This window comes from Lentzea sp. NPDC055074 (genome assembly GCF_053608005.1).
Genome location: NZ_JBSGUQ010000035.1, coordinates 1 through 45,173 on the forward strand (window position 1 = coordinate 1; position 45,173 = coordinate 45,173).

Genomic DNA, 45,173 nt, shown 5'->3' on the forward strand with positions numbered 1-45,173 from the left:
CTCATACCGGGCGTATTCGGGCGTTGCGGCGGTGCCGCCTCCGGGTCCCTCGGCCGCTACTGTCGCCCAACGAGACTTGCAGGACAGCGCCTAGTCCTCTCCGAGGGCGACCCGGCGCGCGAGCCCCAGCGGCAGCGCGCCGGACCCCGCGATCCGGTCGTGGAAGTCGCGGAGCGACCCCAGCCCCGCGGCCAGGTACTCGTCGCGGATCAGGTCGATCTCCAGTGCTCCGGTCAGGTACGACGGCGCCTGCGTCGGCCACGCGCAGTACCGCTTCACCTCGCCCGTCGCGGTGCCCGTTGTCAGCGCCGTGCGGGCCACCATGAACGACTCGGCCTCGGCGGGAGTCATGTCGCCGCAGTGCAACGCGGTGTCGACGATCATCCGCGCCGCCCGGAACAGGCGCGCCTCGACGTGCCCCATCAGGGCGCCCCGGGTGGTGTAGTAGCCGACCGAGCGCAGCAGCTTCTCCGAGTACAGGGCCCAGCCCTCGGAGAAGTACGACGTCCGGAACACCTTGCGCAGCGGGTGCGCGGGCCCCTGCGCCGCGAGCCACGCCGAGTGCCAGTGGTGACCGGGGTAGGCCTCGTGCACCGAGATCGTCGGCAGCTGCGACCGCGCGTTGGTGCGCAGGCGGTGCGTGACCTGCTCGTCCGACGCGCCGTCCGGCGTGAACGGCACGAAGAAGTAGCCGGTGCGCCTGGAGGTCAGCGGCGGCGGGCCGAGGTAGCTCGCGACCGACATGATCGCCCGCTGGAACGGCGGCGACTCGACCACCTGGCAGTCCTCGCCCTCGGGCATCGTCACGAGCGAGTGCTCGATCAACGCGGCGCGCGCCCGTGAGGTCTCCGCCTCGTACTCGGCGCGCATCGCCTCCATGGTCGGCGGGTGGTCGTCCTGCAACGACGTCATCACCGCGCGCCAGTCCGGCGACCCGGCCAGATCGACCAGCTCGGCCTCCAGCGCCGCGTAGGCGTCCTGTCCGCGCTGGTGCAGCTCCGGCGCCCCGTAACCGAGCAACTCCTTGTCCTGCAACAGGGCCGAGTAGAGCTTCTCGCCCATCCGCCAGTCGCCGCCCGCCCGGACGGCCAGGTCCTCGAGGAACACCACGTGCCGGTCGAACGCGTCGGCGGCGGGCCCGGCGGCCTCCACGAGCGTCGCGCGCAGCTCGGGGGACGACACCTGCAGCGGCAGCTGCTCCAGCAGGAACGACCGGCCCGTCCGCACCTGGCCGAGCGTGCGCAGCACGACCAGCGACGACGCCAGCGCCGGGTCGAGGTTCGCCTCGGCGGCGGCGAGGACCGACGGCACCTCGCGCAGCTTGGCGACGGTCGACGCGACGAGCTCCGCCTGCGGCAGCAGTCCGTGCAGGAACGGCCCCAGCAGGCCGAAGAAGATCATCCCGGAGTACTCGTGCGGGTCACGCCGCCAGCCGGGCCACGCCTCCATCGCGGACGCCCCGCGCAGCACCGACACGGCGAGATCCCGGTCCACCGACCTCGGCAGCGTCTCCAGCTCGGCGAGCCAGGCCTCCTTCTCCCTGGCCCGCTGCTCGAACGCCGCCGCGGAGAAGTCACCGAAGGTCGAGTAGTGCTCCAGCGAGCCCACTCCGGCCGCGTGCGCGGGGTGGTGGTCGAAGTACCAGGAGAGGAACGACGTGAGCGTGTCGGTGGTCACCCGATGGAAGTTACCCGGTGGTTTTACAGTGTGGGGGTGTCTGATCAAACCACTCAGAAGCGCATCGCCGAGTTCGTGAAGGCCCACGGCAAGCCGGACACGGCGGTCAGGGCCGTGATCGAGCCGATCGGCCGTGCCGGCGCGCGGATCGTGCTGGTCGGCGCCGACGGCGCCATGGGCGACGTGATGACCAAGGACGTCGAGTCCGCCACCAAGGCCGTCGAGGCCGCCGAGAACGTCGAGCAGGCCGAATGGGACCGCGAGACGACCGCGGCCACCAAGATCGGCCCCGGCCACCGCCGCAAGATGGCCAAGATGCAGTCCTGACATCTTCCCCGGCCGGAGCAGGGGGTTCCCGCCCTCGCAGGTGGGAGTTCCTGTTTCGTCGCGGCCTGCCACTCCGGTCAAGGCGAGGGACGGAGTACCGCCCAGTGGTCTCACGTCCGCTCCGCGGGCTTCGCGTTCCGCCAGCCCGGCGGTAGGCCCGATCGGCTTGGTTCTCGCCGACCGGGCGGTGGAGACCTCACCGATCGAGCGAACCCGTCCGGTGGGGAAGTGGTGGCACTTCACACCTTCGGGGCTGAAACCCGGGGCATCTACGAAGGGAAACCTCATGAGGGTCGTGCTCGTCTCCTGCGGCCTCCTGCCCGAGGGGGACGGCGACGAGGAGTCGCTCGTCGCCGCGTTGGTCCGCGACGGCGTCGACGTGTCGTGGCAGCCGTGGGGCGGGCCGGTGGACGCGGACCTCGTGGTCCTGCGGGCTCCCTGGGACTACACCGAGCACCTGGACGACTTCCTCGAGTGGTGCGAGGGCGTCCCCGCGCTCGCGAACTCGGCCGCCGTGGTCCGCTGGAACATCGACAAGTCGTACATGGCCGAGCTCGCCTCGCGCGGTGTGCCGGTCGTGCCGACCTCCGTGGTGCGGGCGGGGGAGGAGCCCGCGTTCCCGGACGGCGAGTTCGTGGTGAAGCCGGCGGTCGGCGCCGGGTCACGCGGAGCGGGCCGGTTCACCGACCACGCCGCTGCCCGCGCGCATCTCGAAGCCCTCGGCGTCAAGGTGCTCGTGCAGCCCTATCAGTCCAGTGTGGATGCTCACGGCGAGACCGCTCTGGTGTTCTTCGCGGGTGAGTACTCCCACTCGTTCCACAAGGGACCGATGCTGGCGCAGGGTCTCGCCGAGGCCGAGTCGGGCCTCTACGTCGAGGAGCGGCTGGGCAGCATCGAACCGTCTGGGCGCCAGGTCGACCTCGCGAACCAGGTCCTCGACGTGGCCGCCGAGCTGCTCTCGTTGCGGCGCGGCGACTTCCTCTACGCCCGCGTGGACGTCGTCGAAGGTCCCGACGGCGCACCGCTGCTGCTCGAGCTGGAGCTGACGGAGCCGTCGCTCGGCTTCCGGCTCACGTCCGGCGAGGCGGCGGCGCGGTTCAGCAAGGCGATCCAGGCGGCTGCTTCAGGCGCCTAGATCTGTTGGGCCGCGGGCGATGCCCGCGAGCACGTCCAGTGCCGTGGTCAGCACTTCGAGCGGTGGAGACGCCAGTGCCAGCCGGACGGCGTTCGGTGCCGCGCCGACCGCGAACGACGCCGCCGGCGTGACCGCGATCCCCTCGCGGGCGGCCGCGGCGACGAACGTGTCGGCGCGCCACGGCGGCGGCAGCTCCCACCAGCAGTGGTAGGCACGCGGGTCGGCGCGCACGGCGAACCCGGCCAGCCGGTCCGCCGCGATCTCCTGCCGTGCCGCCGCGTCCGCCCGCTTGGCGTGCTGGATCGCCGCCGCCGTGCCGTCCGCGATGTGGTGCGCGGCGACGTCGACGGCGAACCGCGGCGCCGTCCAGCCGCCGCCCCGCACGGCCGTGGCGATCTCGTCGACCAGTCCGGAAGGCGGCACGACGAAGCCGAGCGTCAGGCCTGGTGCGATGCGCTTGGACAGGCTGTCGACCAGCACCGTGCGGTCCGGGGCGAGCGCGGCCAGCGGTGGTTCGTCGGCCAGGAACGTGTAGACGGCGTCCTCGATCAGCGGGACGTCCAGTTCCTCCAGCGCCGCAACGACTTCCGCACGCCGTCGCGGAGGCATCGTGACGCCGAGCGGGTTGTGCAGGACGGGCTGGAGGTAGACCGCGCGCACCGCCGCCGCGCGCAGGGCGTCCGGCAGCACGCCGTGCTCGTCCATCTCCAGCGGTACGGCGGTGATCCCGAGGCGGCCGCAGATCGTGCGGACCACCGGGTAGGTCAGCGCCTCGACCCCGAGCCGTCCGCCGACCGGGACGAGCGCCGCGATGACGGCCGCGAGCGACTGCTTCCCGTTGCCCGTGAACAGGATCTGCGACGGTGAGGGGCGCCATCCGTTGCGCGCCAGCAACTCCGGGACCGCGGCGCGGGCGGCGGCGGTGCCTGTCACGCCACCCGCCTGCAACGCCTCCGCCAGCACGTCCGGGCGCAGCATCGTCGCCAGGCTCGAGGACAGCAGCGAGGATTGTGTTGGCAGCACCGGGAAGTTCAGCTGCAGGTCGACCAGCGCACCACCGGGGTCGGCGAGCGGGGGTTCCGCGGCCCCGGCCCGCACGAACGTGCCGCGGCCGACCTCACCGACGGTCAGCCCGCGCCGCGCGAGCTCGCCGTACACCCGAGCGGCGGTCGACGCGGCGATGCGTCGGCGCCGGGCGAACGCGCGTTGCGGCGGCAGTCTCGCGCCGGGCCGCAGCCGTCCGGACGCGATGTCCGCGGCCACCGCGTCGGCGATCCGCCGGTAGTCCTCCACGAGACGCTCCATTGCACCGAGAGCAATGTTTTGATTGTACCGAGCGAAACCCCTGGTTACGGTCGGGATCATGAGCACCGCGACCGTCAACGGCATCACCATCGGCTACGACGACCAAGGCACCGGCGAGGTGCTGGTGCTGGTGCACGGCCACCCGTTCGACCGCACGATGTGGCGTCCGCAGGTCGAGCACTTCAGCGCGAAGGGGTGGCGCGTGATCACCGCCGACCTGCGCGGCTACGGCGAGACCACCGTCGTCCCGGGCACCACCCCGCTGGACGTCTTCGCCGCCGACGTCGCCGGGCTGCTCGACCACCTCGGCGTCGAGAAGTTCGTGCTCGGTGGTCTCTCGATGGGCGGCCAGATCGTCATGCAGTGCGTCCGGGCGTTCCCCGAACGCCTGAAGGGCGTGATCCTCGCCGACACGTTCGCGCAGGCGGAGACCGAGGAGGGCCGCCGCATCCGCAACGAGATGGCGGACCGGCTGCTGCGCGAGGGCATGTCCGGTTACGCCACCGAGGTGAAGTGGAAGATGGTGGCGCGGCACAACCCCGAGGTCGCCGAGTTCGTCGCGGGCCTCATGCACAACGCCTCACCCGAAGGCGCGGCGGCAGCGTTGAGGGGCCGCGCGGAACGTCCCGACCACACCAGGACGCTGGAGACGATCACCGTGCCCACGCTGGTGATCGTCGGCAGCGAGGACGAGTACACGCCGGTGCAGGACGCCGAGTACATGAGCGAGCGCGTTCCAGGTTCGACGCTCGTCGTGGTCGACGGAGCCGCCCACATGCCGAACCTGGAACGCCCCGAGGTGTTCAACAGGGCGGTGGAGGAACTGCTAGCGCAGACCTGAGCCGATCCCGGTCAGGCCGCGCACCTCCATCTCCGCCTGCTTGGCCGGATCCGCCTTCTCCCCGCCGAGCACCGTGCCGAGGAAGCCGGCCAGGAACGACAGCGGGATCGACACGATGCCGGGGTTCGACAGCGGGAAGAACGCGAAGTCGGCGTCCGGGAACATCGACGACCTCGAGCCGGAGATCGCGGGGGAGAACACGATCAGCAGCACGCACGACGTGAGGCCGCCGTAGATGCTCCACAACGTGCCGCGCGTGTTGAAACGCTTCCAGAACAAGGAGTACAGCAGCGTCGGCAGGTTCGCGGACGCGGCGAGCGCGAACGCCAGGGCGACCAGGAAGGCGACGTTCTGGCCGTTCGCCGCGATGCCGCCGACGATCGCCAGCACACCGACGCAGACCGCCGTGATGCGCGCGACCCGGACCTCGTCGGCCGGCTCCGCCTCGCCGTGCTTGATCACGTTGGCGTACACGTCGTGCGCGAACGAGGCCGACGCCGTCAGCGTGAGACCGGCGACCACGGCGAGGATCGTCGCGAACGCCACGGCGCACACGATGCCCAGCAGCACCGTGCCGCCGACCTGGAACGCGAGCAGCGGCGCGGCCGAGTTCTCGCCGCCCGGCGCGTTGGTGATCTTGTCCGTGCCGACCAGCGCCATCGCGCCGAAACCGATGACGAGGATGCACGAGTAGAAGATCGCCATCATCCACGTGGCCCACACCACGGACTTCCGCGCCTCACGCGCGTTCGGCACCGTGTAGAAGCGCATCAGCACGTGCGGCAACGAAGCCGTGCCGAGGACCAGGGCCAGCGCCAGCGAGATGAAGTCGATTTTGGACAGGTCCGAGGCGCCGTACTTCACCCCCGGCGACAGCACGGCCTCGCCCAGCGGCGAGCGTTGCGTCGCCCGGTCGAGCATCGAGGAGAAGTCGAAGCCGAACTTGCCGATCAGGAAGATCGTCAGCATCGAAACGGACAGGATCAGCAGCACGGCCTTGATGATCTGCACCCACGTGGTGCCCTTCATGCCACCGACTAGCACGTACAGCACCATGACGATGCCGACGACCGCGATGATGATGGCCTGGCCGACCTTGCTGTGCACGTCCAGCAGCAACGCCATCAGGCCGCCGGCGCCCGCCATCTGCGCGATCATGTAGAAGAGCGAGATGACCAGGGTCGCGTTCGCCGCGGCCGCGCGCACGGGGCGCTGGCGCATGCGGAACGCCATCACGTCGCCCATGGTGAAGCGGCCGGTGTTGCGCAGCCGCTCGGAGATCAGCATCAGGCCGATCAGCCAGGCGACGACCCAGCCGATCGAGTACATGAAGCCGTCGTAGCCGTTCACGGCGATCGCGCCGGAGATGCCCAGGAAAGACGCCGCGGAGAGGAAGTCGCCGGAGAGCGCGATGCCGTTCTGCGTGCCCGTGAAACTGCTGCCCGCCGCGTAGTAGTCCGACGCGCTCACGTTCCGGCTCGACGCCCGGTACACGATGTAGAGCGTCAGCAGCACGAAGACGCCGAAGACGGACAGGTTGATCGCGGTGTTCGCCCCGGTCACGCGAGCTCCTCGTCGGTTTCCACGAGCGCGCGCACCTTGTCGACCTGGGGGTCGAGCTTCCGCTTGGAGTAACGCGCGTACGCCATTGTGATGATGATGGTGGTGACGATCTGGAGGAATCCCATCGTCAAGCCGACGTTCACCGTTCCGAACAGCGGAGTGCTCATGAAGCCGGCGGCGTAAGCGGAAAGCAATACGAACGTGACATACCAAGCGAGGAACAGCAGCGTCGCCGGGAGAATGAATCGCTTGACGCTGCGCTTCAGATCGAGAAATTCGTCACTCGTTTGGATGGCATCGAAATCGGGCTCACCGTCACCATCGATAAGCAATGAGTGATGTGGCTCGTCAAAGGTCGCGAAACCGGGGGTGGCCGGGCGTGACACGGAGGGCAGCGCCTTCGTCATCAACCGCTCGCATTCGTTACGGGGAGTGCCCGGCGAGGTTCCGCGCACACAGCGCGTCGAGTCCGGGAGTGGGAGGCGCAAGCGTAACCACGCGTGGCGGCGAGTCAATCCCTGGAGGCCACAGGACCACCCCAAAAGGTCGGGCGTCACACTGGGTGATCGATCGTGCACGCCCCAGGTCGTTGTCGCGTCACGCTCTCTGGCCTACTATCCGCTCACACCCGATACGGCTGATGGAGATATCGAGCTGCGGGGGACATCGACTCGCGGGGATTCACCAGGCCAGGAGGTAGCCGAAAGTGGGGCACTTCGAGCGCGCCGTGGGGATCATTTCGTGAATGTCGAGTGGAGAAAGATCAGCGACTGGCGCAACTGGCGGCTGCCGGTCAAGCTCGGCGTCGTGCTGCTGGTGCCGGTGGCCGTGGCGGTCGGCGCGGGCGCACTGCAGATCTCGGGTTACGTCGACCGGTCCGACAACTACGTGCAGATCCAGGGCCTGGTCCGGCTCAGGGCCGATCTCGCGCCATTGATCTCCAGCATCCAGCAGGAACGCACGCTCGCCGCGCAGAGCGCCACGAGCGGTTCCGGCGTCGGCGCCTACCAGAACCAGATCAGCGCCACCGACAACGCCGCCTCGACCGTGCGCCGCCGCATCGAGCGCACCGACGGCATCAGCGACGTCTCACGCCAGCGCTTCGCCGAGGTCGGCGGTCAGCTGGAGACGTTGAAGAACCTGCGCGAGAAGGTCGCGCAGGGTGGCGACGGCGGCGACCCGTCCGGCGGCACCTACGGCTACACCGCGATCATCAAGTCGTTGCTGGACTTCGAGCAGGCGCTCGTCGGCCAGTTCAACGACAACGCCATCTCCGGCACCGCGGTCGCGCTGCACAACATGGTCATCGCGCAGGAGCAGGTCTCGCTGCAGCACGCGTTCGTGCTGGCCGGGATCGGCCGCGGCAAGCTGCTGAGCCCCGAGGTGCGCGCGCTGGAGCAGTCCGACATCCGGCTGCAGGACCGCCTCAGCGACTTCCAGGCCATCGGCACCACCGAACAGCGCCGCACCTACGACCAGACCGTGACCGGCGCCGCCGTCGCGAACCGCACCGCCCTCGTCGAACGCGCGCTCACCCAGCCCGAAGGCACCCCGCCGCCCGCGACGCGCCCCGGCCAGCCCAAGCCGCCGCAGGAGTTCGGCATCGCCGTCGAGGACTGGAACAAGTCCTCCGGCACCACCGCGCGGCTGATGGAACAGGTCGTCCGCGAACTGCAGGACGAGCTCGCGAACACGGCGGGCGCGCTGCAGGACGAGACGTCCAACAAGGCCGGCGCCGCCGCTGTGATCCTGCTCGCGATGCTCCTCATCGCCGGCACGCTCGGCTTCGTCATCGGCCGCTACCTGCTGCGCTCGCTCTCGGAGCTGCGCCGCTCGGCCCTCGACGTGGCGCACCACCACCTCCCCGAGGTCGTCGCCGCGATCCGCGCCGACCGCAAGCCCGACACCGAGATCGAACCGGTGCCGGTGCACACCTTCGAGGAGTTCGGTCAGCTGGCGCGCGCGTTCGACGCCGTGCACGAGCAGGCCGTCCGCGGCGCGGTCGAGCAGTCGACGCTGCGCTCGGGCATGAAGAACATCTTCGTCAACCTCTCGCGCCGCTCGCAGGGCCTCGTCGAGCGCCAGCTCAAGCTCATGGAGGAGCTGGAGCGCCACGAGGAGAACCCCGAACAGCTCGCGAACCTGTTCAAGCTCGACCACCTCGCGACGCGCATGCGCCGCAACAACGAGAACCTGATGGTGCTGTCCGGCACCGACACGGCCCGCCGGTTCCACCAGCCCGTCCCGCTCGCGGACGTGCTGCGCGCCGCCGCGTCGGAGATCGAGCACTACCAGCGGGTCGTCGTGAAGTCGACGCCGTCGGTCGAGATCGTCGGCTACGCGGCCGGTGACCTCGTCCGCCTCGTCGCGGAGCTGCTGGACAACGCCACCGCGTTCTCCGCGCCCACCACCCAGGTCATGATCGGCTCGCGCGTCGACCAGCAGGGCGCCGTCCTCGTCGAGGTGGCCGACCAGGGCATCGGCATGGGCCCCGCCGAGCTCACCGAGGCCAACGAGCGGCTCTCGAGCGGCACCGACGAGGACGTGCCCGTCTCGCGTCAGATGGGCCTGTTCGTCGTCGGCAGGCTCGCGGGCCGCCACGGCATCACCGTCCGCCTGCGCGGCGCGGGAGAGGGCCGTGAGGGCCTGCGCGCGTTCGTGCTCGTGCCGGCGGAGCTCGGGCGCTCCCACGAGGAGACACCGGCGCCGTCCCAGCCGCGGCACGCCGCGCTGCCCCAGCCGAAGCCCGCCCTCCCCAAGCCACCGCACGTCGTCGTGAAGACGCCGAACCTGGCGCCGCCACCCGCGCCCGCGCCGACCATCGACCACCCGCGCGAGTCCGCCGAGTGGACCTCGTTCCGCGGCGCCGCGATCGACGAGTCGCTGCCGCAGCGCACGCCCCGCCCGGCCTCGGCCCAGCAGAACGGCGTGCCGCCCGAGTCGCCAAATGAGACGACGTCCTCGTGGTTCCGGGGCAGCGGAGCTTCGGGCGAACCGGTCAACGGTGATCATTCGGCGGCGCGGACCACTCAGGGACCCTCGCCGACGTCGTCACCGTCAGTAGTGGCATCCTGGTTCGGGAAGAAGCCCGGCGGGACCGTCTGGGAGCAGCCGGGAGACCCCGCGACGGACGCGGGGGAGACCGAGGCCGGGTTGCCGAAACGGGCACCGCGCAAGAACCTGCTCCCCGACCTCGCGGACCAGTCCGAGACCGGCCCACGCCCCGCCGTGAGCCCGAGGCGCGACCCTGAACGAGCACGAGGCTTCCTCGCCAGCTACCAGACGGGCCTGCGCCAGGCGCCGCTCGGCGGCATCGGGAACGGAAACGGCCAGGGGAACGGCCAGTACAACGGGGAGAAGGCATGAGCACGCCTCAGTCGCGCCAGGTCGACCAGTTCGGCTGGTTGATCACGAACTTCACCGATCGCGTGGCCGGTGTCGCCCACGCGATCGTGATCTCGGTGGACGGCTTGCTGCTCACCAAGTCGACCGGTCTGCCGCCCGAGCGCGCAGACCAGCTGTCCGCCATCGCATCGGGGGTCGCGGCGCTCACGACGGCCGCCTCACGATGCTTCGAAGGTGGCGGAGTGTTGCGCACCGTGATCGAGATGGACTACGGGATCATGCTCCTCATGTCCATTCGAGACGGGTCTTGTTTGGCGGTACTCGCCGCCCCCGACAGCGATGTCGGCCAAGTGGCCTACGAGATGACAGTGGTCGTCGACCAGGTCGGCCAGATCCTCACCCCCGAACTGCGAGCGCAGCTGCACAGCGTGAGGTGATCAATGAGCTCGTCCCCAGACGCGCACCGACGACGGAAGCGGGCCGAAACGCCCGCCGAGCAGACCTTCGCCGACCTGATGAACGGGTTCTCCCTGGACTCGGGCCGGAAACGGTCGCGCCCGACGGAGCAGGTGCCCGCGCGGGAAGCGACTCCCGTTGCGCCGCAAGCGGATGCGATGGCCTTCGAGTCGTCCGTTCAGGAGATCCAGGACTCGTCGATCGTTCGTGCATATGCCTGGACGGGTGGGCGCACTCGGTCCAACATCGACCTCCAGATCGAGACACTTGTCTCCGCCAATGATCAGAGTCGGCAGTCTGCAGGTATCTTGCAGGCTGAGCACCAACGCGTTGTCGAGCTGTGTCACTCCCCGCGATCCGTCGCGGAGGTGGCCGCACTGATGCGCCTCCCGCTGGGAGTCGTGAAGGTGTTGCTCGGCGACATGGCGGAACGAGGTCTGGTGGACGTGCACCAGACCGCTTCCGCGGGCGGTGACACGCCGGACCTCGGGTTGATGGAGAGAGTGCTTAGTGGACTACGTCGGCTCTAGATTTCCCGAATTCGGCCCTCCCGGGCCGCCCGGTCGGGAGCTGACCTCGGCCAAGGTTGTCGTCGCCGGTGGCTTCGGCGTGGGCAAGAGCACTTTCATCAGGTCCATCGTGGAGAACGATCTCCTGACGATGAGCTCGCTGGCGCCGGAGCGCGCCGGTGGTGTGACGGAGCTCGTGCGCATCCAGTTCGGCCGCGTGTGGCTCGATCCGGGCCTCGCGCTGCACCTGTTCGTGGCGCCGCAGTGGCAGGACCCGCGCGCGGGCTGGAACGACGTGGTGCGCGGTGCCGTGGGCGCCGTCGTGCTGTTCGACGTGATGCGCCCCGCGGACTCCGTGGACGCGATGCGGTACTTCGAGGACCACAACATCCCGTACGTGCTGGCGCTGAACAACGTGCACGCGTCCGTTCGGTCGGACGTGAAGGCGATCATCCGGGGGATGGGCATCTCGCCCGACGTGCCGGTGATGAACTGCGATCCGCGGGTGCGGCTGTCCGTCCGGGAAGCGCTGATCTCGCTGACCGAGCACGCGAAGCTGGACCGGTGGCGCCGCCGGCCCGGGCCGGACGAGACGACGCCGCTCGCGCCCGTGTGCTGACTTGGAGTTCCTCCGAGTTTCTCGGTTTTGAGCTGACAGGGCCAGGAGGCACTCGCCTCCTGGCCCTTCGGCGATAACGCGGGAACGCCGGTGTGCGACATACGGCGAAATACCCGAGGCAAAGCGCAAGTGCCGGTAGAAGCGTGCCCTCGCCGCGCAATGCCGTGGCGAACGCACTAGTGACGAGAAATCCGCCGATCCCGCCGTGGAATCAGCCGGTGGGTCGAGCCGTTCCCGATTCCCGCGGTGACGAACGACCGCGGGAACAGCGTGAAACCGCGGGGCCTGAAGTGTCGTCATGCCCCCTGAGCGCGCCCAGCGCCGTTCCGCCGAACGCCAGGACGGTGATCCCGCCCGCGCCGGGTGCTCGTGGTTCTCCCGCGTCAGGCGGGCTGGCGGGAGGCGAGCCATTCCGAGATGCGGGTGACGGCGTCCTTGCAGCCCCCGCAGCCCGTTGTCGCCCGTGTCGCGCCCGCCATCGCGGGCACGGACGTCGCACCCGACTCCCAGGCGGTCACGAGCGCCGCCTTGGACACGGTGTTGCACCGGCACACCACCGCGTCGCCGGCGAGGTCCGCGGGCCCGGCGACGACACCGGTGGATCGCCCCAGCAGCAACGACAGCCGGTCCTCCGGTGCCGGGGAACCGCTGTCGTACAGCTGCGTCACCAGGGCCGCGGCGTCGGGTGCGCCGAGCATGATCGCGCCGACCACCCGGTCCGACCGCAGCACGAGCTTGGCGTAGCGGCCGCGCCGGGCGTCCTCGAAGCGCAGCAGTTCCAGGTCCGGCGAGTCGTCGTGGACGTCGCCCAACGCCGTGAGCTCCACGCCCCGCGCCTTCAGCCTCGTCACCACCGGTGTGCCCGCGTACCGCGACGCGGGATCGGTGCCGCACACCAGGTCCGCCACGACCGCGGCCTGCTCCCAGGCCGGCTGCACCAGCCCGCTGACGGCACCCCGGTGCTGCGCGCAGTCGCCGAGCGCGTAGACCCGCGGGTCCGAGGTGCGCAACGCGTCGTCCACGACGACTCCGCGGTCGACGGAGATCCCGGCCCGCACGGCCAGCGACACCTCGGGCCGCACCCCGGCCGACACCACCACGACCTCCGCCGGGACGACCGTGCCGTCGTCCAGCACGAGCCCGTCGCCCGGCACGTACGACGTGGCCGACCGTCCCAGCCGGAACTCGATGCCGAGCGAACCCAGTGTGGTGGCCAGCATCGCGCCCGCGACGGGGTCGAGCTGACGTTCCATCAGGTGCCCGACGGGGTGCACGACCGTCACGGAGCTCCCGCGCCCGGCCAGGTTCCGCGCCGCCTCCAGCCCCAGCAACCCACCGCCCAGCACGGCGACGGGAGCGCCGGGCCGTGCGAGGGACAGGATCGACGCGCAGTCGTCGACCGTCCGGAACGGCACGACCCCCGAGGCCAGAGACCCGTCAGGACCGACAAGGCCCTGAGTGGGCGGGATCCACGCCGTGCTGCCGGTCGCGAGCACGAGAGCGTCGTACGGCAGCAGCCTGCCGTCGGACAGTTCGACACGGCGCGCGGACCGGTCGACGCGCACGACGGACACCCCGGTCAGCAACGAGACCGCGTTGTCCGAAGCCCACGACGAGTCCTGCAACGTGACCTCGTCGGGCTTGAGCGCTCCGGACAGGACGGTCGAGAGCAGCACGCGGTTGTAGGCGGGATGCGGTTCGGCGCCGACGACCGTCAACGCGACGCGCTCGCCCATGGGGTCGCGGAGACGGACCTCGGAGGCGACCCGCGACCCGGCCATGCCGTGTCCGACCACGACCACCTGACGCGCGTTCATGAGACAACCTCCAGGCGTGCCGCGCAGACCTTGAACTCGGGCATGTCGCTGATCGGGTCGAGAGCGGGGTTGGTGATTAGGTTGGCGCGGCCCGCGCCGGGGAAGTGGAACGGCAGGAACACCGTGTCCTGCCGGATCGACGGCGCGAACCGCACCCGTGCCACCGTCGAGCCGCGGCGCGACACCACCCGTGCGAGCTCGCCGTCGCCCAGGCCCGCTCGCGTGGCGACGTCCGGGTGGACCTCGACGAACGCCTCGGGCACCGCGTCCACGAGCTCCGGCACGCGCCGGGTCTGCGCGCCGGACTGGTAGTGCTGCAGCACCCGTCCCGTGGTGGCCCACAGGGGGAACACCGGATCGGTCATCTCGGCCGGGCCGCTGAAGTCCACCGCCACGAACCGGGCGAGCCCGTCGGGGAAGCCGAACCCGTCGAGGAACATCCGCGGCGTGCCGGGGTGGTCGTCCGCCGGGACCGGCCAGTACAACGCCTTCCCGGCGCGCAGCCGCGCGTACGTCACGCCCGAGTAGTCCGCCCTGCCGCCGCGGGAGGCCCGCCGCAGCTCCTCGAAGATCTCCTCGGCATCGGCCGGAAACCGTTCGGACGGCTGTCCCAGCAGGCAGGCCAGCCCGGAGAGCACCTCGCTGTCGGTCCGCACGCCCTCGGGTGGCGTCACCGCGCGCTGCCGCAACAGCACCCGGCCCTCCAGGTTCGTCAGCGTCCCGGTCTCCTCGGCCCACTGCGTCACCGGCAGCACGACGTCCGCCATCAACGCCGTCTCCGAGAGCACGAAGTCCGCCACCACCAACAGGTCCAGCGCGGCCAGCCGTTCGGTGACCCGGGCCGCGCGAGGTGCCGACACCGCGGGGTTGCTGCCGAACACGAGCAGACCCCTGGCACCGCCAGGTGTTCCCAGCGACTCCAGCAACCGGTACGCCGACCGACCCGGACCGGGCAGCGACTCCGGCGGGACGCCCCAGACGGCGGCCACGTGCTCGCGCGCGGCCGGGTCGTCGATCCTGCGGTAACCGGGCAGCTGGTCGGCCTTCTGGCCGTGCTCGCGACCGCCCTGCCCGTTGCCCTGCCCGGTCAGGCACCCGAACCCGGACCCGCGCACGCCCGGCAACCCCAGCGCCAGGCACAGGTTGATCCACCCGGACACGGTGTTCGTGCCGCGGGAGTGCTGTTCGGTGCCGCGGCCGGTCAGCACGTAGGCCGACGACGCCTCGGCGAGCATCCGCACCGCCCGCCGCTGGTCCGCCGCGGGCACCCCGGTGACCCGCTCGGCGCGTTCCGGCCACCACTGCGCCGCGAGCCGCCACGCGTCGGCGAACCCCGTTGTGCGCGAACGCACGTAGTCCTCGTCGACGTGCCCGTCGACCAGTGCCGCGTGCAGCATCCCCAGTGCCAGCGCCAGATCCGTGCCCGGCCGCGGGGCCAGGTGCAGCGCGGCGGACTCGGCGGTGGCCGTGCGGCGCGGATCGACGACGATCACGTCCGCGGTGGACAGGTGCTGCGGGAACGGCGGCATCGTCTCGTGCACGTTGCTGCCGGCCAGCAGCACCACGTCGGCGGTGTCCAGGTCGGTCACCGGAAACGGCATGCCTCTGTCCACACCGAACGCGAGGTTTCCGGCGGCCGCCGCGGCTGACATGCAGAAGCGTCCGTTGTAATCGATTTGCGAGGTCCCCAAGGCGACGCGCGCGAACTTCCCCAGCAGATAAGCCTTCTCGTTGGTGAGGCCACCTCCTCCGAACACCGCGACCGAATCCGGTCCGGTCTCCCCTTGGAGGGCGCGAATTCGCTGTGCGACGAACTCCAGCGCTTCTTCCCATGTGGACGGTTGCAGCGAACCGTCCGATCGGCGCAGCAACGGCGTGGTCAGACGGCTGCTGGCCAGCAGTGATGCCGACGTCCAGCCCTTCTGGCACAACCCGCCCCGATTCGTCGGGAACTCTCTCGGGCGTACCTCTGAATCCGGACCGACCGTCATACCGCACTGCAAAGCGCAATACGGACAATGCGTCTCCATGCGACCCTAACCTTTGGCTCCGCAGGACTCCCTCGTCACCCAGAGTCCTCGATCCACTGCAGAGTGCCATCAAATGAGAGCCAGTTCACCGTGTATTCGTCAGGTATGGGATCAAGCGGCACAACCTGATCGCGCCGGGGAGCACTCCCGCAACTCGCCGCCCGTTGACAAGATCGCTACGATAGTTTCAGTGTTGACCGAAAGCACGGAGTTGGTCTGGGAGGGCTAGGGATGAGCGTCGGGCGAGAGACCAGGCTGTCGGCCTGGATCGAGCGGTTCGCGGCCCACTTCGCGGAGGAGGGCATCCCGCTGATCGGCGGCCGCATCCTCGGCTACCTGCTGGTGTGCCAGCCGGTCGAGCGCACCGCGGCCGAGCTCTCCCAGGAGCTCGAGGCCAGCAGCGGGTCGATCAGCACGAACCTGAAGTACCTGGTCAACGTCGGCCTCGTGAGCAAGCGGACCCGTCGTGGCCGGCAGGCGGCCGAGTACCGGATCAACGAAAAGGCCTGGACGGACTTCATCCAGCGCAAGTTCAACGCCATCGCCAGCGTCCAGACGCTCACCGACGACGGCATGCGGCTGCTCAGCGGCGACCCGGAGCGGTCGATGCGCCTGAAGACCGTGGACAACCTCTACGGTTGGCTCTCGGAGGAACTCCCCGCTTTGTGGGAGCGCAGGCCTGCCGCACCGAAGTAGCGTGGTGCCATGTGGCACCCGTTTCGTGACGACGTCGAGTACTACGAGGAGCGAGCCAGGGGCCTGCTCGCCTCCGCGTGGGACGGCGTGCCCGGCGCACTCGAGGTCTTCGACGACGTCCCGCTGACGGACGAGGGCGCGCACATGGTGCTCGCCAGGGCCCACGGCTGCGAGGACTGGAAGGCCCTCAAGGCCAACATCCGCAAGCCGCGCCCGTTCGCCCGCGCCTACCAGGCCATCGAGATGCAGAACCCCGGTGAGCTGAAGGCGATCATCACGCGCGACCCGTGGCTCGTGAAAGCCAGTGGCACCAACGGCAACGACCTGCTCGGCCTCGCGACCGCCAAGTGCGACGAACGCCTCGTCGAGGTGCTGCTCAACGACGGCACGGACATCGACCACCAGAACGTCCACGGCTGGACGGCACTGCACCAGGCGGCGTACGCGAACCTCCCGGGCCTGGCCCGGCTGTTGCTGGCCCAAGGCGCCCGCACCGACCTGGACGCACGGGGCGAGGGCGGCACCCCGCTGACCGTCGCGTTGTTCTGGGGCAACAGGGAGACCGCGGAACTCCTGGCACAGCACGGAGTTCACCCGCCGAACCTGCGCACTGCGGCGGGCCTGGGCGACCTCGACCTCGCCACCGCACCGGAGTCGGCACGCGGCTATTACCGGCCCCACAGCGGTTTCCCGCGCTGGTGGCCGACGAACGACCCGCAGGAGGTGCTCGACGAGGCGCTCTCGTGGGCGGCCCGCAACGACCGCGCGGAGGTCCTCGGCGAGCTGCTGAAGCGCGGCGCCCGGATCGACGCGGACGTCTACCGCGGCACCGCTCTCGCCTGGGCGGCCTGGTGCGGGTTGGAGAACGCCACCCGCACGTTGCTGGACCTGGGCGCGAACCCCAACGAGCGCACGACCTTCGGTGGGCCGATGCACGGTGAGGGCGTGACGGCGCTGCACCTCGCGGCCGAACGGGGCCATCTGCCGGTCATCCGCGTCCTGCTCGACGCGGGTGCCGACCGGACCATCACCGACGTGAACTTCGAGGCCACGCCCGCGAACTGGGCCGGCCACAACGACCAGGGTGAAGCTCAGGCCTTGCTGAGCGCCTGATCGTCCGAGGGCAGCTCGACCTCGTGCGTGCGCTCGCGCGACGACGTCCAGAGTGCCGCCGTGGCAACGACAACCGCTCCGGCGCCGAGCACGTGGATCGACACGAGCACCTCGGGCACGCCGGTCCAGTACTGGACCATGCCGAGCGCGCCCTGGGCGAGCACGACGCCGACGAGCGTCCAGTAGGTGCGGGTCCGCGTGAAGAACCCGACCGCGATCAGCAGGCCCAGGAACAGGAACAGCAGGTCCGCGTGGATCTGCGCGAGCGTCGCCACCTCGACGCCCAGGCGCGGCGTCGACGCGTCACCCGCGTGCGGCCCGGCGGCCGTCACCCACGTGCCGGCGAGCAGCAAGGCGCCCAGCACGACGGCCATGACGACCTGGAGCCGCATCAACGGGGCGGGCACCTTGAGCCGGGCCGGGCCGTCGCCCTCGGACAGCGAGCTCACGAGCAGCACGGCCATCCACACGAGGCCCATGGAGATCATGAAGTGGATCGACACGGTGTACCAGGCGAGGCCCGTCAGCACCGTGATGCCGCCGACGACCGCCTGCACGGCCACACCGACGAGCTGGACGAGCGAGAGGACCAGCACTCGCCTGCGCCGCGGCAGGTGGAACCACGCGGCCAGCACGCACAGACCCGCGATGATGCCGACGACACCGGTCAGCGTGCGGTTGCCGAACTCGACCCACTGGTGCAGGGCCGCGACCTCGGGGTGCTCCACCGGGACGACGCTGCCCTCGACGCACTGCGGCCACGTCGGGCAGCCGAGCCCGGAGCCGGTCACGCGGACGATAGACCCGGTGACCGCGATTCCGGCCTGCGCGATGACGACGGCAATCGCGAACGCGCGCTGCCAGGACACGAGGAAGGCGGTCAGCTTCGACACGCCTTGATGGTAGAAGCCGTTACGTCAGCTTCGTCGTCCGGGTCGCCAGAGCGCCCGCGACAACACCCCAGGCCACGAGCACTGCGACGGGGCCCACACCAGGAGCCGTGCCGTGCACCACGGAGGTCTCCAGCGCCTGGGCCAGCGCGGCCGACGGCAGCAGGTGCACGAACGACACCGGCACGCTCAACGCGACTCCGCCGACCATCAGCAGCACGAACCAGATGATGTTCGCCAGCGCCAGCACGATCTCCGCGCGAAACGCCCCGCCCAGCAGCACGCCCAAGGCACCGAACGTCAGCGTGCCCAGGACGATCAGCAGCACGACCCACGGCAGGCCGCTCAACGGAAAGCGCCAGCCGAGGAACAACGCCGTGACCGCCAGCAACACGATCTGGAGCGCGACCACGACGAGAGCGCCGCACACCCGTCCGGCCACGAGCAGCCACCGGGGCAGCGCCGAGGCCGAAAGCCGCTTCAGCACGCCGTAACGGCGGTCGAACCCGAGCGCGATCGCCTGCCCGGTGAACGCGGACGAGATGATCGCCAGCGCGAAGATCCTCGCGGTGGCGGAGCCCACACGGGGCTCCGGCATCGGGATCACCGACATCAGGCTGAGAGCGATCAGCAACGCCAGCGGGATGATCACGGTGAGCAGGATCTGCTCGCCGTTGCGCAACGTCAGCGTCGCCTCGGTGCGCGCGTGCACGAACAGCATGCGCGGCAGCGAACCGCGGCCGGGCGCGGGCTTGAACGTGCCGGGAGCGAAGGTGGTCACGAGCGCAGCTCCCTGCCGGTCAGCTCCAGGAAAACGTCTTCGAGGCTGCGCTTGGCCACCGTCAGCTCCTCGGCCAGCACGCCCTGCTGCGCGCACCACGACGTGACGGTCGACACGACCTGCGGGTCGATCAGACCCTCCACGACGTACGCGCCCCGCGTCACCTCGCGCACCTTCAAGCCCTCGGGCAGTGCGGCGGACAGCAACGTGGTGTCGAGGCCGGGCCGCGCGCGGAACCGCAGCTGCTGGTCGTCCGGCCGGTTCGCGGTCAGCTCGGCGGGCGAGCCCTGCGCGACCACACGACCCTCGTCGATGATCACGACGTCGTCGGCCAGCGCCTCGGCCTCGTCCATGAGGTGCGTCGTCAGGAGCACGGCCACGCCGTCGTCCTTGAGCGCCGCCACCAGGTCCCACACCAGCCGGCGCGCCTGCGGGTCCATGCCCGCGGTCGGTTCGTCCAGGAACACGAGCTCGGGGCGTCCGATCAACGCGCACGCGAGCGACAGTCGTTGCTGCTGGCCGCCGGAGAGCCTCTTGTAAGGGGTGCGGACCGCGCCGGCGAGCCCCAGGACCTCGATCAGCCACCGGGGGTCGAGCGGGTTCTTCGCGCACGCGGCCACGAGGTTCAGCATCTCCTCGGCGCGGATGCCGGGATACCCGCCACCGCCCTGCGGCATGACGCCGATGCGGGGCCGCAGCGCTTCGGAACCGGCCGGGAGCCCGAGGACGCGCACCGAGCCGTCGTCGGCGGTGCGGAAGCCCTCGCAGATCTCGACCGTCGTCGTCTTGCCCGCGCCGTTGGGCCCGAGCAGGGCGAGAACGGTGCCGGGCTGCTGAACGAGGTCGAGGCCGTCGACGGCGGTCTTCGAGCCGTATCTCTTGACCAGCCCCGACACTTCCACCGCAGGCTGGGGATTCGGGCTCACGAGCACGCAGCCTAGGCGGTCGGGGCGATCCGCACGCAGTTGGGTCATTCGGCCCATTCCTGAAGCGGAGCTGAAAAAGGTGGGGCTAGCCCTACCCCGGTGAGTCAGGGACACCTCAGGGTCCCCTCGGGGGAGTTCCCCATTGGTTGATCAACGCGTTCGCAAGAGACTTTTCCCGTGATCGAAGCGGGGGCCAAAAGACGGGGATGGGTCGTAGGGGGACTGGTGTTCTCACTGGTCCCGATTCTCTACCTGCATGTCATGTCGGCAGGACAGCTCGACCCGATCTCGGACGTGATCAGCGACTACGTGTTCGTGGACAACGGCACGGGCTGGCTCGCGGCGACGTCTCTCAGCCTCGCGGCCGTCTCGGCTTCGCTCGCCGTCAACCTTCGGGGTGTAGGCAGGTCAGCGCAGTGGTTGATCGGCATCTGGTCGGCCGGTCTGACCGTGGCGACGATCTTCCCGACCGATCCGACGGGAGCGCCGACCTCGATGTCGGGCTACATCCACCGGTACGCCGGCGCGGTGATGTTCGTGGCCCTGCCGGCCGCGGGGGTGCTCATCGCCCGTCAATTTCCGGCCCTGCTCGGTATCGCAACAACGGCGACCGTCTCCAGTGCCGCGTTTCTCGTGAGTCACGTTTCCTTCGCCGGTTTCGAGGCGCGCGGACTCACGGAACGCGTTTTGTTCGCATCCCTTTACGTCCTGCTTTTCGCCATCGCGGCACTTCAAGTGAGGCGCACGTCATGACCATGCTCGCCATCACGCTCGCCGTGTTCGGCGCCGTGTGCTTCGCACTCGCCGCCCGCCTGCAGCACGACGCCGTCGCTCTGACCGGAGCGCGCGCCAGTGTCCTGCGTCAGCCCAGGTGGCTGGGCGGGCTCGCACTGCTCGTCGCCGGTGCCGGGGTGCACGCCGTCGCGCTGGGCATGGCGCCGTTGACGGTCGTGCAGCCGATCGGTGTGCTCGCGATCGGCATGACCGCGTTGATGGACCGCCGTTTCCGCGAGTTGCCCGCGATCCTGCTCACGACCGTGGGTGTCGGTGCGTTCGTGTGGTTCGCATCGGGCAGTGCGACGGCCACGAAGGTCGCGCCGGACATCGAACTCACCGCCGGCCTCGTGACTCTCGGCCTGATCGCGGTGCCAGGCGTGATCGCAGCCCTTACGTCCAACGCACGCATTTGCGCTGTGGCGTTCGCATCAGCCGGTGGTGTCGCGTACGGGTACGTGTCCGTGCTGATGCGCGCCGTCTCCCAGTCCGTGCAGCAAGGCGGCTTCGGTCTCTCGCACCTCGCGTCCGTGCTCGGCATCGCCCTCTCGCTCGCCGTCGGCGGCTGGCTCGTCCAGCACTCCTACGCCGGCGGACCCCCTCATCTCGCCGTCGCCTGCCTGACCGTGGTCGACCCGCTGGTCGCCGTCGGACTCGGCGCCTTCCTGCTCGGCGAAGCCGCGCATTTGTCTCCTTTGACCGGTGTCGCGCTGTTCGCCTGCTCTCTCGCCGCAGTTGGCGGCGTGTTCGCACTTGCTCGTCAACCTCGTGAAAACATCCGAACGGAGCTTCCCGTGAACACCTCCAGCGCACTGCGCGTCGTCATCGCCGCCGACACGTTCCCGCCGGACGTCAACGGTGCCGCGCGCTTCGCGCAGCGCCTGGCGGTCGGTCTCGCCGAGAACGGCCACGACGTCCACGTCATCGCCCCGGACTCACCGCGTGCCACGGAGATCCCCGGTGTCACGGTGCACCGGCTGCGGTCGCACCGGCTGCCGTTCTACCCGGACTTCCGCTTCTGCCTGCCGTGGCAGGCCTCCAAGGAGGCGGACGCGCTGATCAAGGCGCTCAGGCCCGACGTCGTGCACGTCCAGGCGCACTTCGTGGTCGGCCGGTTCGTCCTCAACTCCGCTGTGGCGCAGGGGATTCCGACGCTCGCGACCAACCACTTCATGCCGGAGAACCTGTTCAGCCACGCCCACGTGCCGTCGTTCCTGCAGGGGTGGGCCCGCAAGTTCGCCTACCGCGACCTGGCCCGCGTCTTCGGCCGCGCCGACGTGGTGACCGCGCCGACCCCGCGCGCCGTGCAGCTGTTGCACGACAGCGGTTTCCCGGAGCCGGCCGTGCCCGTGTCGTGCGGCATCGACATCGCCCGCTACCAGCGTTCCGTGACGCACAACGACCGCCCGACCGCGCTGTTCGTGGGCCGCCTGGACGAGGAGAAGCGCGTCGACGAGTTCCTGCGCGCTCTGGCCCGCGTGCCCGGCGCGTTCGGCGAGATCGTCGGCGACGGCACCTGCAGGGCCGAGTGGGAGCTGCTGGCCCGGGACCTGGAGATCACGGACCGCGTGAAGTTCCACGGCTTCGTCTCCGAGGACGAGCTGCTCGACGCCTACGCCCGCTGCGACCTGTTCGTCATGCCCGGCGTCGCCGAGCTGCAGAGCCTCGCCACGATGGAGGCGATGGCCGCGGGCAAGCCGGTGATCGCCGCGAACGCCATGGCGCTGCCGCACCTCGTGCACACCGGCCGCAACGGCTGGCTGTTCGAGCCGGGTGACGTGAACCAGCTGGCCCAGCGCCTGCACACGCTCGTGCACGACGCGCCGATGCGGGCCCGGATGGGCGCGGCCAGCAGCGAGATCATCTCGCACCACGCGCTGGCGACGACGCTGGACCGCTTCGAGGCGCTCTACGCGCGGGCGATGGGTCAGACGGTCCCGGTCATCGCACTGGCCGCCTGACGGCCGAGGGGGATCACCGGTCCGGTCGCACCCCAGCGGCCGGACCGGTGTCGTGCGCGCCCACGGCTCTCAGCGCTCGTCGGCGGGGAAGTCGGCGGACGCGCTGACCGCGGCCCACTTCTCGGCCTCGGCGCTGCGCCTGGCCTCCGCCGCCAGCACGGTCTCGACCGCGGCGGCACCCAGCACGAGGCGGCGCGGCGGGGCGTCCGAGGCGACGACGTCGAGGAGCACCCGCGCGGCACGGGCGGGGTCGCCGGGCTGCACGCCGTCGTTCTCGTCGCGGTAGCGGTTGATCGCGCCCACGGTCTCCTCGTAGTCGGCGCCGACCTCGTGGCGGATCATCGAGGAACCCTGCCAGTCGGTGCGGAACGCGCCGGGCTCCACGATCACGACCCGCACGCCGAACGGGGCGACCTCGCTCGCCAGCACCTCGGAGAAGCCCTCCACGGCGAACTTCGCGGTCTGGTAGGCGCCCATGCCCGGCGTGCCTCCCGCGCGGCCGCCGACGGACGAGAACTGCACGAAGGTGCCGGAACGCTGCTGCCGCAACAACGGCAGCGCCGCGCGGGTCACGTTGACGACGCCGAACAGGTTGGCTTCCACCTGGGCGCGGAAGTCGGCCTCGGACATCTCCTCGATGGGCGCGCTGTTGGCGTACCCGGCGTTGTTGACGACCACGTCGAGCGAACCGAACGCCTCGACGGCGTGCTCGACCGCCTTGCGGGCCGCGTCCGCGTCGGTCACGTCCAGCGCCACCGCGCGCACCCGTTCGGAATACCGCGCGACCAGGTCCTCGAGCTGTTCAGGGCGCCGCGCCGTCGCGACGACCCGCTCACCCGCCTCCGCGGCGGCCTGGGCGAGCTCACGCCCGAACCCCCTCGACGCACCGGTGATGAGCCACGTCTTCGCCATCGTTCCCACTCCCTTAAGTGTCACTCTGTATGACACTTAAGACGCTCGGGGCAGCCCGGAAATGCCCGGGACCGGGTATGGCCTGCCTCACAGACCGCCGACACCGTGCAGGAACGTCTCGACCACGAGCTCGGCGGCCGGACCGGGCCGCAGGGAGGGCATCTCCTGCGCGACCGTGTGCAGCTGCGTCTGCAGCACCCGCAACGCCCAGCCCGCGGGCAGCCCTGGCGCCACCACCCCGGTGCCCAGCAGGAACGCGTCCATGCGCGCGTCGAGTGCCGCACGACGCTCCCCGATCGCGGGGTCGGTCACCGCGCGGATGTCGACGGGCCAGTCGCGGCTGAGCCGGATGCCGCCCTCCGCGAACGCCAGCAGCGCGTCGCGACCCGAACCGGTGAGAGTCGCGTCGATCAGCGCCTCCAGCTCGTCGAGCCGCGCGCGGTAGACCGCCAGCAGCAGCTCCTCGCGCGAGTCGAAGCGCCGGTAGACGGTCCGCTTGTCCACGCCCGCGGCGGCGGCGACGTCGGCCATGCGCGCGAGGGGGTCCGCGGAGAACACGCGGGCGGCCGCGCGCAGCACCGCTTCGACGTTGCGTGTCGCATCGGCCCTCATCCCCGTCAAGCTACAGGGTCGGGGTGCCGTCCTTTGTGGAGCTTCGTCTCGATTCGCCGCGCCACGACGAGCCCGGCGGGCGACAGCGTGAGCTCCGCCGGGTGCTCGCCCTCGCCCATCACCAGGAACCGGTACAGCGAGGCGTGCCCCTCCAGCCGTTCCCGCAGCGTCACCGCGACGTCGTCACCCTCCGGGTAGATCGCCGGGATCGCCTCGGCCACCAGCTGTTCGCGCAGCCGGCGGCGTTCGGCCCGCGGCACGTACCAGGACGTGACGAGCAGCAACGTCAGGCCGAAAGCCAGCGCCGTGCCGATCACCGCCTGCCAGCCCCACCCGCGCGGCCCGGCGACCAGCAGCACGTCGGCGAGGGCGAGGTAGCCGATGCCGTAGACCACGGCCCAGCCCGCGGTCGCGGCGGCGGGCGGCTCGGCGCGTTCCGTGCCCCACACGCCCTCGACCCGGCGCCAGCGCTGCAGCGACTTGCCGCCGGCCAGGGCCATCCACACGCCGAACGCTCCACAGAGGACCGACAGCGGGATCACCAGCCACGGCTTGGTGTGCAGCTCGAACCGCCAGACCGACCAGACCAGCCCCGCCACCCCGAGCAGCGCCGCGGCCTGCTTCCAGCGCCGCCGGACGATCTCCAGCGGCCGGAAGTCGGCCAGCACCGCGAGCGGCGTGCGGATCGGGGCGGGCAGCGACCCGAGGACCAGCAACGCCGCCACGACGAACGCCACACCCGCCACCGTGATCGTGCCGGTGGTGAGCTCCGCGCCGTCGCCGGGAAGCCGGTCGACGGCTATGGCCCCCAACGGGATCACCGGTGACAGCAGCACCAGGCCGTGCAGCATCGTGCCGCTGCGCAGAGCCGCGTACCCGAACGCGCCGAGCAGGCTGGCCGCGCCGAGCGCCGCGCCCGGACCGGCGGCCCACGCCGGCAGCATCCCGAACAACGCCATCACGACCAGCGCGCCGCCGACCGCGAGACCGAGCAGCCCGAGGAACTGCGCCAGCTTCCCGCCGCGGGTCAGCCCGGTGATCGTCCAGTAGGGGAGCAGGGCCGCGCCCCGCAGCACCCGCGTCACGGGCCGCACCGCCGCGAGCCCGGACCGTTCGGAGTCGGCGACCGTGACCGCGACGGCCGCGGCGGTCGCGGCCGTGCGGATCATCTGGTCCGACGCCGCCTCCTGGGTCAGCGGCTCCCGGCCGATGCCCGCGCGGTCGAAGGCGTTCAACGCCGACATGCCCAGCGTCACCGAGTGGTCGCGCGGATACTCCAGGCGCCGCAACAGGTCCGCGTGCTCCTCCAGGAACAGCTCACCCCGCGAACGCCGGTCCGCGCCGTCACCGCGGTCCGCGATGATCGCGGCCCGCAGCCGGGGGAGCTCCTCGCAGATGATCCGCCAGTGCAGGCCCCACGCCGCCAGCTCGGCGAGCTTCATCGACGACGGCGACAGCTCGTTGTCGGTCTCGTAGATCCCGGCGAGCTCCACGCGGGCCTCCTCGGCGCACGCGGCGACCTGGATCGGCAGCTCCGGCCCGAACATGCTCTCCAGGACCTGGTCCACGACGGCCTTCGCGCGCTCGTCGGCGGTGCGCTGGTCGCCCTCCGGCCGGCCCAGCAGGTCCATCCGCCGCAACCGCCGCGGGTCGAACAGCACCCGGCACAGCATCGTCGCGCCGTCGAGACGGCCCCAGATCCAGTCGTTGACCCGCCACGACCGCTTCAGGAACCCGGAGAACCGCGACAGCGACGCACCACCGGCCTTGTCGTCGGCCGTGATCGACTGCTGCGCGAACGCGTTGCGCGTCTGCAGCGACACCTGCACCAGCTCGACCGGCGTGTCCATCCCGGTCGAGGCGTCGTCGGACAGGCACGTGCCGGCGATCTCCAGCGCCAGCAGGCGGGAGAGCCACCGCTCACCGTCGTCGAGCCCTGCCTCGGACGCCACCGCCGGGGCGCCGAGCAGCGCGTGCCAGCAGACGAGACCGCCGAGCTTGAGGCGGTGCTCGTCGAGCGAGGTGATGACCTCCCGGGCGGTGCCGACGATCCGGCCGATCTCGGTGACCTGGGCCCGGACCTCCAGGCCGACGTGCCCGTCGATCATGTGCTCGTGGTAGCTCGCGAGCCTGCCGGTCCAGTAGGTCTCGCCGACCGACTCGGACGGCTTCCAGTCGAACAGCTCCTCGCGCAACCGCCGCAGTTCCGCGCGGACCCGGTGCAGCTCGCGGCGGGCCACGGCGATCTCGTCGGCCTTGCCGTCCGGAGCCACCCACACGAGCCGCTTGAGCAGGTCGAGCGCCGACGCCCCGAGGCGTTCGGCCATCGTGATGCCCCACTCCCAGCCCGTGTCCTCGCGGCACACGAGCGCCGGCAGCCTCACGCCCGGCACGTACGGCAGGACACCGTGCTGCTTCTTCCACTTGCGCTGCGCCGTCTCCGCCGCCCGGCGCGCCCGTTCGAACGACCAGTTCGCCGGGTTCCCCTTGGGCAGCGCGAACTGCTGCGCCGTCACCTGCCGCGCGGCGAGCCGGATCTCGATGTCCTCGTAGTGGCCGAAGAGCTTGTCCGCCAGCGAGTACACCTCGCCGACGACGTCCTCGCCGCCCGCGTGCAACCGCTCCAGCAACGCCATCCGGCCGCCCCTGCTGCTCGCGGCGCGCCGGTTGTGCTCCTCGATCTTCTCGACGTAGGTCCTGTTGGCCTGGCTGGACATCGCGCCCAGCAGCTTGCCGCCGGACCCGACCGTCGTCAGCCCCTTGTCGACCGTGTCGGCCACCGGCTCGGACCCGAGCGGCTCGGCGTGCGGGAAGACCAGCAGCATCACCCGCCGCACCGGCCCGTCCGCGGGCATCCGGTCGATCGCCTCGAGGGCTTCCCTCGTGGGCGTGTTCACGAGGACACCGCCGTCGACCGCGAACCGGCTGCGGTCGCCGCCGTTGGACCAGCTCGCCACGTCCGCCATGTCCGGGCGGTCCGGCGTGGCCTGGCCGCCGACCGGGATGAAGCTCGGCTCGAACGCGAACGGGAAGCTGGCACTGCTCCGCGCGGCCAGCGCGAGCTGCAGCACGCGGTCGTTCAGCCCGTCGGCCGCGAAGTCGTCCCGCGTGACCTCGGAGACCCAGTTGTAGGGGTCGCGCCGGAACGAGAACGAACCCTGGTGCACCGACTGCGTCAGCGGCTGGCCCAGGTCGTCGTAGGTGATCGTGGGAACGCCGCCGAGCAGCGTCGTGGTGATCCGCAGGTCGATCGGGCGCGCGTCCCGCTCGGTCGGCTGGAAGTCGGTCGTGAGCCGGGCCAGCGCCTCCTGCAGCCGGGGGAGGAAGAACTCGTCGCCCTGGAGCAGCGACGCGGGCGAGCCCCGGAACGGCGTCCGCAGCAGCTGTTCCATCCGGCCCTGCTCGGCCCACAGGTCCCGCAGCCTCGTCAGGTCGGCGTTCTTGTTGACCTGCGACAACGCCAGCGCGGCACCGTTGATGCCCCCCGCCGACGTGCCCGAGATGACGTCCGCCCTGGCCGTGCAACCGACGAGGTCCAGCAACGGCTGGTACACCGATCCGGGCCTGGTCAGCCGGTCGAGCTCCAGCACCGTGCCGCCCATCCAGACGGCGAGGCTCACGCCCCCGTTGAGCACGACGGCGAACCGGACCTCTTCCCGCGACATGGGTTGCTCGGTCATGTCACGTCACCCCCTCCGGCGACGATCTTCCCCTGCCACTGAGTCGCCCGCCGGAGGTTCGGGGTTACCGATCAGACGTGCCCGCCCCCGGCGGGGTCGGACCTGAGGAACGGCCCGACCCGCTTGCGCGCGATCAGCACGCAGACCGCGAACGTGATGACCGCTCCGGCGACCGCCTGCGGCACGGTGTAGGCGCGTCCGTCGAACGCGGACCCGGTCGGCGGCAGGATGATCGCGATGATCGCCGAGGTGACCATGGCGAACATCCGGAACTTCGGCCCGACCACGGCGGTGGCCAGCGGGATCGCGGCCCACAGCACGTACCAGGGCTGCAGCACCGGTCCGAGCACCAGGATCGCGCCCAGCGCCGCGCCCAGGCCGTTCATCGCCTTGATCCGGCCCTTGAAGCTGCGCCACAGCAGCCCGACCGTGATCACGACGGACACGGCCTGCCCGAGCAGCCTGGTCAGCGAGATCATCGCCTCGGTGTGGTTGCCGAGGCCGAGCAGGATGCCGGTGCCCGCGCCGAGGAAGCCCAGCGCGGTCGGCGGCGACATCCACGACTTCACGGTCGACGCGACGTTCAGCGTCTCGAGCCAGCCGAAGCCGAACCCGGTGCCGAGGCAGATCACCACCACCCCGACCGCGGCGATGCCGGCCATGATCCCGGCCACCAGCGCCAGGTGCTTGAACTGCCCGCCGAGCTTGCGCGCCACCATCACGCCCAGGAAGCCCAGCGCGGCCATAGCGGGGATCTTCACCATCGCGCCGCACACGATGACCACGGCGCCCAGTGAGATCCAGGTCCACTTCAACGGTTCCAGCCCGCGCATCGCGAGCTCCAGGCCGACCAGCATCAGGCCGAGCGCCAGGCCGTCGTTGTGCACGCCGATGACGATGTGGAACAGCACCAGCGGGTTGAGCGCGCCCAGCCACAACGCGCCGACCGGCGGCACCCCGAAGCGCGCCGCGAGCCGCGGCAGCGCCCACACGATCATCCCGAGGCCGACCAGCACCAGCAGCCGGTGCACGAACACGCCGGACACCACGTGGTCGCCGGTCAGCATCGCGGTCAACCGGCCGAACGCGAGGAACAACGGCCCGTACGGCGCCGGCGTCTCCCGCCAGATGTTCGGCACACCGCGTGTGAGCACGTGGTCGACGCCCAGCGCGTTGGCCGGACCCAGCTCGTACGGGTCGAGCCCGCGCGCCGCGATCTCGCTCTGCGCGAGGTACGAGTAGACGTCGCGGGAGAACATCGGCACGCAGAAGACCAGCGGAACGGTCCACATCAGCAGCGTGCGGTCCATCTGGCCGCGCGAGATGAGCCGCGGCCGGCCGGGCTTCACGAACCGGCCCAGCGCGAGCCAGGCCGACACGATCATGAAGATGCCGGTCCAGACGACCCCCATCGCGACACTGGGCATCCTCGAGAAGAGTCCGAGGACGGGCACGCCGTAGAGCGGCGAGTAGATGGGTGCGGCACCGCCACCGAGCGACCCGACGGTCAGCAGGAGGGCGCCGATGGTGCCCCAGCGACGCACGATGTCCAGCTGGCGACGCTCACGACCGTTCAGAAGGTCGCTCTCCGGAGTCACGGCTCCGCCGTTGGTGGACATGGCCGCAGGGTATCTAGTCCGACTCAGCCGTGAGTCAGGTCACCCTGTGACCGCGATCTTTGCGACCTCCGGCTAAATACGCAACACTGGTGTTGTGAAAAACGCCGAGACCCACCTTGACGCCGTGCCCCAGCACGACGGCAGGACTCGGCGTGCCGTCGCCAGGCTCCTCCTGGAGCAGGGCCCGGTCACCGCGGCAGCCGTCGCGGAGGAACTGGGCATCAGCCCGACAGCGGTGCGCCGGCACATCGACGCGCTGCTCGCGGACGGCGAGGCACTCACGCGGGACGCACCGCGGCAGACCCAACGTGGTCGTGGCCGGCCCGCGAAGCTCTTCCTGCTGACGGACGCCGGACGTGCCCAGTTCGGCCACGCCTACGACGACCTCGCGGTCGCCGCGCTCAGGTTCCTCGCCCAGACGGGTGGGGAAGAGGCTGTGCGCGCTTTCGCGCAGAGCCGCGTCGACGCACTGGTGGACCGGCATCGATCGGCGATCGTGGCCCAGGTCACGCCCGCCGAACGGGTCAAGGCCCTCGCAGCCGCGTTGACCAGGGAGGGTTACGCTTCATCGGCGCGAAACGTCGGGGTGGGTGAGCAGTTGTGCCAGCACCACTGCCCGGTCGCCCACGTTGCCGCCGAGTTCCCCCAGCTGTGCGAGACCGAGACGGAGACGTTCGCGAACCTCCTCGGTACCCACGTGCAGCGCCTCGCGACGATCGCCCGCGGCCACGCCGTGTGCACGACGCACATCCCGAACATTTCACGGATCCCAGATGATGGAGGGGAGCCCGCATGACTGCCGCTGCCGAGCAGCGCACGCCCACCACGGTGCAGTCTCCGCTCACGCAGGAAGAGACGATTGCGTCTCTGGGCAACTACGAGTTCGGCTGGGCCGACTCCGACGTTGCCGGCGCGAGCGCCCGCCGAGGAATCAACGAGGACGTCGTCCGCGACATCTCGGCGAAGAAGGACGAGCCCGAGTGGATGCTCGAGTACCGGTTGAAGGCGCTGAAGCTCTTCGACCTCAAGCCGATGCCGAGCTGGGGCGCTGACCTCTCTGGGATCGACTTCGACTCGATCAAGTACTTCGTGCGTTCGACCGAGAAGCAGGCGACCTCCTGGGAGGACCTGCCCGAGGACATCAAGAACACCTACGACCGCCTGGGCATCCCGGAGGCCGAGAAGCAGCGCCTCGTCGCCGGTGTCGCCGCCCAGTACGAGTCCGAGGTCGTCTACCACCAGATCCGCGAGGACCTGGAGGAGAAGGGTGTCCTCTTCCTGGACACCGACACCGCCCTCAAGGAGCAGCCGGAGCTCTTCAAGGAGTACTTCGGCTCGGTCATCCCGGCGGGTGACAACAAGTTCTCCGCGCTGAACGCCGCGACGTGGTCCGGTGGGTCGTTCATCTACGTCCCCAAGGGCGTGCACGTGGACATCCCGCTGCAGGCCTACTTCCGGATCAACACCGAGAACATGGGCCAGTTCGAGCGCACGCTGATCATCGTCGACGAGGGTGCCTACGTGCACTACGTCGAGGGCTGCACGGCGCCGATCTACTCCTCGGACTCGCTGCACTCGGCCGTCGTCGAGATCATCGTGAAGAAGGGCGGCCGCTGCCGCTACACGACGATCCAGAACTGGTCGAACAACGTCTACAACCTGGTCACCAAGCGCGCCAAGGCCGAAGAGGGCGCGACCATGGAGTGGGTCGACGGCAACATCGGCTCCAAGGTGACCATGAAGTACCCGGCCGTCTTCCTGATGGGCGAGCACGCCAAGGGCGAGGTCCTCTCGATCGCGTTCGCGGGCGAGGGCCAGCACCAGGACGCCGGCGCCAAGATGGTCCACATGGCACCGCACACCTCTTCGACGATCATCTCGAAGTCGGTGGCGCGGGGCGGTGGCCGCACGTCGTACCGCGGCCTGGTCCAGGTCAACAAGCGGGCGCACCACTCGAAGTCCACGGTGAAGTGCGACGCGCTGCTGGTCGACACCATCAGCCGCTCGGACACCTACCCGTACGTCGACGTCCGCGAGGACGACGTGCAGATGGGTCACGAGGCCACGGTCTCGAAGGTCTCCGAGGACCAGCTGTTCTACCTGATGTCGCGCGGCCTCAACGAGGACGAGGCTATGGCGATGATCGTGCGCGGGTTCGTCGAGCCCATCGCGCGCGAGCTCCCCATGGAGTACGCCCTCGAACTGAACCGCCTGATCGAACTGCAGATGGAAGGGGCCGTCGGCTGACATGGCCGCCCTGTCTACGAAACCCCACTCCCACGGCGCTGTCGTCCCGGTCTCCTCGCGCGCAGAGCACTTCGCGTCTTTCGACGTCGCTGCGTTCGAGGTCCCGGGCGGCCGTGAGGAGATCTGGCGCTTCACGCCTCTCAAGCGTCTTGCCGGTCTGCACTCCGGCGCTGCGGCAACGGGTAACGCTGCCGTCGAGGTGAGCGCCGCTGAAGGCGTCACCGTCGAGACCGTGGGTCGTGACGACTCACGGCTCGGCACCGCCGGCGTCCCCGGTGACCGCGTCGCGGCGCAGGCGTACTCGTCCTTCGAGAACGCCACGATCGTGACGCTGCCCGGCGACGCGAAGTCCGAGCCGACCACCGTCACGGTGACCGGCGCGGGCGTCGGCGCTGTCGCCTACGGCCACATCCACGTCAAGGCATCGCAGTTCGCCGAGGGCACCGTGATCCTCGACTTCCGCGGTTCCGGCGCGTACGCGGACAACGTCGAGTTCCTCGTCGCGGACGGCGCTCACCTCACGGTGATCACCATCCACGACTGGGCCGACGACGCCGTGCACGTCTCGCAGCACCACGTGAAGCTCGGTCGCGACGCGACCATCAAGCACACCGTGGTCACGCTCGGCGGCGACGTCGTGCGCGTGACGCCGGTCGTGCAGTACGCGGGCCGCGGCGGAGACGCCGAGCTGTTCGGTCTGTACTTCGCGGACGCGGGCCAGCACCAGGAGCACCGGCCGTTCATCGACCACGCGCAGGCGAACTGCCGCAGCAACGTCGTCTACAAGGGCGCGCTGCAGGGCGAGGGCGCGCACGCGGTGTGGATTGGCGACGTGCTGATCCGCGTGGCGGCCGAGGGCACCGAGACGTTCGAGCTGAACCGGAACCTCATCCTCACCGATGGTGCGCGTGCCGACTCGGTGCCGAACCTGGAGATCGAGACCGGCGAGATCGAGGGCGCGGGCCACGCCAGCGCCACCGGCCGGTTCGACGACGAGCAGCTGTTCTACCTGCAGGCGCGCGGCATCCCGGAGGAGCAGGCACGGCGTCTCGTCGTGCGCGGCTTCTTCCAGGAGCTGATCGCGAAGATCACGGTGCCCGAGGTGCGCGAGCGCCTCGAGGCCGCCATCGAGGCAGAGCTCGAGGCGGTCGGCACGTGATCAAGGTGTGTGCACTGTCCTCCCTGGACGACCGCAAGCCCTTCGCAGCCACCGTGGACGACGTCGACGTCGTCCTGGTGCGCGAGGGCGAGCGGGTGCACGCGCTCGCTGATCTGTGCTCGCACGCCGCGGTGTCGCTGAGCGAGGGCGAGGTCACCCGCAAGGGGATCGAGTGCTGGCTCCACGGGTCGTGCTTCGACCTGGAGACCGGCAAGCCCTCGTCACCGCCCGCCAGCGAACCGGTCGACGTCTACGCCGTCGACATCCGTGACGGCGACGTCTTCGTCGACGTCACCGTCGCCACGAACTGACTTTTCTAGCTACACCACCAGGAGAACGGCAAGTCATGGCCACCCTTGAGATCAAGGACCTGCACGTCTCGGTCGTCAGCGAGGACGCTCCCAAGGAGATCCTCAAGGGCGTCGACCTGACGATCAAGGCCGGCGAGACGCACGCCATCATGGGCCCCAACGGCTCCGGCAAGTCCACGCTGTCCTACGCGATCGCCGGACACCCGAAGTACACGATCACCTCGGGCACCGTCACGCTCGACGGTGAGGACGTCCTCGAGATGTCCGTCGACGAGCGCGCCCGCGCGGGCCTCTTCCTCGCCATGCAGTACCCGGTCGAGGTCCCCGGCGTCTCGATGTCGAACTTCCTGCGCACCGCCGCCACCGCCGTCCGCGGCGAGGCCCCCGCCCTTCGCCACTGGGTGAAGGAGGTCAAGGGGGCGATGGCCGAGCTCGACATCGACCCGGCGTTCGCCGAGCGTTCGGTGAACGAGGGCTTCTCCGGCGGTGAGAAGAAGCGCCACGAGATCCTCCAGCTGGGCCTGCTCCAGCCGAAGGTCGCGATCCTCGACGAGACCGACTCCGGTCTCGACGTCGACGCGCTGCGCGTCGTGTCCGAGGGCGTCAACCGCTACAAGGCCTCCGGTGAGGTCGGCGTCATGCTGATCACGCACTACACCCGGATCCTCAAGTACATCCAGCCGGACTTCGTGCACGTCTTCGCGAACGGCCGGATCGTCGAGTCCGGTGGCCGCGAGCTGGCCGACGTGCTCGAGTCCGAGGGTTACGTGAAGTACACGGGTTCCAAGGAAGCCGCAGTCATTTCCTAGCGTTCCAGGTGTTGAGAGGAGGCGCTGTGACCACCACCGCAGCACCACTGGACGTAGCCGCCCTGAGGGCGGACTTCCCGATCCTGTCTCGCACCGTTCGTGACGGGAAGCGCCTGGTCTACCTGGACTCCGGCGCCACCTCGCAACGCCCGACGCAGGTTCTGGACGCGGAGAAAGCGTTCTTGCAGCAGCACAACGCCGCTGTGCACCGCGGTGCGCACCAGCTGGCGGAAGAGGCGACCGACGCGTACGAGGGTGCGCGTCAGCGCATCGCGGACTTCGTCGGCGCCGACTTCGGCGAGCTGGTGTTCACCAAGAACGCCACCGAGGGCTTCAACCTCGTGGCGTACGCGATGGGCAACGCCGCGACCTCGGGTCCCGAGGCCGCGCGCTTCGTCGTGGGTCCCGGCGACGAGATCGTCGTGACCGAGATGGAGCACCACGCGAACCTCGTTCCGTGGCAGCAGCTCGCCGCACGGACCGGCGCCACGCTGAAGTGGTTCGCGCTGACCCCGGACGGTCGTCTCGACCTGTCCGATGTGGACAGCGTGATCACGCCGCGCACCAAGGTCGTCGCGTTCACGCACCAGTCGAACGTGACCGGCGTGATCAACTCGGTCTCGGTGCTCGTCGCGGCCGCGCGGAAGGTCGGCGCGCTGACCGTGCTGGACGCGTGTCAGTCCGTTCCGCACAGCCCGGTGAACTTCCGGAAGCTGGGCGTGGACTTCGCGTCGTTCTCCGGCCACAAGATGCTCGGCCCGTCCGGCATCGGTGTCCTCTACGGACGTCGTGAGCTGCTGGAGGCGTTGCCCCCCTTCATCACCGGCGGCTCGATGATCGAGCTCGTGAAGATGGAGGGCTCGACGTTCGCCCCACCGCCGCAGCGCTTCGAGGCCGGTTCACCGATGACGTCCCAGGCCGTCGGCCTGGGCGCGGCGGTGGACTACCTGAGCGTCGTCGGCATGGAGCGGATCAACGCCCACGAGCACGCGCTGACCGTGGCCGCGCTCGAGGGGCTCTCGGGCGTCAAGGGTGTTCGCCTGATCGGCCCGCAGGACGCGGTCGACCGGGGCGGCGCCGTGCCGTTCGAGATCGAGGGCGTCCACCCGCACGACGCCGGCCAGGTGCTCGACAGCCTGGGCATCGCCGTCCGCGTGGGCCACCACTGCGCGTGGCCGCTGCACCGCTGCCTGAACGCCCAGTCGTCGGTGCGCGCGACGTTCTACCTGTACAACACGCTGGACGAGGTCGACGCACTGGTCGACGGCGTCCGCGAGGCGCAGAAGTTCTTCGGGGTGGCCTGATGCAGCTCCAGCAGATGTACCAGGAGATCATCCTGGACCACTACAAGAACCCGCACGGCCGAGGCCTGCGCGACCCCTACGACGCCGAGTCGTTCCAGGTCAACCCGACCTGCGGCGACGAGGTCACGTTGCGGGTCAAGCTCGACGGCGAGATCGTCTCCGACGTCTCCTACGACGGCCAGGGCTGCTCGATCAGCCAGGCCTCGACGTCGGTGTTGACCGACCTCGTCGTGGGTAAGCCGGTGGGCGAGGCGTTCAAGAAGATGGACGCGTTCGTCGAGCTGATGCAGAGCCGCGGCCAGATCGAGCCCGACGAGGACGTCCTCGAAGACGGCATCGCCTTCGCCGGCGTCTCGAAGTACCCGGCGCGCGTGAAGTGCGCGCTGCTGGGCTGGATGGCTTTCAAAGACGCAGTAGCACGAAGCCAGGGAGCAGCATGAGCACCGAAGAAGTAGTCCGGGGAGCCGAAGGCATGCCGGTCTTCGAGCCCAAGGCTGACGTCGCCGCGCTCGACGACCTCGAAGAGGCGATGCGCGACGTCGTGGACCCGGAGCTCGGCATCAACGTCGTCGACCTGGGTCTCGTCTACGACATCCACGTCGACGAGAAGAACGTCGCCACCATCGACATGACGCTCACGTCCGCGGCCTGCCCGCTGACCGACGTCATCGAGGACCAGACCCGCGCCGCCCTCACCGGTGGCACGGGCGGCGGTCTCGTGTCGGACTTCCGCATCAACTGGGTGTGGATGCCGCCGTGGGGCCCCGAGAAGATCACCGACGACGGCCGCGAGCAGCTGCGCGCGCTGGGCTTCACCGTCTGATCTCAGTTCGTCCGAACGGCGCGCGTCCTGCGGGGTGCGCGCCGTTCGTCGTTCAGAGCAGGGCGAGGAACGCCGTCGCGAGCGGACCGTTCAAGGACGTCCGGCGTGCCTCGGCGACGGTCACGAGCCGGGAGCTCAGCTCGTACCCGTCTGTGTCGACCCAGTCGGACCCGCCGGCGCGTTCGGTCGCGACGCCCTGGAAGACCACCTGGAGGAAGTCCGGGTAGGGGTAGAGGTAGCCGGGACGCCTGGGGGCGAGGTGCTCGAAGTGCAGCCACCCCAGCGGGCGAAGGCTTTCACGGTCGAGCAGCCACCCGGTCTCCTCGTGCACCTCGCGTCTCGCGGTGTCCGCGTGCGTCTCTCCGGGTTCCCGCCGGCCACCAGGCAGGACGTGGCCGCCGTCGGCGTTCTCGCAGAAGACGACCAGCTCGCCGACCCGCACGACGCACCGGACCGACGTGACCAGCTCGTCGGGCAGGTCGGCCGGGCCGAGGTGGGCACCGACCCGCAACGGCAGCGTGCCGTCCATCCAGGCCACCTCGTCGGTGGCGGCGGGCGTGTGGGCGGCCAGCAGCCTCACCACGTCCGGGTGGCGCTCCCCGAGTCCAGGACCAGTACCCCTCATGAACACCATCGAAACAGAAATCCACCATCTGGAACACCGCGAGAAGCTTCATTAAATGCGTTGCACGGTCGTCCGGCCGTCGCATAGCTTGGTCCCATCACGAACGACAGAGATCAACCGGAGGAAGACATGCTTGCCAACGCACAGCTCGCGGGATGGCGAATTCTCGCCCTCATCGCCGGCGGTCTGCTGGCGGTGGCGTGGGGCTCCACGCCATGACCTGATCCCCAGGTCATGACCTCGGAGCCGCCCACGGGAACCCTGGGCGGTTTTCTTTTTGTCTGGCCTTCAATGCCGATGAGCTTGGGAAGCGGAACGGATTCCAAACCCGTTGCCCGAGGGTTCGACTCCTTCCATCGGTGCTGCTCGAAAACAATGCGGTCGTGGTGAACTCGGCGGACACGTCGGTCTTCCAAACCGAAGAAGAGGGTTCGATGCCCTCCGACCGCTCGCCATAGCAAGTCCAAGCCCCGGTAGCCCAACGGAAGAGGCAACGCGCTCAGAACGCGTTCAGTGCAGGTTCGAATCCTGCCCGCGGCACTGCACAACCGAACAAGGGGGACGCGCCGGCGCGCAGGTGATCCTTGCAAGATCGCCCCGGAGGGTTCGACACCCTCGTCTTCCACTTCCGTCCCGTAGCTCAGTCCGGTGAGAGCGTCCGTCTGATACGCGGTAGGTCCCAGGTTCAAATCCTGGCGGGACGACCAACGTTCGCACACGAACCAGTGAAGTAGATTCGCACCCACGACCGATGGGAGTGGGTGGAGTGGCACGTCTTCACGTCGGCTGCGCGATGTGGATCCACAAGGCGTGGCCCGGCCGGTTCCTGCCGCAGCCCCTGCCGCCGAAGGAACGCCTGCGGGCGTACGCGGGCTGGTGCAACGCGGTCGAGGGCAACACGACCTTCTACGCGACCCCTGCCCGGAGCACCGTCGAGACGTGGGCGCAGCAGATCGACCCGGACTTCCGGTTCATGGTGAAGGTGCCCAAGGTCGTCACGCACGAGCGCCGGTTCGTCGGCGTCGAGGCGGACATGCGGGCGTTCCTGGACGCGATCGAACCCCTCGGCGAGCGGGCCGTGCTCTGGACGCAGCTGCCCGGGTCGTTCGGCCCGGCCGACGTCGAGGCCCTCGGCCGGTTCCTGCGCAGGCTGCCCGCCGATCGCCGGCGCGCGGTGGAGGTGCGCCACCTCGACTTCTTCACCGACGCGCGGTCCACGTCGCTGCTCGAGGGCACGCTCGACGACGTGCGCGCCGAGTGGGTGCCGTTCGACACCGAGGTCCTGTTCCAGAGCCCGCCGACCAGTGAGGGCGAAGCGGAGGCGTGGGCCAAGAAGCCGAGGATGCCGCGGCGGACGCGCGCGCTGACCGACCGGCCGGTCGTCCGCTACCTCGGCCGGGACTCCGTCGAGGAGACGGTGCGGGGGTGGCGGCCGTGGACCGAGGTGGTCGCGAACTGGCTCCGCGAAGGCCTCTCGCCGACGTTCTTCATGCACACCCCCAACAACGACGACGCGCCCGAGCTGGCCCGCCGCTTCCACGACGACGTGCGCGCGCTGGTTCCCGAGCTCGACCCGCTGCCCGAACCGGAACCGGTCGAGCCCGCCACCCTGTTCTGAGCCGTACAAAGGAAATGTGACTCAGAGCAGCAGAGCACTGTCCGGCGCGGGCGCACTCTTCTTCGACGAAGCGGGGCGCCTTCTGCTCGTCGAGCCCACGTACAAGCCGAACTGGGAGATCCCGGGCGGGGCGATCGAGCGCGGCGAGACGCCGAGTGAGACCTGCCGCCGCGAGGTCGAGGAGGAGCTCGGCCTGGTCAGGGAACCCGGCCGGCTGCTCGTGGCCGACTGGGCGCCGCGCGACGGCGAGGACCGCGTGCTGTTCGTGTTCGAGGGCGGCCTGATCACCGCGGCGGACGAGATCCGGCTGCCGGCCGACGAGCTCCGGTCGTACGCGTTCGTCCCGCCGTCCGAGGCGGGGGAACGCCTGATCCCGAGACTCGCACGCAGGGTGGCGGAAGCGTTGCGCGCACGGGAGTCAGGCGAGACCCGCTACCTGGAACACGGTGTTCGCAGGTCCTAGGACCTAGGCGCTGTCCTGAAGTGCGTTCGGTGAGAGGCGCGGGCGAGAGACCCGGAGGCGGTGCCGCCGCCACGCCCTCATACCGGGCGTGTTCGGGAGTTGCGGCGGTGCCGCCTCCGGAGCCCTCGGCCGCTGCTGTCGCCCGACGAGACTTGCAGGACAGGGCCTAGGCGTAGACCCGTTCCACGAACGCCGCGAGCTGGTCCTCGGGCAGGTGCCGGGCGAGGTCCGCCTCCGACACCATGCCGACCAGCCGGTGGTCCTCGATCACCGGCAGCCGCCGGATCTGGTGCTCTCCCATGGTCTCGAGCACGTGCTCCAACGGGTCCTCCGCGTCGACCCAGTGGACGTGCCCGCCGAACTCACCGGCTCGGGTGGCCGCGAGGTCGAGCCCTTCCGCGACGGCCCTGATCACGATGTCGCGGTCGGTGATGATCCCGTGCAGCCGGTCGTCCTTGCCGCAGATCGGCAGGGAACCGACGTCGAGGTCCCGCATCATGCGGGCCGCCTCGACGAGACTCGCGTCCTCGTCCACGCACCGCACGCCAGGGTGCATGATGTCGCGCGCTGTCGTCACAACCTGCTCCTTCCGGCCTTTCGGACCAGCATCCGCCCGCTCGGAGCGTCCCGCTGAACACTGCGCCGAACGGAGCAACCGGTGCTACGGTGGCCGCTTGTCGGCGTTGACGTACCTCCACCGCCTGGAACACCCGTTCGGCGTGCACTTCGTGTGCGCCGCCTCGTGGGGTGCCTGCTATGCAACGAGATTCGACCTCGCCGTGGTGATCGCGGTGATCGCGAACCTCGTCGCGATCGTCTCCGGCAACCCGCTCGACGCCTACGCCGACGGCGAGGCCCGGGCGGTGCGGGAGGTCGGCGCGCGGAGGGTCCTCGCTCTGGCGATCTTCGAGATGGTCTTCGCCCTCGCGCTGGCCGCCGCCGTCTCGTGGAGGGTCGCGGCGGGCGTCGGTCTGATCCTCGTGCTGAACCTGGCCCGCACCCTCGAACCGATCAGGCTGAAGCGGCGCGGCCACGCCGGTCCGGTGGCGCTGGCGATCGCCACCGGACTGCTGCCGAGCATCACTGCCTACTCCTCAGCCGGAGGACGACCCGATCCGGCGGTGTGGCTGCTGTTCTCCGGAAGCGCCGTCCTCGCCACGGCCCGCGCGCTGGGGTGGGCCGTCCCCGGCCGTGCAGGCGGCGCACGCACCTCGGCCGTCGCGCGCAGGACGCGGCACACCGTCGACACGACCACGCGGCTGACCGTCGCCGGGCTGCTGATGGTCGGTGGCGGGGTGTGGTTCCGGTTCGGCCCGTTCTGGGCCGCGGCCGGTGTCGTCGCGTGCTCGGCGTTCCTGCTCGCCCGGGATCTGCCGACAGCCCGGCAGCAGGAGCGCTGCGGCACGTCCGCGGCCGTGGCGTCGACGATCGTGCTGGCCGCGATCCCTTCGCTGGCCTGAAGCGCGGCTCAGACCGGGGAGGTCTGCGCCACCAGGAAACCCACCACGTCGTCCCGCCGGCCGCGCCGCGCGAACGCCCGCCGCTGCCGCACCGCCCCCGTGCCGTCGAGCAGCAACCGGTCGATCGCCGTCGTCACCATCTCGTGGTCGCCGGAGAACTCCAGCGCCGGCCGGATCCACCGCAGCAGCGACGCGACGATCGTCGACGCGGGCGTGGGCGCGCCGGTCACCGGGTCGATGCCGAAGCCCTCCAGGCCGTCGCGCGCGGCCCGCCACAGCGCGACCTTCAGCAGGTGCGGCGGCAGCTCGAGCGGTGCCGCGCCGGAACTCAGTGCGGTGGCGGCGATCCCGCGCACCAGGGCGGCCATCAGCACCGCCTCCTCGACCGTCGGCGCGACGTCCGAGACCCGCAGTTCGAGCGTGGGGTGGCGGGCGGAGAGCCGGACGTCCCAGTAGAGCATCCCGGCGTCCATCGCCGCGCCGCTCGCGACGATCTCCTCCCGTGCCGCGTAGTACTCGGCCGCCGAGTCGAAGTGCGGCGGCGCACCTGAAGTGGGCCAACGGTTCCAGACCACGTACCGCCAGCTCGCGTACCCCGTGTCGCCGTCGAGCCAGTACGGCGAGTTCGCGCCCAGCGCCAGCAGTGTCGGCAGCCACGGCCGCAGGTGGTTGCTCACGAAGATCTTCGACTCGTCGTCGGGCAGGCCGACGTGCACGTGACAGCCGCAGATCGCGAGGTCGTTGGTGAGCGCGCCCATCTCCTGCGCCATCCGGTGGTAGCGCGGGGAGTTCGTCAGCGGCGTCGGCATCGTGAGACCCAGCACGGGCGTCCCGGTGGCGGCGAGCCTCGCGTCGTGGCGCGCGGCCCGTTCGATCAGAGCTCTCCGCGCTGTGGCCAGTTGTTCGCGCAACACGGACATGTCCGTGCAGATGCCGCTGGCCGATTCCACCTGGTACTGCGCGATTTCCGGTTGCAGATCGACCTCGTACCGGTCCGCGCCCGCCAGCACTTCGTTGGCACGGTTGGCCAAATGGCCCGTGGAAGCCTCGACGAGCACGAATTCCTCTTCCACGCCAACGGTCAGGAGGCCGTCCATGCTTCTGCGTTGCGCGGGTACCGATTGAGTTCTGCTGCCGACCTGCACGCCGAACCTCCTGTGCACTGAGTAGCACTCTCGATGCTATGAGTGATCAGTGCGCCGCACAGGAGGCGTTTGGTTGTACTTGTTAACCCACCGCGCGTTGCGCGACACCACGCAGCACGTCACGTCGTTCGGTGCCCGGCCTGCCCATGACCCAGCTGGACCCGGCGAGCGACTTCGCGTGCTCCTTCACTGGTGCCAGCAACCGCGACACCTCGCGATACGACCCCACTGATCCCGGGGCACAGACAAGGGTCGCAAGAGAGAGGGTGATGTGTCGTCCCTCTGCCGTGTACGGCTTGTCGAGCAAACGAGCACTCAGCGGCACCGTCTCGTCGAGCCCGGCCAACAGCAGGAAGTCGTCGCCACCGACGTGCCCGACGTGCACACCGGGGAACGCCTGCGCGAGATCCGCCAGGTCGTGCCCGATCTCGCGGATCAGATCGTCACCCGCCGCGAACCCCACCGAGTCGTTGACCAGCTTGAAGCTGTCGACGTCCAGCCACGAGACCGAGAAGATCTCACCGGCCTCGATGCGCCGGTCGACCTCCTTCGCGACCGCGTCACTGCCCGGAAGCCGGGTCAGCGGACTGAGCGCGGCCGCCTGCTCCACCTTCAACTCGGCCACGCCGCGCACAACATCCGCTACGCGCACAACACCCATGCACCGCTCGTTGTGGTCCACGACGATGAGGTCGTCGTTGGTGCGTTCACGGTTCGCACCCGCCACCACGTCCAGAAGCTCGAGCGCCGACGAATCGGTGCCGATGACGTGAGGCTTGTCCGCGAGCCGTGCGGCCTCTCGCTTGGCATGCAACGCGTGCCCGTACGGACCCGTCACCGCCAGAAGGAACCTGTTGCGGTCCACGGACCACTTCGGCCGGCCCTCGTCGTCCAGCAGCACGACACCCGTGACCGACTGCTGCGAGGCGAACACCTCGCGCACCTCTTCGCTCGTCGCGGTCTCGGGCAGCACCGTGGCGGGGTGCAGGAACGCCGTGATCCGAGGCCCCGTGTTCGCGCGGCGGATCTCCGCGGTCTCCGTGACCGCCTCGGGCGCGATGCGGGCGTTCACCGCCGGCCGCCGTTGCGGGGGAGCGAGGAGCCTGCCCTGCGCGTACCCCACCCCGAGCTTGCGCAGGTAGGTCAGCTCAGCCTCGGTCTCCACGCCCTCGGCCACGACCTGGCCGCCCGTGTACTCGCCGAGGTGCACCAGCGACTTGACCAGAGCACCCCGCGCGGCGTCGTCGGGCAGCGAGCGGACGATCTCGCGGTCGAGCTTGATGTAGTCCGGCGAGGCGCTCGTCAGCAGGCCGAGCGGGACGTCGCCCTCGCCGACGCAGTCGAGCGCGAGCCGGAAGCCGTTGTTGCGCAGCGTCTGCATGCCGCGCGCGAGACGGCCGCGGTTGGCGCGCGAGTACGGCTCGCCGATCTCGATGACGACGGTGTCCGGGGACCGGCCGGCGTCGCGGAGCGCGCCGTAGAGCGGGCTCATGACCTCGGGCTTGTCCGCGACCGTGATCGCCAGCAGGTTCACGTGCAGCGGCAGCATCAGGTCGAAGTCGGCCGCGGAACGGATGGCGCGGCACGCGAGTCCGACGTCGGCGTTGGCCAGCAGGCCCGCCCGGAAGGCGGCCTGGAGCAGATCCTGCACGCTGCCGTCGTGCGGACGGGCCAGAGCCTCGATCGCGACGACGCCCCCGGTGTTCAGGTTGAACAGCGGCTGGAAGGCGAACCTGACGTCATCCAGCAATGCGGGCACGTTCCCGATCGTGCCGGTGCGAACGAGAGCCACCAAGCGGGTTCACCAGCTGTTCATGAGGTTGGCGACCATTTGCCACACCAGAGGTGCGTTCGGTGACACCGAGCTCACGCTGGGGATTCAGCGGGGGAGTTTCCACCTGAGGTGGCTCGGAGCGGTGCGGAACAGGGTGAGCATGGCGGCCGCTGTTCCCCTGACGTCCTCGCGGCCGGACAGGTAGGCGCGCTGCAACTCCACGTCGAGCCGGAAGAAGACCTCGAAGAAGTCCAGGGTCTCCTCGGGGCTGAGCCGGAGGAGGGCTTCGAGTCCTCGCGAGCGCATGGTGTGCACCATGCGCGCCTTGCGGGACCAGATCACGCGCTTCGGGTCCTCGCCCGCCTTGACCGCCTGGGCGACCTGCGGGGCGAGCGTGAGCGAGGTGGCGACGCTGTAGCCCGTGGCGGGGTGGATGAACCCGGCCGCCGCACCGAACGCGTTGTCCGTGGCTCGTGGCGCGTCCAGGGGGAATCGGACGCGTTCTTCTTCGTCGGTGGGGTCGAGGCGTGCGTGCAGACGTTCGCGGAGCTCGCTCAGCGGCATGCCCGGCCTGCTGGCCAGACAGGTCTCCTCCACCAGGACGCGGTTGTTCCCCAGAGGGACCGTGTAGAGGAACGTGTCGCCGTTGCCGCGCCAGTCCATCAACGTGGTGTCGGTGCTGTCCGACTCGATGACCGTTCCTACTGCTGTTTGCTCGGCACGGCCCTTGCGCGCACCTGTGGCGTTGAACGTGTACCGCGCCGCTTCTGGCCGTTGGAGCACTTCTACCGACTCAGGCAGTTCGTGGAGCTTGGTGTTGTCGAGGACGACGTAGGTGCGTTGGATCAGGTGCTCCTCGCGCGCGTATGCGCGAACAGTGGTGCTCACCGCCCTCGTCGGCGTGTCCGGCGGGAGCTCGTCGGCCCACGCGCCGTAGGTCGCAGTCCAGGGTCGTTGTGGGTGACGATCCACGATCGCCGTGCGGAGCCCTTCGTGCGCACAGGCCCGTGCGAGCGAACGGCCCGCAGGACCTCCACCAATCACCACCACGTCGAACGTCATGAGGTCCATGATTGACCTTGTGGCCAAGACTTACCGTCAGCACCTCGTGCGTCGTGTCGGCAACGTCGTCATCAGTCGCGCCGTCGCACTCGGCATCGCGCCCTCCTACTACGTACTGCTGACGATCCGTGGCCGTCGTAGTGGAGCTGAGCGCACGATCCCCATTCGCCTCATGGCGCACGACGGTCAGGAGTGGCTCGTCGCGCCGTACGGCGTTCGCGACTGGGTGCACAACGCACGGGCGGCCGGCTCGGCGGTCCTGCGAAGGGGACGTAGGTCACGTCAAGTCGTTTTGAACGAGGTTTCCGCGGCCGTCGCGGCGCCCGTGCTGGCCGCTTATGTGCGCAAAGAGCCCGTGACTAGGCCTTTCTTCGACGCGAAGGTCGGCGACCCCGTCTCGGCGTTCGAGGCGGAGGCGGATCGCCACCCGGTCTTCGCGGTGACGAACGCGCAGGTCAGCGGCGGTTCCAACGCTTAGGTGACCCCCCGATTTGGAGATCGAAAGTGCCCCGTGTAATGTTCTCCAAGTCAGAGCGACACGGGCCGGAAAACAAGCCGGAACGGGCCTGACGAAAAAACCGGAAGACAAAGAAGGCCTAGCGGCCGATTTGACACCGGATCGAAAGACCAAATAAGCTTCAAACACAGCCCCGGAAGTAAGTCAGCGAAAAGCTGATGTGACTGCGGTGTGCGCGTGTTCTTTGAGAACTCAACAGCGTGCCGAAACACAGCCAGTAATATATGAATTACCTCCTCGTCGAGGTAGTTCCTTTGAGGCAAGACTA

General features: G+C 69.8%; 41 protein-coding genes and 4 tRNA genes. 27 read left to right on the top strand and 18 right to left on the bottom strand.

Annotated features, from left to right (window positions below; genetic code table 11):
- Positions 1-90: 90 nt before the first annotated feature.
- Positions 91-1,677 (bottom strand): DUF885 domain-containing protein, encoded by a 1,587-nt coding sequence (locus ACWF7A_RS43075; protein ID WP_452256244.1) that lies wholly within the window; start codon positions 1,675-1,677, stop codon positions 91-93.
- A gap of 3 nt (positions 1,678-1,680) precedes the next feature.
- Between ACWF7A_RS43075 and ACWF7A_RS43080 the strand changes: the two genes are divergently transcribed.
- Positions 1,681-2,004: a hypothetical protein gene (locus ACWF7A_RS43080; RefSeq protein WP_452256245.1), complete on the top strand. Its 324-nt coding sequence runs from the start codon at positions 1,681-1,683 to the stop codon at positions 2,002-2,004.
- Positions 2,005-2,290: 286 nt separating this feature from the next.
- Complete coding sequence (locus tag ACWF7A_RS43085; RefSeq protein ID WP_452256246.1) at positions 2,291-3,139, top strand: ATP-grasp domain-containing protein; 849 nt, start codon at positions 2,291-2,293, stop codon at positions 3,137-3,139.
- Here the strand turns inward: ACWF7A_RS43085 and ACWF7A_RS43090 are convergent.
- Positions 3,128-4,444 (bottom strand): aminotransferase-like domain-containing protein, encoded by a 1,317-nt coding sequence (locus ACWF7A_RS43090; protein ID WP_452256247.1) that lies wholly within the window; start codon positions 4,442-4,444, stop codon positions 3,128-3,130. The genes ACWF7A_RS43085 and ACWF7A_RS43090 overlap by 12 nt on opposite strands.
- A 58-nt stretch (positions 4,445-4,502) precedes the next feature.
- Between ACWF7A_RS43090 and ACWF7A_RS43095 the strand changes: the two genes are divergently transcribed.
- Complete coding sequence (locus ACWF7A_RS43095) at positions 4,503-5,285, top strand: alpha/beta fold hydrolase (protein WP_452256248.1); 783 nt, start codon at positions 4,503-4,505, stop codon at positions 5,283-5,285.
- Here the strand turns inward: ACWF7A_RS43095 and ACWF7A_RS43100 are convergent.
- Both ACWF7A_RS43100 and ACWF7A_RS43105 read right to left on the bottom strand, forming a co-directional pair.
- Entirely contained in the window at positions 5,271-6,848 is a 1,578-nt protein-coding gene (locus ACWF7A_RS43100) for a solute symporter family protein (RefSeq protein ID WP_452256249.1), read from the bottom strand. The genes ACWF7A_RS43095 and ACWF7A_RS43100 overlap by 15 nt on opposite strands.
- Positions 6,845-7,255, bottom strand: a complete 411-nt coding sequence (locus tag ACWF7A_RS43105; RefSeq protein ID WP_452256250.1) for a DUF485 domain-containing protein — start codon at positions 7,253-7,255, stop codon at positions 6,845-6,847. Before ACWF7A_RS43105 ends, ACWF7A_RS43100 begins: the two co-directional genes overlap by 4 nt.
- A 334-nt stretch (positions 7,256-7,589) precedes the next feature.
- On the opposite strand from ACWF7A_RS43105, the gene ACWF7A_RS43110 reads away from it, so the two are divergent.
- The 4 genes from ACWF7A_RS43110 to ACWF7A_RS43125 all read left to right on the top strand — a co-directional run bounded on the left by ACWF7A_RS43110 (position 7,590) and on the right by ACWF7A_RS43125 (position 11,777).
- Positions 7,590-10,214 (top strand): nitrate- and nitrite sensing domain-containing protein, encoded by a 2,625-nt coding sequence (locus ACWF7A_RS43110; protein ID WP_452256251.1) that lies wholly within the window; start codon positions 7,590-7,592, stop codon positions 10,212-10,214.
- A complete protein-coding gene (locus ACWF7A_RS43115) occupies positions 10,211-10,630 on the top strand; it encodes a roadblock/LC7 domain-containing protein (protein ID WP_189155995.1) in 420 nt (139 codons plus the stop codon). Before ACWF7A_RS43110 ends, ACWF7A_RS43115 begins: the two co-directional genes overlap by 4 nt.
- 177 nt (positions 10,631-10,807) lie before the next feature.
- On the top strand, positions 10,808-11,179 hold the full coding sequence (locus tag ACWF7A_RS43120) for a DUF742 domain-containing protein (RefSeq protein ID WP_452256252.1): 372 nt from the start codon (positions 10,808-10,810) through the stop codon (positions 11,177-11,179).
- Between the two features lie 79 nt (positions 11,180-11,258).
- A complete protein-coding gene (locus ACWF7A_RS43125; protein ID WP_452256253.1) occupies positions 11,259-11,777 on the top strand; it encodes an ATP-binding protein in 519 nt (172 codons plus the stop codon).
- A gap of 383 nt (positions 11,778-12,160) precedes the next feature.
- On the opposite strand, the gene ACWF7A_RS43130 is transcribed toward ACWF7A_RS43125, so the two are convergent.
- Positions 12,161-13,594 carry an FAD-dependent oxidoreductase gene (locus tag ACWF7A_RS43130; protein ID WP_452256254.1) on the bottom strand — a complete coding sequence of 478 codons (1,434 nt, stop codon included), beginning with the start codon at positions 13,592-13,594 and terminating at the stop codon, positions 12,161-12,163.
- Positions 13,591-15,624, bottom strand: coding sequence for a molybdopterin oxidoreductase family protein (locus ACWF7A_RS43135; RefSeq protein WP_452256255.1), 2,034 nt, complete (start codon positions 15,622-15,624; stop codon positions 13,591-13,593). The genes ACWF7A_RS43130 and ACWF7A_RS43135 overlap by 4 nt, the downstream gene beginning before the upstream one ends.
- Before the next feature lie 231 nt (positions 15,625-15,855).
- On the opposite strand from ACWF7A_RS43135, the gene ACWF7A_RS43140 reads away from it, so the two are divergent.
- Together ACWF7A_RS43140 and ACWF7A_RS43145 are read left to right on the top strand one after the other, a co-directional pair.
- On the top strand, positions 15,856-16,320 hold the full coding sequence (locus tag ACWF7A_RS43140; RefSeq protein ID WP_452256256.1) for a GbsR/MarR family transcriptional regulator: 465 nt from the start codon (positions 15,856-15,858) through the stop codon (positions 16,318-16,320).
- A 9-nt stretch (positions 16,321-16,329) separates the two neighbouring features.
- A complete protein-coding gene (locus tag ACWF7A_RS43145) occupies positions 16,330-17,433 on the top strand; it encodes an ankyrin repeat domain-containing protein (protein ID WP_452256257.1) in 1,104 nt (367 codons plus the stop codon).
- Here the strand turns inward: ACWF7A_RS43145 and ACWF7A_RS43150 are convergent.
- From ACWF7A_RS43150 to ACWF7A_RS43160, 3 genes are read right to left on the bottom strand one after another with little or no spacing between them, the layout of a single operon-like run.
- Positions 17,412-18,326: a COX15/CtaA family protein gene (locus ACWF7A_RS43150; protein WP_452256258.1), complete on the bottom strand. Its 915-nt coding sequence runs from the start codon at positions 18,324-18,326 to the stop codon at positions 17,412-17,414. The genes ACWF7A_RS43145 and ACWF7A_RS43150 overlap by 22 nt on opposite strands.
- 19 nt (positions 18,327-18,345) lie before the next feature.
- Entirely contained in the window at positions 18,346-19,104 is a 759-nt protein-coding gene (locus tag ACWF7A_RS43155; RefSeq protein WP_452256259.1) for an ABC transporter permease, read from the bottom strand.
- Complete coding sequence (locus ACWF7A_RS43160; RefSeq protein WP_452256279.1) at positions 19,101-20,006, bottom strand: ABC transporter ATP-binding protein; 906 nt, start codon at positions 20,004-20,006, stop codon at positions 19,101-19,103. The genes ACWF7A_RS43155 and ACWF7A_RS43160 overlap by 4 nt, the downstream gene beginning before the upstream one ends.
- Before the next feature lie 201 nt (positions 20,007-20,207).
- On the opposite strand from ACWF7A_RS43160, the gene ACWF7A_RS43165 reads away from it, so the two are divergent.
- Together ACWF7A_RS43165 and ACWF7A_RS43170 are read left to right on the top strand one after the other, a co-directional pair.
- On the top strand, positions 20,208-20,783 hold the full coding sequence (locus tag ACWF7A_RS43165) for a DUF998 domain-containing protein (RefSeq protein ID WP_452256260.1): 576 nt from the start codon (positions 20,208-20,210) through the stop codon (positions 20,781-20,783).
- Positions 20,780-22,765: a glycosyltransferase gene (locus tag ACWF7A_RS43170; RefSeq protein ID WP_452256261.1), complete on the top strand. Its 1,986-nt coding sequence runs from the start codon at positions 20,780-20,782 to the stop codon at positions 22,763-22,765. The genes ACWF7A_RS43165 and ACWF7A_RS43170 overlap by 4 nt, the downstream gene beginning before the upstream one ends.
- Before the next feature lie 69 nt (positions 22,766-22,834).
- On the opposite strand, the gene ACWF7A_RS43175 is transcribed toward ACWF7A_RS43170, so the two are convergent.
- The 4 genes from ACWF7A_RS43175 to mptB all read right to left on the bottom strand — a co-directional run bounded on the left by ACWF7A_RS43175 (position 22,835) and on the right by mptB (position 29,588).
- On the bottom strand, positions 22,835-23,677 hold the full coding sequence (locus tag ACWF7A_RS43175; RefSeq protein WP_452256262.1) for an oxidoreductase: 843 nt from the start codon (positions 23,675-23,677) through the stop codon (positions 22,835-22,837).
- An 87-nt stretch (positions 23,678-23,764) separates the two neighbouring features.
- Positions 23,765-24,289: a TetR/AcrR family transcriptional regulator gene (locus ACWF7A_RS43180; RefSeq protein ID WP_452256263.1), complete on the bottom strand. Its 525-nt coding sequence runs from the start codon at positions 24,287-24,289 to the stop codon at positions 23,765-23,767.
- Positions 24,290-24,294: 5 nt separating this feature from the next.
- Positions 24,295-27,969 carry a patatin-like protein gene (locus tag ACWF7A_RS43185; RefSeq protein WP_452256264.1) on the bottom strand — a complete coding sequence of 1,225 codons (3,675 nt, stop codon included), beginning with the start codon at positions 27,967-27,969 and terminating at the stop codon, positions 24,295-24,297.
- Between the two features lie 71 nt (positions 27,970-28,040).
- Positions 28,041-29,588, bottom strand: a complete 1,548-nt coding sequence (gene mptB, locus ACWF7A_RS43190) for a polyprenol phosphomannose-dependent alpha 1,6 mannosyltransferase MptB (protein WP_452256265.1) — start codon at positions 29,586-29,588, stop codon at positions 28,041-28,043.
- Between the two features lie 124 nt (positions 29,589-29,712).
- Between mptB and ACWF7A_RS43195 the strand changes: the two genes are divergently transcribed.
- Genes ACWF7A_RS43195 through ACWF7A_RS43230 form a run of 8 tightly spaced genes read left to right on the top strand, consistent with a single transcriptional unit; the run spans position 29,713 to position 36,241 of the window.
- Positions 29,713-30,384, top strand: a complete 672-nt coding sequence (locus ACWF7A_RS43195; RefSeq protein ID WP_452256266.1) for a helix-turn-helix transcriptional regulator — start codon at positions 29,713-29,715, stop codon at positions 30,382-30,384.
- Positions 30,381-31,835 carry a Fe-S cluster assembly protein SufB gene (gene sufB / locus ACWF7A_RS43200; protein WP_439660038.1) on the top strand — a complete coding sequence of 485 codons (1,455 nt, stop codon included), beginning with the start codon at positions 30,381-30,383 and terminating at the stop codon, positions 31,833-31,835. Before ACWF7A_RS43195 ends, sufB begins: the two co-directional genes overlap by 4 nt.
- A gap of 1 nt (position 31,836) precedes the next feature.
- On the top strand, positions 31,837-32,994 hold the full coding sequence (gene sufD / locus ACWF7A_RS43205; protein WP_452256267.1) for a Fe-S cluster assembly protein SufD: 1,158 nt from the start codon (positions 31,837-31,839) through the stop codon (positions 32,992-32,994).
- Positions 32,991-33,305 (top strand): non-heme iron oxygenase ferredoxin subunit, encoded by a 315-nt coding sequence (locus ACWF7A_RS43210; RefSeq protein WP_452256268.1) that lies wholly within the window; start codon positions 32,991-32,993, stop codon positions 33,303-33,305. Before sufD ends, ACWF7A_RS43210 begins: the two co-directional genes overlap by 4 nt.
- A gap of 35 nt (positions 33,306-33,340) precedes the next feature.
- A complete protein-coding gene (gene sufC, locus ACWF7A_RS43215; protein WP_452256269.1) occupies positions 33,341-34,114 on the top strand; it encodes a Fe-S cluster assembly ATPase SufC in 774 nt (257 codons plus the stop codon).
- Between the two features lie 26 nt (positions 34,115-34,140).
- On the top strand, positions 34,141-35,418 hold the full coding sequence (locus tag ACWF7A_RS43220) for a cysteine desulfurase (protein ID WP_452256270.1): 1,278 nt from the start codon (positions 34,141-34,143) through the stop codon (positions 35,416-35,418).
- The gene (gene sufU, locus ACWF7A_RS43225) at positions 35,418-35,858 is read left to right on the top strand and encodes a Fe-S cluster assembly sulfur transfer protein SufU (protein ID WP_382445083.1); all 441 of its coding nucleotides are present in this window, start codon (positions 35,418-35,420) and stop codon (positions 35,856-35,858) included. The genes ACWF7A_RS43220 and sufU overlap by 1 nt, the downstream gene beginning before the upstream one ends.
- Positions 35,855-36,241: a metal-sulfur cluster assembly factor gene (locus tag ACWF7A_RS43230; RefSeq protein ID WP_189156015.1), complete on the top strand. Its 387-nt coding sequence runs from the start codon at positions 35,855-35,857 to the stop codon at positions 36,239-36,241. The genes sufU and ACWF7A_RS43230 overlap by 4 nt, the downstream gene beginning before the upstream one ends.
- 52 nt (positions 36,242-36,293) lie before the next feature.
- Here the strand turns inward: ACWF7A_RS43230 and ACWF7A_RS43235 are convergent, their stop codons facing one another.
- Positions 36,294-36,866, bottom strand: a complete 573-nt coding sequence (locus ACWF7A_RS43235) for an NUDIX hydrolase (protein ID WP_452256271.1) — start codon at positions 36,864-36,866, stop codon at positions 36,294-36,296.
- A 293-nt stretch (positions 36,867-37,159) separates the two neighbouring features.
- Between ACWF7A_RS43235 and ACWF7A_RS43240 the strand changes: the two genes are divergently transcribed.
- From ACWF7A_RS43240 to ACWF7A_RS43265, 6 genes are all read left to right on the top strand, one after another.
- A tRNA-Trp gene (locus ACWF7A_RS43240) sits at positions 37,160-37,228 on the top strand.
- Positions 37,229-37,243: 15 nt separating this feature from the next.
- A tRNA-Gly gene (locus ACWF7A_RS43245) sits at positions 37,244-37,316 on the top strand.
- A gap of 17 nt (positions 37,317-37,333) precedes the next feature.
- Positions 37,334-37,406, top strand: a tRNA-Leu gene (locus tag ACWF7A_RS43250).
- Between the two features lie 89 nt (positions 37,407-37,495).
- Positions 37,496-37,573, top strand: a tRNA-Ile gene (locus tag ACWF7A_RS43255).
- A gap of 86 nt (positions 37,574-37,659) precedes the next feature.
- Complete coding sequence (locus ACWF7A_RS43260; RefSeq protein WP_452256280.1) at positions 37,660-38,484, top strand: DUF72 domain-containing protein; 825 nt, start codon at positions 37,660-37,662, stop codon at positions 38,482-38,484.
- A 16-nt stretch (positions 38,485-38,500) separates the two neighbouring features.
- A complete protein-coding gene (locus ACWF7A_RS43265; RefSeq protein ID WP_452256272.1) occupies positions 38,501-38,947 on the top strand; it encodes an NUDIX domain-containing protein in 447 nt (148 codons plus the stop codon).
- Positions 38,948-39,113: 166 nt separating this feature from the next.
- On the opposite strand, the gene ACWF7A_RS43270 is transcribed toward ACWF7A_RS43265, so the two are convergent.
- Positions 39,114-39,524, bottom strand: coding sequence for a CBS domain-containing protein (locus tag ACWF7A_RS43270; RefSeq protein ID WP_452256273.1), 411 nt, complete (start codon positions 39,522-39,524; stop codon positions 39,114-39,116).
- Positions 39,525-39,621: 97 nt separating this feature from the next.
- Here ACWF7A_RS43270 and ACWF7A_RS43275 point away from each other — a divergent pair, with 97 nt between their 5' ends.
- A complete protein-coding gene (locus tag ACWF7A_RS43275; RefSeq protein ID WP_452256274.1) occupies positions 39,622-40,407 on the top strand; it encodes a UbiA family prenyltransferase in 786 nt (261 codons plus the stop codon).
- 8 nt (positions 40,408-40,415) lie between these two features.
- Here ACWF7A_RS43275 and ACWF7A_RS43280 read toward each other — a convergent pair whose 3' ends face one another.
- The 3 genes from ACWF7A_RS43280 to ACWF7A_RS43290 form a co-directional block, all read right to left on the bottom strand.
- Entirely contained in the window at positions 40,416-41,504 is a 1,089-nt protein-coding gene (locus ACWF7A_RS43280; RefSeq protein ID WP_452256275.1) for a carboxylate-amine ligase, read from the bottom strand.
- A gap of 130 nt (positions 41,505-41,634) precedes the next feature.
- Entirely contained in the window at positions 41,635-43,311 is a 1,677-nt protein-coding gene (locus ACWF7A_RS43285) for a GGDEF domain-containing protein (RefSeq protein WP_452256276.1), read from the bottom strand.
- A gap of 120 nt (positions 43,312-43,431) precedes the next feature.
- Positions 43,432-44,388 carry a lycopene cyclase family protein gene (locus ACWF7A_RS43290; protein ID WP_452256277.1) on the bottom strand — a complete coding sequence of 319 codons (957 nt, stop codon included), beginning with the start codon at positions 44,386-44,388 and terminating at the stop codon, positions 43,432-43,434.
- Positions 44,389-44,407: 19 nt separating this feature from the next.
- Here ACWF7A_RS43290 and ACWF7A_RS43295 point away from each other — a divergent pair, with 19 nt between their 5' ends.
- The gene (locus ACWF7A_RS43295) at positions 44,408-44,866 is read left to right on the top strand and encodes a nitroreductase family deazaflavin-dependent oxidoreductase (RefSeq protein ID WP_452256278.1); all 459 of its coding nucleotides are present in this window, start codon (positions 44,408-44,410) and stop codon (positions 44,864-44,866) included.
- Positions 44,867-45,173: the final 307 nt, after the last annotated feature.

What these genes read in the sequence shown, in the direction of transcription:
- ACWF7A_RS43290 (WP_452256277.1), bottom strand. Translation starts at nt 44,388, where the DNA reads ATGACGTTCGACGTGGTGGTGATTGGTGGAGGTCCTGCGGGCCGTTCG.
- ACWF7A_RS43095 (WP_452256248.1), top strand. Translation starts at nt 4,503, where the DNA reads ATGAGCACCGCGACCGTCAACGGCATCACCATCGGCTACGACGACCAA.
- ACWF7A_RS43230 (WP_189156015.1), top strand. Translation starts at nt 35,855, where the DNA reads ATGAGCACCGAAGAAGTAGTCCGGGGAGCCGAAGGCATGCCGGTCTTC.
- ACWF7A_RS43170 (WP_452256261.1), top strand. Translation starts at nt 20,780, where the DNA reads ATGACCATGCTCGCCATCACGCTCGCCGTGTTCGGCGCCGTGTGCTTC.
- ACWF7A_RS43175 (WP_452256262.1), bottom strand. Translation starts at nt 23,677, where the DNA reads ATGGCGAAGACGTGGCTCATCACCGGTGCGTCGAGGGGGTTCGGGCGT.
- sufU (WP_382445083.1), top strand. Translation starts at nt 35,418, where the DNA reads ATGCAGCTCCAGCAGATGTACCAGGAGATCATCCTGGACCACTACAAG.
- ACWF7A_RS43080 (WP_452256245.1), top strand. Translation starts at nt 1,681, where the DNA reads ATGGAAGTTACCCGGTGGTTTTACAGTGTGGGGGTGTCTGATCAAACC.
- mptB (WP_452256265.1), bottom strand. Translation starts at nt 29,588, where the DNA reads ATGTCCACCAACGGCGGAGCCGTGACTCCGGAGAGCGACCTTCTGAAC.
- sufC (WP_452256269.1), top strand. Translation starts at nt 33,341, where the DNA reads ATGGCCACCCTTGAGATCAAGGACCTGCACGTCTCGGTCGTCAGCGAG.
- ACWF7A_RS43280 (WP_452256275.1), bottom strand. Translation starts at nt 41,504, where the DNA reads ATGGACGGCCTCCTGACCGTTGGCGTGGAAGAGGAATTCGTGCTCGTC.
- ACWF7A_RS43115 (WP_189155995.1), top strand. Translation starts at nt 10,211, where the DNA reads ATGAGCACGCCTCAGTCGCGCCAGGTCGACCAGTTCGGCTGGTTGATC.
- ACWF7A_RS43185 (WP_452256264.1), bottom strand. Translation starts at nt 27,969, where the DNA reads ATGACCGAGCAACCCATGTCGCGGGAAGAGGTCCGGTTCGCCGTCGTG.
- sufD (WP_452256267.1), top strand. Translation starts at nt 31,837, where the DNA reads ATGGCCGCCCTGTCTACGAAACCCCACTCCCACGGCGCTGTCGTCCCG.
- ACWF7A_RS43090 (WP_452256247.1), bottom strand. Translation starts at nt 4,444, where the DNA reads ATGGAGCGTCTCGTGGAGGACTACCGGCGGATCGCCGACGCGGTGGCC.
- ACWF7A_RS43260 (WP_452256280.1), top strand. Translation starts at nt 37,660, where the DNA reads ATGTGGATCCACAAGGCGTGGCCCGGCCGGTTCCTGCCGCAGCCCCTG.
- ACWF7A_RS43105 (WP_452256250.1), bottom strand. Translation starts at nt 7,255, where the DNA reads ATGACGAAGGCGCTGCCCTCCGTGTCACGCCCGGCCACCCCCGGTTTC.
- ACWF7A_RS43130 (WP_452256254.1), bottom strand. Translation starts at nt 13,594, where the DNA reads ATGAACGCGCGTCAGGTGGTCGTGGTCGGACACGGCATGGCCGGGTCG.
- ACWF7A_RS43135 (WP_452256255.1), bottom strand. Translation starts at nt 15,624, where the DNA reads ATGGAGACGCATTGTCCGTATTGCGCTTTGCAGTGCGGTATGACGGTC.
- ACWF7A_RS43145 (WP_452256257.1), top strand. Translation starts at nt 16,330, where the DNA reads ATGTGGCACCCGTTTCGTGACGACGTCGAGTACTACGAGGAGCGAGCC.
- ACWF7A_RS43140 (WP_452256256.1), top strand. Translation starts at nt 15,856, where the DNA reads ATGAGCGTCGGGCGAGAGACCAGGCTGTCGGCCTGGATCGAGCGGTTC.
- ACWF7A_RS43085 (WP_452256246.1), top strand. Translation starts at nt 2,291, where the DNA reads ATGAGGGTCGTGCTCGTCTCCTGCGGCCTCCTGCCCGAGGGGGACGGC.
- ACWF7A_RS43180 (WP_452256263.1), bottom strand. Translation starts at nt 24,289, where the DNA reads ATGAGGGCCGATGCGACACGCAACGTCGAAGCGGTGCTGCGCGCGGCC.
- sufB (WP_439660038.1), top strand. Translation starts at nt 30,381, where the DNA reads ATGACTGCCGCTGCCGAGCAGCGCACGCCCACCACGGTGCAGTCTCCG.
- ACWF7A_RS43235 (WP_452256271.1), bottom strand. Translation starts at nt 36,866, where the DNA reads ATGAGGGGTACTGGTCCTGGACTCGGGGAGCGCCACCCGGACGTGGTG.
- ACWF7A_RS43120 (WP_452256252.1), top strand. Translation starts at nt 10,808, where the DNA reads ATGGCCTTCGAGTCGTCCGTTCAGGAGATCCAGGACTCGTCGATCGTT.